Source organism: Thalassobacterium sedimentorum (assembly GCF_031127905.1).
GTDB lineage: Bacteria > Verrucomicrobiota > Verrucomicrobiia > Opitutales > Coraliomargaritaceae > Thalassobacterium > Thalassobacterium sedimentorum.
Window position 1 is genome coordinate 1 of the sequence record NZ_JARXIC010000008.1, and the last position, 57671, is coordinate 57671.

The 57671-nt window shown below is 48.3% G+C and carries 37 protein-coding genes (1 of these 37 running past the window's edge); 16 read left to right on the forward strand and 21 right to left on the reverse strand.

What is annotated here, in order from left to right:
- Nucleotides 1-129: 129 nt before the first annotated feature.
- The gene (locus QEH59_RS06315) at nucleotides 130-2130 is read left to right on the forward strand and encodes an ankyrin repeat domain-containing protein (protein ID WP_308984515.1); all 2001 of its coding nucleotides are present in this window, start codon (nucleotides 130-132) and stop codon (nucleotides 2128-2130) included.
- Between the two features lie 27 nt (nucleotides 2131-2157).
- Here the strand turns inward: QEH59_RS06315 and QEH59_RS06320 are convergent, their stop codons facing one another.
- The 13 genes from QEH59_RS06320 to QEH59_RS06380 all read right to left on the reverse strand — a co-directional run bounded on the left by QEH59_RS06320 (nucleotide 2158) and on the right by QEH59_RS06380 (nucleotide 23256).
- Nucleotides 2158-3783 (reverse strand): DEAD/DEAH box helicase, encoded by a 1626-nt coding sequence (locus QEH59_RS06320; RefSeq protein ID WP_308984516.1) that lies wholly within the window; start codon nucleotides 3781-3783, stop codon nucleotides 2158-2160.
- Between the two features lie 17 nt (nucleotides 3784-3800).
- Nucleotides 3801-4982 carry a hypothetical protein gene (locus QEH59_RS06325; RefSeq protein ID WP_308984517.1) on the reverse strand — a complete coding sequence of 394 codons (1182 nt, stop codon included), beginning with the start codon at nucleotides 4980-4982 and terminating at the stop codon, nucleotides 3801-3803.
- Between the two features lie 24 nt (nucleotides 4983-5006).
- A complete protein-coding gene (locus QEH59_RS06330; protein WP_308984518.1) occupies nucleotides 5007-6863 on the reverse strand; it encodes a UvrD-helicase domain-containing protein in 1857 nt (618 codons plus the stop codon).
- A gap of 5 nt (nucleotides 6864-6868) precedes the next feature.
- Nucleotides 6869-8911, reverse strand: coding sequence for an ATP-dependent nuclease (locus QEH59_RS06335; RefSeq protein WP_308984519.1), 2043 nt, complete (start codon nucleotides 8909-8911; stop codon nucleotides 6869-6871).
- Entirely contained in the window at nucleotides 8908-9675 is a 768-nt protein-coding gene (locus QEH59_RS06340) for a DUF4145 domain-containing protein (protein WP_308984520.1), read from the reverse strand. Before QEH59_RS06340 ends, QEH59_RS06335 begins: the two co-directional genes overlap by 4 nt.
- Nucleotides 9676-9793: 118 nt before the next feature.
- Complete coding sequence (locus QEH59_RS06345; RefSeq protein ID WP_308984521.1) at nucleotides 9794-13042, reverse strand: type I restriction endonuclease subunit R; 3249 nt, start codon at nucleotides 13040-13042, stop codon at nucleotides 9794-9796.
- 5 nt (nucleotides 13043-13047) lie between these two features.
- On the reverse strand, nucleotides 13048-13695 hold the full coding sequence (locus QEH59_RS06350; protein ID WP_308984522.1) for a hypothetical protein: 648 nt from the start codon (nucleotides 13693-13695) through the stop codon (nucleotides 13048-13050).
- 134 nt (nucleotides 13696-13829) lie between these two features.
- Nucleotides 13830-14753 carry a DUF5655 domain-containing protein gene (locus QEH59_RS06355; RefSeq protein ID WP_308984523.1) on the reverse strand — a complete coding sequence of 308 codons (924 nt, stop codon included), beginning with the start codon at nucleotides 14751-14753 and terminating at the stop codon, nucleotides 13830-13832.
- Nucleotides 14754-14756: 3 nt separating this feature from the next.
- Nucleotides 14757-16898, reverse strand: coding sequence for a DUF262 domain-containing protein (locus tag QEH59_RS06360; protein WP_308984524.1), 2142 nt, complete (start codon nucleotides 16896-16898; stop codon nucleotides 14757-14759).
- Nucleotides 16899-16926: 28 nt separating this feature from the next.
- On the reverse strand, nucleotides 16927-18306 hold the full coding sequence (locus tag QEH59_RS06365; RefSeq protein WP_308984525.1) for a restriction endonuclease subunit S: 1380 nt from the start codon (nucleotides 18304-18306) through the stop codon (nucleotides 16927-16929).
- Between the two features lie 121 nt (nucleotides 18307-18427).
- Entirely contained in the window at nucleotides 18428-20749 is a 2322-nt protein-coding gene (locus QEH59_RS06370) for a type I restriction-modification system subunit M (RefSeq protein WP_308984526.1), read from the reverse strand.
- A gap of 313 nt (nucleotides 20750-21062) precedes the next feature.
- The gene (locus tag QEH59_RS06375) at nucleotides 21063-22091 is read right to left on the reverse strand and encodes a hypothetical protein (RefSeq protein WP_308984527.1); all 1029 of its coding nucleotides are present in this window, start codon (nucleotides 22089-22091) and stop codon (nucleotides 21063-21065) included.
- 244 nt (nucleotides 22092-22335) lie between these two features.
- Complete coding sequence (locus tag QEH59_RS06380) at nucleotides 22336-23256, reverse strand: DUF3987 domain-containing protein (RefSeq protein WP_308984528.1); 921 nt, start codon at nucleotides 23254-23256, stop codon at nucleotides 22336-22338.
- A gap of 328 nt (nucleotides 23257-23584) precedes the next feature.
- Here QEH59_RS06380 and QEH59_RS06385 point away from each other — a divergent pair, with 328 nt between their 5' ends.
- The 7 genes from QEH59_RS06385 to QEH59_RS06415 all read left to right on the forward strand — a co-directional run bounded on the left by QEH59_RS06385 (nucleotide 23585) and on the right by QEH59_RS06415 (nucleotide 36479).
- Nucleotides 23585-25864, forward strand: a complete 2280-nt coding sequence (locus QEH59_RS06385; RefSeq protein ID WP_308984529.1) for a WD40/YVTN/BNR-like repeat-containing protein — start codon at nucleotides 23585-23587, stop codon at nucleotides 25862-25864.
- Between the two features lie 14 nt (nucleotides 25865-25878).
- The gene (locus QEH59_RS06390; RefSeq protein ID WP_308984530.1) at nucleotides 25879-26592 is read left to right on the forward strand and encodes a carbohydrate-binding family 9-like protein; all 714 of its coding nucleotides are present in this window, start codon (nucleotides 25879-25881) and stop codon (nucleotides 26590-26592) included.
- Nucleotides 26593-26636: 44 nt separating this feature from the next.
- Nucleotides 26637-28631 carry a sodium:solute symporter family protein gene (locus tag QEH59_RS06395; RefSeq protein ID WP_308984531.1) on the forward strand — a complete coding sequence of 665 codons (1995 nt, stop codon included), beginning with the start codon at nucleotides 26637-26639 and terminating at the stop codon, nucleotides 28629-28631.
- A 115-nt stretch (nucleotides 28632-28746) separates the two neighbouring features.
- On the forward strand, nucleotides 28747-29382 hold the full coding sequence (locus QEH59_RS06400; RefSeq protein WP_308984532.1) for a PEP-CTERM sorting domain-containing protein: 636 nt from the start codon (nucleotides 28747-28749) through the stop codon (nucleotides 29380-29382).
- A gap of 616 nt (nucleotides 29383-29998) precedes the next feature.
- Nucleotides 29999-33319 (forward strand): hypothetical protein, encoded by a 3321-nt coding sequence (locus tag QEH59_RS06405; protein WP_308984533.1) that lies wholly within the window; start codon nucleotides 29999-30001, stop codon nucleotides 33317-33319.
- A 48-nt stretch (nucleotides 33320-33367) separates the two neighbouring features.
- A complete protein-coding gene (locus tag QEH59_RS06410) occupies nucleotides 33368-34177 on the forward strand; it encodes a hypothetical protein (protein ID WP_308984534.1) in 810 nt (269 codons plus the stop codon).
- Nucleotides 34178-34343: 166 nt separating this feature from the next.
- Nucleotides 34344-36479 (forward strand): beta-galactosidase, encoded by a 2136-nt coding sequence (locus tag QEH59_RS06415; protein ID WP_308984535.1) that lies wholly within the window; start codon nucleotides 34344-34346, stop codon nucleotides 36477-36479.
- 79 nt (nucleotides 36480-36558) lie between these two features.
- On the opposite strand, the gene QEH59_RS06420 is transcribed toward QEH59_RS06415, so the two are convergent.
- Nucleotides 36559-38157 carry a sialate O-acetylesterase gene (locus QEH59_RS06420; RefSeq protein WP_308984536.1) on the reverse strand — a complete coding sequence of 533 codons (1599 nt, stop codon included), beginning with the start codon at nucleotides 38155-38157 and terminating at the stop codon, nucleotides 36559-36561.
- A 109-nt stretch (nucleotides 38158-38266) separates the two neighbouring features.
- A complete protein-coding gene (locus QEH59_RS06425) occupies nucleotides 38267-38812 on the reverse strand; it encodes a type II secretion system protein (RefSeq protein WP_308984537.1) in 546 nt (181 codons plus the stop codon).
- A gap of 587 nt (nucleotides 38813-39399) precedes the next feature.
- Between QEH59_RS06425 and QEH59_RS06430 the strand changes: the two genes are divergently transcribed.
- On the forward strand, nucleotides 39400-40395 hold the full coding sequence (locus QEH59_RS06430; RefSeq protein ID WP_308984538.1) for a LacI family DNA-binding transcriptional regulator: 996 nt from the start codon (nucleotides 39400-39402) through the stop codon (nucleotides 40393-40395).
- 61 nt (nucleotides 40396-40456) lie between these two features.
- On the opposite strand, the gene QEH59_RS06435 is transcribed toward QEH59_RS06430, so the two are convergent.
- The gene (locus QEH59_RS06435) at nucleotides 40457-41989 is read right to left on the reverse strand and encodes a sialate O-acetylesterase (protein WP_308984539.1); all 1533 of its coding nucleotides are present in this window, start codon (nucleotides 41987-41989) and stop codon (nucleotides 40457-40459) included.
- Nucleotides 41990-42259: 270 nt separating this feature from the next.
- Here QEH59_RS06435 and QEH59_RS06440 point away from each other — a divergent pair, with 270 nt between their 5' ends.
- Entirely contained in the window at nucleotides 42260-45505 is a 3246-nt protein-coding gene (locus tag QEH59_RS06440; RefSeq protein ID WP_308984540.1) for a WD40/YVTN/BNR-like repeat-containing protein, read from the forward strand.
- Between the two features lie 86 nt (nucleotides 45506-45591).
- Here the strand turns inward: QEH59_RS06440 and QEH59_RS06445 are convergent, their stop codons facing one another.
- Both QEH59_RS06445 and QEH59_RS06450 read right to left on the reverse strand, forming a co-directional pair.
- A complete protein-coding gene (locus QEH59_RS06445) occupies nucleotides 45592-47031 on the reverse strand; it encodes a sulfatase family protein (protein ID WP_308984541.1) in 1440 nt (479 codons plus the stop codon).
- 128 nt (nucleotides 47032-47159) lie between these two features.
- Nucleotides 47160-48101 (reverse strand): helix-turn-helix domain-containing protein, encoded by a 942-nt coding sequence (locus tag QEH59_RS06450; protein WP_308984542.1) that lies wholly within the window; start codon nucleotides 48099-48101, stop codon nucleotides 47160-47162.
- An 84-nt stretch (nucleotides 48102-48185) separates the two neighbouring features.
- Here QEH59_RS06450 and QEH59_RS06455 point away from each other — a divergent pair, with 84 nt between their 5' ends.
- The 4 genes from QEH59_RS06455 (at nucleotide 48186) to QEH59_RS06470 (ending at nucleotide 52883) form a co-directional block, all read left to right on the forward strand.
- Nucleotides 48186-49349: a sialidase family protein gene (locus QEH59_RS06455; RefSeq protein ID WP_308984543.1), complete on the forward strand. Its 1164-nt coding sequence runs from the start codon at nucleotides 48186-48188 to the stop codon at nucleotides 49347-49349.
- Between the two features lie 40 nt (nucleotides 49350-49389).
- Nucleotides 49390-50832: a sulfatase family protein gene (locus QEH59_RS06460; protein ID WP_486679434.1), complete on the forward strand. Its 1443-nt coding sequence runs from the start codon at nucleotides 49390-49392 to the stop codon at nucleotides 50830-50832.
- Nucleotides 50829-52208 (forward strand): sulfatase family protein, encoded by a 1380-nt coding sequence (locus QEH59_RS06465; RefSeq protein WP_308984545.1) that lies wholly within the window; start codon nucleotides 50829-50831, stop codon nucleotides 52206-52208. Before QEH59_RS06460 ends, QEH59_RS06465 begins: the two co-directional genes overlap by 4 nt.
- Before the next feature lie 342 nt (nucleotides 52209-52550).
- Entirely contained in the window at nucleotides 52551-52883 is a 333-nt protein-coding gene (locus QEH59_RS06470; RefSeq protein WP_308984546.1) for a hypothetical protein, read from the forward strand.
- A gap of 403 nt (nucleotides 52884-53286) precedes the next feature.
- Here the strand turns inward: QEH59_RS06470 and QEH59_RS06475 are convergent, their stop codons facing one another.
- Entirely contained in the window at nucleotides 53287-54480 is a 1194-nt protein-coding gene (locus QEH59_RS06475) for a hypothetical protein (RefSeq protein WP_308984547.1), read from the reverse strand.
- Between the two features lie 135 nt (nucleotides 54481-54615).
- Between QEH59_RS06475 and QEH59_RS06480 the strand changes: the two genes are divergently transcribed.
- On the forward strand, nucleotides 54616-55689 hold the full coding sequence (locus tag QEH59_RS06480; protein WP_308984548.1) for an Mrp/NBP35 family ATP-binding protein: 1074 nt from the start codon (nucleotides 54616-54618) through the stop codon (nucleotides 55687-55689).
- Nucleotides 55690-55791: 102 nt separating this feature from the next.
- Nucleotides 55792-56013, forward strand: a complete 222-nt coding sequence (locus tag QEH59_RS06485) for a DUF4032 domain-containing protein (protein ID WP_308984549.1) — start codon at nucleotides 55792-55794, stop codon at nucleotides 56011-56013.
- A 10-nt stretch (nucleotides 56014-56023) separates the two neighbouring features.
- On the opposite strand, the gene QEH59_RS06490 is transcribed toward QEH59_RS06485, so the two are convergent.
- Nucleotides 56024-56389: a nucleotide pyrophosphohydrolase gene (locus tag QEH59_RS06490; protein WP_308984550.1), complete on the reverse strand. Its 366-nt coding sequence runs from the start codon at nucleotides 56387-56389 to the stop codon at nucleotides 56024-56026.
- Between the two features lie 18 nt (nucleotides 56390-56407).
- Nucleotides 56408-57671: the 3' portion of a methionine--tRNA ligase gene (gene metG, locus QEH59_RS06495; RefSeq protein WP_308984551.1), read on the reverse strand. Its footprint extends 275 nt past the window's final position; the window shows 1264 of its 1539 coding nt (coding positions 276-1539); the start codon falls outside the window, past its right edge; it ends in the stop codon at nucleotides 56408-56410.

Sequence of the window (57671 nt, forward strand, 5' to 3'; positions counted from 1 at the left end):
ATACAAAAACGCTACTTACCAACGGCCTTTACGTCAGCTTTTTATTTGAGCTTTTATACTCAATTATGCCGCTTAAGTCCGTGCCATTCGGATCTGACCCTTCAGTGTCTCTCATTCTATCGAGACAAAATGAAAACAACTGCAGTGGATGAGAAGACACTTCGCGACTGGTATCCCAAGAATGCTACAAAAACTCAAACCCGCCCGTCCTTCGAAGCGCTCGGGCTCGTATTTAAAGACGATAAAGAGCTTACCACGATCATCCTAAATTTTGCATTCGCTCGTCTCTTAGAGCAGTTAACCGCGACACTGGCCCAGTCAGCACCCAAAAAAGAAGCGAACGCATTCTATTTGAACCTCAAGGCTCAGGCAAAATCACTCGATCCGATCTATGCCCTATCGCGTGACAACTTAGATTGGGAGGAATACATTGAGTTGGCACTGTCCAAACAGAAAGAGCACGAAGCACTCATTGACCAATTCGCAGAATTTGATGAAATAGGCATCTCCCATCCAGCAGTCGATCATCTGAAATGCTACAAAGAATATGCGATGAATTATCTTCAAACGAAGCCAATGAGTGGCTGGGAAAGTTTCAGCGCGGAAGATCGTTTCCTCCTACAGCTAAGCACGCTAGCGGATCCGAATCTAGTGACTCACCACAACCAAATTACTCAAAGGCTTAAGAGGTTGAAGCAAGATCAGCCGAAATGGTCAAAGGCTCTAGCAGGTCCATTGCACCGTATCGATGCACGTCTGAAACTTGTCGATACAAAACTCAAGCCAGCTAAGCGTATTGAGGCAGCAATGAGGAGCTACCGTAAATCGGTGGAAACCAGTATTTACGCGGCAGGCGATGAAACTTCCACTATCATATCCGAAGCAATGGGATTCGCAGCGTTTGTTTATCGTCGTGAATTAAAGTGTGGCACGCAGAAAACTGGCTATTTGTTACCATTCCTAAGGAAGTGCTTTAATTACCGCATGTTACTGGGAGAGAACCTCTGCGCATTTGATAATGACCAAGAAGAACAGCAATACTACGAACGCATGGAGCAATGGTTCATCGAATACCTGTCTCCACAATTGAGAAAACAACTCGAAGGTGACATTCGCAACCTAGAGTTCACGCGCACGGACTTTAGCAGTGCCGTCCACTTCAGTGATTTCGAAACAATCGATAAACTTCGTAGCGAACCACTCAGTAAGCGCCAGAAAAAGCCATTCAGCAAAACTATCACCAGTAGCGAACAGACTCCCTTAATGGAAGCGATTGACCGCGAACAATTAGAATACGCGCACGAACTCGTAGAAACCGAACTGAACCTGAATTTCATCAATAGCACAGGCGACACCGCGGTGACTAAAGCTTTCGCTCAAAAAGACTACCCTCTCGTGCACAAAATCCTACAACGCGAGGATGATCCTATATCCGTCGAGACACTACTTCACCTCACCGAGAAGCTACAGAACAGCTCGCTACGACTCACTCTGTCCGAAGGTCGTGTTGAAATCTTGCGTGAACTCTACCAACCATCCCACTCAGGACGACAACCGATGAACATGGATCAGTTAATCGCGGGCTCACAAACACCACTCTACTACGCGGTCCAGTGCCTAGGTGCCATGAGCTTAGACACCGAGGCACCAGATTTCCTTGAGAAGATGGTGACTGGCCTCCCTCAAACGCATGCAATGCAAAAACTTCTCCCGAACCTGCAAAGCATGACTCCAGGGGAATTGGAAATTATGAAGGAAGTTTCTAAATACTATCAATCAGAAGCCAACATCACTGGTATCCATGAGTGCATCGACTACCTAATCAACGAATGCCAGGTAAAACTCGATACGCCTAACAGATACGACCATTCCGCACTGACCGTTGCAGCAGAATTTGGAATGCAAGATATTGTCGCCAAGCTCCTCGCAGCTGGCGCGAACGCGAACCACCGATTTCAAGGTGGCGGCACCGCAATCTGTTGGGCGATCAAAAACAACGATTTGGAAATGGTGAATCTACTCCTCGAATACGAAGCCGACACTAGCTTCTTTGTCGAAGGTTTAGGGCATCATATCCATCAACTGCCCATGTCTGATAAAATTCGCCGTCTAATCCCCAGTAAACACTAAGCCAGAATGAATACTTAATATAACCACCTAGCGTTTTCCGTGCATCCAATCTCTCTCGAAGCGGGTAAAGCTTTGAGGGCTTCCGTAAAGCTCGAAGGAATCAACAATGTCCACGATCGTGCATTTCTTTGTACCTCCGAACTTTGGGCCTCGGAGACCACGCCCAATCATTTGCTCGAATAGAATCGGGCTGGTGGTTGGGCGTGCCATGATAACGCGCCGCACAATCGGGGCATCAAAACCGGTGGTGAGCGTGCCGACATTCACCAAGACTCGCAACTTTCCAATTGAAAACTCGTGTATCCAGCGGCGACGCAACGCCTGGTGTGTGGTTGCAGTAATGGCTCGGGCAGAAACATTACGCGCTCTCCACTGATAAGCCAAGGCCTCGGCTTGGCGAACATCGCAGGCAAACACCAAAGCTTGTTGCTCAGTCGGATCACGAGTGATTTGCTCAATGATGATCTTGTTGCGTTCGGGGACTTTCCCCACTCGATCCAACAAGCGCGGGGAAAAGCTGCCGAACTGTTCGATGTAGTCTTGCTCTGCCTTCGATAAAGAAAAATGAATACCCTGCTTACGCTTCTTTTCGATTCGGCTGAGTATCCCCTCATCCTGCAATACCTTAACCGGGTTCTTATTCTTGAATCGCTCGGGCGTGAGCAGTCGCCGATCAAATGCTCGGACGAGTTCTTTGGTCGAAGCACCCACCGACGTCACTCCACGCCCTGGAGTGGCGGTTAACCCAACAAGTGGTCGTGTCGGCGCTTTAATGGTGCCGACCAATCCTTTCACCAATTTCTTATAGGTCGGTGCCACCGCATGATGTGCTTCATCGAAAATCACAGCGCTAACCGATGCAAAAAGCTCTTTGACGGCTGCATCCTTAGGATTGAGGCGGGCAAGCTTTTGAACGCCGGCCACCATAAAGCCCGCATCAAACTCTTTTTGTAAAGTGTAACTGCCCCAGAAGCGATGAATCTTCCCCTCGAACTCAGGCTTCATGCTTTGATACACTGCTTTATAGGTCGAAGCTGCCTGCTCACAAATTTCATTCGTTGTCGCGATCCACAGCACAATGCCCCCCGTAGCTGCTTGAAACCGCAGAACCGCCTCGATTGCAGTTCTCGTCTTGCCTGCGCCCGTAGGCAAGCTCGCCATGCCGCGCATGGGTGGCTTCTGTTGTAATAGACTCAGAATCTGACGACTCAAGTCCTGTTGAAAATCCAAGAGCTTGCTCAGCTTTCGTGGTGGCTCCAGGTGCTCCAATACAGGAGGTTTCGCCAAGGGCGCCGACCCCGCATAAATCGGATCAATCTCGAAAGCTTTGCAAAAACGATGCGCCCACAAACTGCCACGTCGCCAAACCGGATAAAGCTTATCGGGCCAATCTTTCATTCTCCGACTGACTCGATCGTGCTGCTGACACAATTTCACCGCAGGCTTCTCGAATGCATAGAGTAAGGCAGAACGCACACAGCTGTGTGAGAGCGTCTCCGTATCGTAGAAACCGACAATATCACGTGCCAGCGATGCACATGGACGGCCCTTCGCAGGGCCAATGGACTCATCCAGTTTCAACTGCTTCCAAATCGCGCGTAATTCTTCATGCTCTAATTCAGCGAGCCAACTTTCGAGTGTGTAGTAGGACATTGGGTTTAATGATTAAGCTACATCGAAAGGCGAAATTCCTGAATAACCTCACCAATAACATCCTCAGGATTACGATCTGATTCTGAAGCTAATAACATTGCTTTCAGATCATCATCAGTTAGCAAAATTATCAGCTTTCGATAAGCAGTCCACTGCTCTCGGATCGTCGCCAAGCATCCAGCATCACCACCGTTTCGGCTCACGATGATTGCAAACATACCAGCTCCATGAGGCTTTAAGTAATTAGCAATCTGAAGGGCGTGATTCTTTTTGATTTTATTTTTATAATTCTTCGGATCGATGATTATGAAATCTGCATTATAACTGTCCCTGAGGAACTTCCAAAATCCCTCCGAAGCATAATTAGGGAAGATAATGTCTCGTCTATTCTTCTTCTCCAAATCGGCAGACTCCCAAATGTGTTGGCTTAATGGCGGTGTAAATAGAAATTCAAATACATCTCGAACCAGCCTTTGATACTCAATCCACCCACCATGCCCCACCGGACACGATGAAAGCTTCTGGAGCAGCAAATCGGACTTAGAACTCTCAGAACTGCGAAATCGGGAAAATAGCTGTTGGAACCCTGAAACGGGTAATTGCTTAATTTCGTCAGAGAACTGAGTGGCTATATAATCAATGTCCCAAATCTCAATTTCAGCTGATTCGAGTAACTCGCGACTAGAAGGCAAAATACGCCCCGGAAAGGCCAGTGCTGCAGCATCAAATTTTTCCAGACTTCTGTATTTATTGATTTGCTCAATTGCATCTTCAATTTGATGGAGCCTGAAAAAGGATCGATTTTTCGATTCAATTAACACTCGTTCCTCACGCCCACTAACTTTACGAAAACTAATCAGGTCACTTCTATAAGACCTGCCATCTCCTAGTGGTTGTTCAATTGATGTATGATCGTAGTGAGGTGAACGCTCTAAGAGGTCTCGAAAAAACACATTCAACTCCATCTCTCTAGGTTGAAATGAATCTAACTTCCGGTGACAATTTGGACATAGGATAGTGTAATCATCACCTTCATCTGTCGCATCATCACCTACGCATGTAATCCGCGCAAGCTCCAACGGAACATCCTTTAAGCCGCATGATTGGCAAGTATGGTCATATTTTTCAAGAAGTGCTCTTCTTAGCGTTGCAGAACGCGTTCCCTTAAAAACCCCCGGTTCAGATCTGTCAAAGTCCATATCAATTATAGTTAAAAATTACGTTTATCTCAAATCACGCTTAGCCACGCCAGCCCGATCAAGCACGGTATATAAATCACCGATCTGAGATTGCCTCTGTCTCCTACGCCCCCAACGAGTATCACGCACATCTGAGAACGTAAAATAGACCCGTTCGATTGCCCGAGAAAATGCAACAAAGAAGCTCTTCTTCTCCTCTTCAGGTTGATCGCTAAAACTCCACCAACTGGAGTCCTCCAACCCTAAGAAAATCACGGTATCAAATTCGAGCCCTTTACTCCGATGAACAGTCATGGCTGGAATGATGTCCTCTCCACAAAGCTCATTGACTTGATCGCGTGGTGACTTACCGGGCGTTGCTGCCCCTTCTAGAGCATTGGCAAGACCTGTAATCGTAAAATCCAAAAAATCTCCACTGAAATACTGACTATACGTATTTATGAAAGGTGCCTTTCCGACGACATCCACAATTCCTTCTAGGAGGTGCCACAATGACTGCCCCTTCTCGACCTCATTTAGCACATACTGCTTTAACTGCTGCGCGACTTTCTCAATTTCACGTTCAGCGGCACTACCCATCAACAACTCAAGTTGATCGACTAAATCGGCCCATGCTGCTACATCCCGGTTACGAGTCCCTAATCGAAGCACTAATACTATAAACGCAGCGACTGGTTCGACCAATAGGTCTTGGAGCAAAGTCTCATCACGCAGACGAATCCCTTTTACATCTAGTGCTGCTTGAAGTAATACAATCATCTCATTGGCTTTTTGACGCACAATAATAACGAAATCCCTAGGAGATTTACCTTCGCTGACGATTTGAAATCCAATGTAATCAGCCAAGTAGGCAGCTTCAGTCTCAGGGGTTCTGAACTCTAGAACTTCACACGTTCCACCCGATAAGTCATCTCGTCCAGAAGTGACTTGAACAGCCCCAGCCTCCAGTGATTCCGCAATGATATTTTGCATCTCAATCAATGCCGGTGCAGATCGGTAATTACGAACAAGATCGTAGCGTGTGGCTTCAAAATCAGTCGAGTAGATCTCAAAAACATCACGACGCGCACCTGCCCATAGCATTATTCGCTGTTTTCCATCTCCTACCGCAGTTAAAACAGAATCAGCCCCCTCGAAGCACTCTTGAATGAGAGCGTATTGAGCTGCTGTTGTATCTTGAAATTCATCTAGAAACACAAATGCGTATGTCTCCTGCAGCGCTTTCTTAATTTTTGGATTTGTCCTTAGTAAGTAAGCAGCAAGACGGTTAATCATTGGAAAAGTCAATGAAGGTGTCCCAGCGGGCTTCTCCAGCTGTTCTTTCCACCAACGCAATCCGAGCCTCCGCTGGCCTGCTTTTACCTCCGCACCATCATAAGGCAGCTCAATCCCATGACTGATATGATCAAACTTAAGCTCTAAATCCTGATCATTTAGAGATTGAAGCCGTCGTGCAGTCACCCCTGCGTTTAATAACCATGGACGGAGATCCTTCGCTCTGGGATTATGAAGCATAACCTCGTAACCACTCGACGGCTTCCAATCATCAACTAACCCAGCAGAGAATCGATCCACAGTTCCTTTAGCAAACGCATCTAGTGTGAAAGAATCGAAATCGTGCGCAGAATCAGGGCATCGGAAAGCGACACGTTGTCCGAGATTCTTTGCGGCATCGCGCTTGAATGAAATCGACAATATTCTCTTAGGGGACGGACATTTTCCTGTTTGGAACAAATAACATGCCCGCTGTGCAAGTAGTTCAGTTTTACCAGCTCCTGGTCCTGCAACCACTAAAGTGCTGCAAGTGGACCGAACCACGTCATCCGCAGCTGGTTCCAATGATTCAACTCCAACTGGCTGCCAATCTACTGAATTAATCAAGCGCATTAGGCTATGGAAGTCAGCTCTTTAGCCTTCTCGATCAATTGCTTGAGTATCTCTGGTGCATCATCCTTAAGCTCTTGGTCAGTCAATTTAATCATCGCCCTCATATGCGACACTGGCTTCGAGCCATCCACGAATAGATACTTATACCATGTAAATAGAGCTTTCTGCTCTTCCGAATATGTCTCACCACAAGTATCAGCAGCCTTCTCTGCGTCAGCAGTTAAAACCTGCTTCATGCGCCGAATAATGGCCGCGTTGTATTCAGCAGGCTCTACTATTTTATCCGGCAGCCTTGGACCACCTCCAGATGGAGCCTGTTCCTGATAATTCAAGGTGAAGTTTTCTAGCAGCGAAAAATCAAGATCTAATGGCTGTGAAAAGAATACGCCATGCTGCTTAAGGTAAAATTCAAGCCATGGTCCCATATCCATTTTCGGATCATTACGATCTAATACATCATATGATGAATTAGATAAGCTTTCTACTGCTCCACCATCTGCGTGAAACTGAAGCTTCTCTGGAGAAGCCTCATACAAAGCCACTAATTGATCTCGGACATACTGAATCCGGCCCCATCCTGCGCCTTCTTTTTCACGATCTAAATCTAGAAGTGTAATATACGGAATCTTTAGTCCATTCAACAGCCGCCAGAAATGGTTCACATGTCTACCACCAAGCGGAGCAACCGTAGTAAAGGAACCATCGAGCGACATCCCGTTGGCTTCAAAAAGCCGCTTCAATACGATTTCCTCTGACGGACCTTCTCCTAGGATCACCAATTTAGCAAAATACAATTCAGGATGTCCTCGGACCGCTTCTCTGACATACTTATAAGACTCGTCGCTCTTATCCTCAGGAAGGCTGAGCTCTAAAACCTCAGATTCTGACCGTCCTTCGTGCCCGAGGAAATAACGAATATTCTCAGGTTCAACACGAGCGAGAATACACGGTGAATGACTAGACACCAACATCTGAACACCAGCTTCACCAGACAATGCCCTCATTTCAGAAATTACTGCCCCAAGATATTGAGGAGACAGATGATTCTCAGGCTCTTCCACTGCAAATACAGACAAATGAGGTAATCCTTCGGTTACACTAGACTTGAAGCCGCATCCTTCTGCGTCACTGCGTAACAAACTTTCCAACCTAAAGAAGCCAAGTGTGAGCGATATCGAAAACAGCGAACGAAGACCATCACTCAAGTCATGCGTTGTCATAGCGCGACCATCCTCTCCCGGCATGAAATATGGAGCCAGCAATTGTATAACTGCATTCGCTTCCGTATCAACTGCACGAAAACCAACATCCTTCGCGACATGGCCTGAATATAAACTCTTCCATGCCTTTTGTATTTGCTGGTTGATCGACTTCACTCCGGCCAACTCACCAATGCCAGCACGAAGTGCACTTAGATGCCCTTCTAACTCAGCCTTCTGACCACTCAGCTCAATGTTCTGAATCAATCGTCCAAAGCGACCAACAGAGGCATTTCTAATCTGATCATTTGGATTACGATTAGCGGGAATATAAACCAAATGAATCAGACTGCGGTCTCTACTTTTGAAAGGCCGCTTACTCTGATCGACCGTATCGAAATCATCTGAACTAGTCAAAATCCAGCTAGTCGATTGTTCCGCATCTCCCGTCGTAGTGCCAGAATCATGCCACGTTGCCTCTAGACGAACTCGACAATAAGGAACCCCTTCAGGCTCTTCGACGATCATCTGATTAAACACTTCAGGAATCGCAGATGTCGCACCTCCGCCATCAACTAATTCAGCAAAAACAATTTTAGCCTCAATGAATAATGAACGCTCAGGCTTGTCCGTCAGGTTCTCATCATGAGCTAGGTGAAAGTCTGAAGGTTGTATTTGACGCAAACTACCCGACTCTCCGAATAAGCGTGCCAATGCCAGCATACAGCTCGTCTTCCCCGATGCATTAGGACCAATGAAACAAGTGAAGTCACTGAGTTTAACAGTCTGCGGAGCATGACCAAAACAGCGAAACCCGCTGAGGGTTATTGCTTCAATATTCATTTAGTAGGCCCTTTCTTCTGATTCACACGTGTTGCCAGTTTCTTGAGTAAGTCCGTTTTTTTATCGAACACCTCGGAGAAAACATGCTCTGTCAGTTGATAAGCCTTGATGACGTCCTCTCTAGTCAAAGTCGCCTTATGGCTACCTGCGTTACCGATCCACTTGATCGCAAGCAAAAGTTTCGACAGCTCTTTGTTTTTTAAATCGTTGCGCCCCCACTCTTCAATACGAGCATGCAAAGTGAATTTCTGCACTTTGTTGAATCTGTTTATTACCTGCTTACGAACCTTCAAGTGATCCATTAGTGATTCGATTGCACAGCGTAAAGAGTTGCCGGCAGCCGAAGGAGCGCTCCAGAAAAGCGAAAACGAACGCAGCAGGTGTTCCCTGACCAACCCCTCACAGCTTTCAGAAATAGGAAAAATATGAACAGTAGGTTGGACATATTTAATGGAATACAAAGTCTCAAAATCAGGCGTGCCATCGTAGCGCTCTATTTCCTGAAGGTGATCCTCACCAGAAACTACCACTACTTCATAACACTCATGGGCATCACACTTCAGACATGCGGAGAAAAAGCCAAAACGATCAGGCTGATCGATGGCACCCACGTCGAAGGATCGATACGACTCTCCAGCTTCTGCTGTAAGCATACCTTTCTTTTCTAGCCTCATGACGTTCCCACATGTAGGACAAGGGAATGGAGGGAAACTATCCACTGTAAAATCGTTTAGCAGGTAATGCGATTTCAATAATAGGCTCATAATAAATAATACTCCTTAATATACGCGTAGGCTTGCTCAACGAGGGTCTGATCCTTGTGGAGTATGTGTTTCATCGTGATTGTTGGCATTTATAAAAAAAGGATCTAAAGGAGTGAGATCACCCAGCAGCCTGGAGCATTTCAAAGATTATATGCTCGAAGGCTTTGCCCTTCTTGGGGTCACTTAGTAGTTGGAACATCTGGTTTTGATGAGCGTCGCTGCTATCCATTATGGCGTCATAGACGGCTTTCGAGAAGTCCCCCAGCATCGCTTGCTCCTTGGTATTGTTGGCCATCTGCTGCGTCACACTTTCGTTTTCTCGTAATTTATCGCAAACCGTTTCGGCATAATTGATAAGGTCGGCCTCGGTCAAATTATCAGTGATAAAGAGTTCGTTGAGGCGCTGGATGATCAGTGACAGGCGCTCTTCTTTCTTGTCTTTGGCTTTGGCACTACCTGCGGCTTCGCCGCCTTTGAGGCCGTAGTCGCCCTGCTCTCCTTCCATGACGAGATCCTGCTGGCGCTGCTTGGAGAGTCGGTAGTGGCTCATCTCGACGTTGCTGAGGTCGATGGGGTCGTCGTCTTCAAAGCTCTCGCGTAGCATGGGCCGCAAGTTGCGGGCGTAGAGGCTGAGCTTTTCGAGATCCTTGTCGTCGTAGTCCACGATTTGCGACATGAACTCGTAGAAGCGCACGAAGGTGCCGAGATCCTTCTTAAAGATGTCGAGCCCGTCCTTGACCTGTTTGGCCTCCTTGAAGCTTTTCTCGGCATTGGCAATGAGCACGGCATCGCCTGTCTTCTTGGTGCGCTCGAAGACATCGCGATTGTGCTTGTAGGCCTTCAGCGCATCCGAGTAACGCACCTGCCAACGCTCGACGGCGGGCTTGCAAATATTGGCGAGGGCTGCGGCGCTCTTGCTCTTCTGGAAAAAGGCATCGGCAAATTGCTCGACTTCCTTCCAGGTAAAAATGCCCACTGCCCGTAATTTTTCAAAGAGGTCGAATACCAGATCGGGATCGGACACGTCTTCCAGCGAAGCGGTTTTGTAATACGGCAGAAAGGCGTCGAGAATGTCCTCGGGGTCGTTGAAGAAGTCCAAGACGAAGGTGCCGGTTTCGGCTTTGCCGGGGAAGGTGCGATTGAGCCGTGAGAGTGTTTGCACGCACTCTACGCCACCGAGCTTCTTATCCACATACATCGCGCAGAGCTTGGGCTGGTCGAAGCCTGTCTGAAACTTGTTAGCCACGATCATCACCTGATAGTCTTCCGAATCAAAAGCCTTGCGCATGTCGCGCTTCTTCAAGTTTGGGTTCATGTTGTGCTCGGTAAATTTCTCGCCGATCAAGCCTTCGGACTGCGGGTCTTTGGCGTTGAAGGTCACTTCCCCCGAAAAGGCCACCATGCCGTAGAGCTTATGGTAGCCCTGCTCCTTGATGTATTTATCAAAGCTCAGCTTGTAGCGCACCGCTTCTTTGCGAGAACTGGTCACAACCATTGCTTTAGCGTGTCCACCGAGCAGCCCCATGACGTTGTCGCGGAAGTGCTCGACGATGACCTGCACCTTTTGCGCGATGTTGTAGTCATGCAGGCGCACCCATTGATTGAGCTTCACCTTGGCCTTCTTGCTCTCCACCTCGGAGTCGGCTGCCGCAACCTTGAGTGCGAGATTATAGGCCACCTTGTAGTTGGTGTAGTTCTTGAGCACATCGAGAATAAAGCCCTCTTCAATCGCCTGACGCATGCTGTAAACGTGAAAGGCTTCGGGCAGGTTCTGCTTCGACGGTGCTTCATCGGGCTTCGGCAAGCGGCCAAACAGTTCCAAGGTCTTGGGCTTGGGCGTAGCGGTAAAGGCGAAGTAACTCAGATTGTTGGATACGCGGCGCGACGAAACCATGGCGTCGAGTATTTCGTCGGCAGTCAGTTCTTCGTCTTCATCGCGCTCTTCTACCATCAGCACCTCTTTAAGCTGGCGAGCGGTGGCTCCAGTTTGCGAGGAGTGCGCCTCATCGGCAATGATCGCATAGTTGCGCTCTTTCAGGCTGACACTGTTTTCAATCGCTTTCAGCACGAAGGGAAAGGTCTGGATGGTGACGATGATGATCGGTGTGGATTCTTCCAGCGCCTTGGCCAGCTTCTCCGACTTCGAGCCCTCGCCCTCGTCACGGTTGATCTTCCCCACGATGCCGTCCACATGTTCAAACTGGTAAATCGTATCCTGCAACTGGCTGTCCAGCACCGTGCGATCGGTCACCACGATGACGGAGTGAAACTGTTTTTCACCCGCGTCATCATAGAGCGATGAGAGCTGGTGCGCCGTCCATGCAATCGAGTTCGACTTACCTGAGCCTGCGCTGTGCTGTACCAGATACTTAGAGCCTGGCCCTTCACTGCGTGCGGCGTCGATCAATTGATTCACCACGTCCCACTGATGATAGCGCGGGAAGATCATGGTCTCTTTCTTATATTTGCGCCCCTCCCAGTCTTCCTTCTCCTCGATCTGCAAGTGCACATAGCGAGCGAGAATTTTGAGCAGGTTCTCAGGCAACAAGACCTCATTCCACAAATACTCGGTGGCGTAGCGATTTTGTTCCTTGGGCACATCATTGCCCGCGCCACCCTCTTTCGTGCCTCGATTAAAGGGTAAGAAAAACGTATTCTGCCCTTCGAGCTTGGTGGTCATGTAGACCTCATATTGACTCACCGCAAAGTGCACCAAGGCACCACGCTTGAATGTGAGCAGTGGTTCGGGCTTCTTCGCGACGGGGTCCACAGGCGGACGCGTCAGTTTATACTGTTTGACCGCATTCTGCACCGCCTGCTTGAACTCCGACTTTAATTCTAGCGTCGCCACAGGCAGGCCATTAACGAAGAGCACGAGGTCGATGCGCCACTTTTTAGACTTCGCAGACTCCCCCGCCAGATCGGCTTCTTTCGTCCATGGGCTATACACTAGCTCAGGCACCACCCGCAGGCGGTTCTTTTGATACATGCGCAGTGTGTCTGGATTCAAATCATGCTCCGGCTCAAACTGACAAAGCTTAAAGCGTGCGCCACGGTCTTTGATGGTATGCCGCAACACACCCAAGGTGCCGAAGGTGCGTAAGGTTCCATCTGCCGCATTCGGATCGGCCTTGTTAAGTTGCGTCGCCACCCGCTCCAGGAATTTCGCTTCGGTATTGCTCGGGTAGAGCTTAGTATACTTCTCCCACTCCTTCGGCTGCGTCTCTTGCACGAAGCCCAACACATCTTCCTCATAGAGCGCCAACTCGCGGTTGTAGCCCGACGGCGTGCCCAGCGACCAACCGTTGGCGAGCATTTGCTCGATGACATCGTTTTGAAAAGTAAGTTCGTTGGCTTTGTCGGTCATGGTCATTAGATCTCGGAGCGATTTTCCTCAAGGTGCTTCTGCCAGTTAGGCTGTGATATTTCCCCAGACTGCACTAATTGATCATATTCCTCAGCTTTGGCCAGTTTGGACATTAAAGTATTAATAAAGTGCACCGGAGTGACCTCCCAAGAGAGGCTACCTTCAACAAATAATGCACGAACGGCGTCCAAAAAAAGCTCAATCGCATCTAGAGCGCAACGAAAGTCTCCAAGGCTTAGTGGTGGCCCATTGCCATTTTCAATGTCGTTCGCGAAGTTCAAACTGAAATGACCTGTTCGCTTCATCCGATGGATCGACAATGGTCGTAATGCCACATTCACATCCAATATCATCGCACTTAGTTCAGAAATATCTTTGCTCGTCTCATCTTGAATCGCCCGAATAAGACCCTTTAGCGTCATGTTGTAATCCTCGCCATCTTTTGCCTTATCAACCAACTTGAAGAGATTCGTGGGGAAGAGGTCTCGATAGGCATTTTTAATATCTCTGAAAGCATTACGTCCAGACTTGGCTAGCAGCTTTTGCCTCGTTTCCGACGGTGTCATAAGTTCCCTAAGGATTAGATAACCCCGCTCCATACGTATAACTTCACCTGCGATCAGACTATAAATTCGCGCAGTCTTTTCCGGCATCTCTTTGTAAGGCTGTAATTGGGTATACATAGTTTAACTGGGATTACGTCACAAACCTTAGATTCGAGCTACGCGGTGTTCTTGCATCAATACGATCATGCTATTTCGGAAGTTAAGTTTGTGGGATCATTTCCTCATGAAGCCTCATAAGCACGTTCCAACAGTGGTAAAGCTCGTTTCAGGTCTTCTTGAGTGCGTAGCACGACTTCCAAGTCACCTGTGCCCCAGTGCCCGATATTGCGCACGTCCCGAGTGAAGCCTTCTTCCAGGAGCACTGTGTCAGGGTTGACCTTGATATACAAAAACAGCTTTCCAGCGCTTGCGCGCACTTCGACTGTCACGAAATTCTTCAAACGCTTAAAAGCGGCATAGAGCTTCAATTTCTTGAATTGCACGTCGTCGCCAAAACCGAGACAGGTGGCCTTCACGGCCTCGAAGAGATCCAGCAAAGACTCATCTGCGAGTGCGAGTTGCTCCTCGACAGTCTTATCCACCGACTTTGCTTTACCTTTCGATCCAGTTGTGGACGGTAGTTCCTCCCAGTGAGTATTGGCTTGGACGGCATTAACCAGCTCCAGCAATAGAAACTCCTCATCGAAGCGTAAGTAGCGAATCAGCTCAATGTTGCGGTTGATCTGCTTCACCGCATGTCCGTCGTATTTGGTAAAGTCTCCAGCAAGACAGAGCAGACGCGGACTCGACCATTCAATGGCATCCGCTGCGGCTTGTCCCAAGGTTTTCAACACCAACAGCTCAAACTCTCCGCGATGATCGAGCAACCAATCCAAGTAAAACAATCCTTGGTTGATCACGTTTTCATTACTCGCCCGCTTATACTCGATAATACAGGGGCAGCCGTTCTCATCTATCCCCAGCGTGTCGATTCGGCCACCATGCGTCTTACCGGTAGAATACTCACTCGCGAGGAAACGGATACCTAGAAAGGTGTCCAAGTTCTGCTCAATCAGCGATTGCAGCGACTTCTCCAATGCCACCGACTTGCCCTCTAGTAAACTCACATCGTTCCCGTTGGTGCGAAATAGTTTAATGTCACTCATGCTTCACCCTCTATAGCTCGTTTCTAAGATAACGCCAATCTGCGCGGTTTGATACCACTCAGTGTAAATATTGATCATACGGCTTCGAGCGGAGTTACAAAAGTCACGAGCAAAATCCTCGTGATCTTTGCGCGTAGTGTCGTGCCCACGGCTAAAGCCTGCCAGATCCGCCTTTTCCATAAAGCTGTTCGTCAGAAAATCCTCCGTCACCTTCTCGGACACATCACCATCGCCATATGCACGGTTATCTTCAAACGGGCAGGCCCAGAAATTGCCAATCGTGTTAATCCATTGACCGCAAACATCTTTAAATGGTGCACCACCTCGGTGCTTACCGACAACGCAGTTCCTCGCTAGAATATGATCATAATCCCAAGGGCGATTATGGTCCTCCCAAAGCGCGGCATTACTTTGGTCATAATGCTTAAAACGCTTCCAGAGATAGTCGCGCTGGCAATATAGCAGCAGTTCTTTCTGACCTTTAATACGTTCTAGGAAGTGATGCCACTGGGATTCTCGATCCACATAGGCGGCAGGTTCTTCCCCCTTGGTAATCAAGCTATGCCACCACCCCCATGATTTAAATGCCTCACCTTCGATGGCACCCGAATCAAATGGAGCTATAAATTCAGTCGTGTCACCCGGACAGCGTAGTAGAATCAAGTGCTTCTCATTAATCGCCTCCTGCACTCCCTGCTGGATACGCTCAATTGTGACGCCGTGTCGAGTGTGCTTGTGGAGGATGTTACAACAGTGATCTAACTTTATACTGAACCAGCGCAGTAAAGTCACTAAACCGGGAATGACCATTTCGACTTCCGATGACATCGATTGGCCATCGAGTTGCTCTGCCCAACAAAGCAGTAGCAAGTAGATGTCCCGAGAGCCGCCGGCGATGTTAGAAACGATGTAATTCGGCAGTTTATTCGAGCCCTGCTCGTCGTAACACAACCAAGAGTCGATCATCTGACAATAAGCGGGAAGCCGAGTTAGGTCGGTGCAATACTCATGAATGACCTTGTATTCGGAGTTGCTGCCATCCGTTTCCTTCATCAATGCCCGCAAACGAACAATGCTGATGTCCCCATGGAGTCGCTCCGATTCCGATGTCGTTAATGCAGCACGCACACCTAAGTTGACGATGCGTGAAGGCTGCATACGCAACGGCTTAATTTCATCCACAGTATCTACCACCTCAGGGAAGTAGGCCTTGATCATCGAATAACTCAGTTCTTCACCACTCAGCACTGTGCCTTGCGTATTGAGCCTCTGAAAAAGCAACTCAAGGTTCAGTATGTCGTCCTCATCTTGCTCCCCCGACTTACCGATGAGTTCGTCCGGTGCCTTCAACAACACAACTTTGGCTCTACGCACACGCTGAAAGACCTTAAAGATCTCAGGGAATTGAACATCCGCAAACTCGCCTCTCAGCAACTCAGCGACGGCTCCAGCCCAATGCGTATGCGAAAGCGCCGACAACTGCCCCGTTAAATAAGCAAGCCCCTCAGAGAGCGTTTCATGTTTGGCCGCCTCCATGAGTAGTCCCATCGGAATCGGACAATTCGCCTTATAAGGACTCAATTGGCTAGGTGTTGGCCGACAGGCTTCAGTCGTGTCTGCTGCAATTTTTGCCTCATATGGAATTAATGCATCCCGAATCTCACCTGCACTCAAAATCGAACAAGCATCGTTATCTCGGTAGCCCCACGGATGGGCGATCTTAGTCAGCCTGGTCCAAAAATGCCGCGTGCTATGACTGCCGCGTTCTTTTGGAGCTAAATCCATCCAGAGAATGCTAGCGTCTTGCTTGTCGTATGTATGGAAATTGGGGATACGAAATCCCAGAGCAATTGCGTTACTCCGCTGCTGTCCATCCAGCAGCTGATACCGCGCTCGCTCGTTCGCATCTTTATTTTGATCCTCGATCGCATTACTGATGACCAAGCTACCAATGGGAAAGCCTCGTAAGATCGAATCCCACAGCAACTCAACTTGTGCAGGCTTCCAGACCAGGCCTCGTTGGAGGCGAGGAATGCTCACACGAATCTCACTTTCAAGCTCCGAGATTTCGGGTAGATACCAAGAAGCCAAGGTCGGTAAAGCTACCACGTGCGCGTCCTCTTTGACCTCTTGTTGATGACACATAAGCATTTCTTTTTTCAAACTTCCACCTTCACTCTTCACCCTTCTCAAGCGCCTCCGGCGCAAAGTCTCGCACGTCGATATTGCCCGTCACGGCGGCGGAGATCAGGGCGGTGCGGCGTTCTTGGAGGAGGTCTGACGCTTGTAGTGCGTTATCAATCAAGCTATCATACCTAACAGTGATTTCGTTTAACTCCGCCACTAAATCTCGTTGTTCATCGAGTGGAGGTAATGTGAACGTAAAGCAGCGAATGTCATCCACATTAATTCTCTTAAATGTGGAACCAATCATCGAGACATCCAGTTGCTGAGAGATCAGCCCTGACTTTAAAACATGAAGAGCAAATTCAGGATACAATGCATCGCCAAGTCGAATCAGACAAACATCCTGTCCCATAGCAAACTCAGGATGTTCATCGGGCACTAAGGCGGCTTCGCCAACAGTAGCATTTCTACTATAAATTATATCCCCGCTGCGCGGTTCTCGATCCCCTTCAATCAAGGCTGAGTAGAATTTTTGACTCGTTAATTTCGCACCCTCTAAATTGATGTGCCAGCCTTTCACTTCACCAATGCTTGCGAGTGGATAACCAGCATCAATAAACTCGGCTGTTATATGCTTACAGTCGATCACCTGTGCATAAAACTTTAGCGATGCAACCTCCCAATGTTCCGGCACGTCACCGAGCCACTCGACGCCGGAGTCCTTCATCGGGGCTTCTGGGTTTAAGCCCTTGGTAACGGCATGGCTAATCACGGCCTGCCGTTTTTCTTGCAGCAGCGCAATCAAGGCCTGCTGCTTTTCGATCAAGGCATCGATCTTCCCCGTCTCATCGTCGAGGAAGCGCGCGATCTGCTTTTGTTCGGGGAGCGGTGCTAACCAAAGATCGGTATTCTTTAATATTTCCTGAGTGATACTAAAGACTTTGACACCCTTCACCGCTAATCGGATTTGTGTGCGATAAGCTGGCGAATCAAAAACGTAGGCTAAAAAACGCGCATCATTTTCACCTTTCGGCCTAGCAATGACTGTGTGATAACCAGCAAACAAAGCTTGGTCGCTAGTGAGTTGAGTGAAGTTTCCTGCACCTTCGATGTCTTCCGAAGTATCCGCGAAAACACAATCCCCGTTCGAGAGTAATGAATTTGGAGATGACTCTAAATACAACTCACTGACACATCTAAGAGGATGCGTATCTGGCGAAACCTCAAACCCGTATTTCGAGTGAATTTCGCCATAATTTACACATGGAATGCCTGAGTCTTGAAGATTCGCTTTGGTGATACCTAAGCCTCGGCCTAGGGAAAAAAGGTATCGAAACTTATCAACTGTCCAATGACTGGGAATATCTCCAAGTAATTCCACTCCCGAGTCCTTATACTCCGGATACGCTTTATATCGACCGCTCATGATAGAAATTCGGAGGGTGAAACCGTAGCGTGCAGCTTTAGCAAACGTGCGTCGTGCTGGCTGCGGTGCGTAGGTTCTGAACGTTTGCTAAAGCTGCACGCTACGGCATGAGTTTGACCGCTCATGAGTGCACCTCCTGTAAGAGTTTCATGATCTCAGAACTCACCGCATCCAAATCCTTATCGATCTCTTCCAAATCCCTCGGCGGTTGGTATTGATAGAAGTGGCGGTTGAAGGGGATCTCATAGCCGACGATGCCGATCTCGCCATCGAGGGCGTCGGTCTTGCTGGCGTCGATCCAGGCATCGGGGACATGCGGTAAAACTTCCTTTTTAAAGTAGGCTTCCGCCTGCGCCGAGGCTACGGCGGACAGGTCGTTTTCGCGATAGTTCAACGGAACGTTTTCGTTGTCGCGCAGGTCGCCGTCGGGCTTGTATTCGATGATTCTTCCGTCCACGGCGAAGCGTCCGTAGAACGGGTCGGCTTTGCCTTTGTGAATCTTCTTGATGACCTTCTCGGCTTCAGGATTTTTCCATGAGACGGCGGCGGTGATCTGCTTCTTTTCTTTTGCTTCGAGTTTGATACCCGTTGCTTTGAGCGCGGCTTCGTAGCCGTTCATGTCGTCGTGCTGCTCGCTGCCGAGTTTGGCTTGCAGCTTGCGGGCGGTGAGCAGGATCTGCTTTTGTGCCTGCCAGGTCTTCGGGTCGAGCAAGTCTTTGATCTGCTTTTCCTTGAGTTCGGCGAAATCGGCTTTGAGCGCGGCGCGGATCTCGGCCTCGTGTTCTGCCAGCACGCCGTAGCGTTCGCAGTCTGCGGCGTCGGTCCATTCGCTACCGTAGGTCTCATAGATCCATTGCATGGCGGCGTTGAGCGGCTTGGGCGCAAAGCGCAACGTGTTGATGCGGTCGTCGCTGAATTGATAGGACTCACGCAAGGGGCGCTCGATGGTGATGCGGCGGTAGCCGAACTCATGCGTCTTGAAAATCTTGGCCGCAAAGGTCTTGGGCGGCTCGTTCTTCTTGCTCGCGGACTGGCGTCCACGGTTGCTCTTGGCCTCTTCGGGCTTGTCGAGCGGGCGGGCGTCGATCACCTCGAACTCGCCAAAGGCTTTGGTGATGGTTTTGATGTCCTCGGCGCTCATTTCGTTGCGCTTCGAGCCGAGGGATTTGCGCATCTTGCCGCAGAGGTGCACAGCATTGATCAGTTGCACCTTCCCCTTGCGCTCGCTGACCTTTTTGTTGGACAGCACCCAGACGTAGGTGGCGATGCCGGTGTTGTAAAACATATCGGTGGGCAGCGCGACGATGGCTTCGAGCAAGTCGGCCTCCAAGATGTAGCGGCGGATCTCGGACTCGCCCGAACCTGCGCCGCCGGTGAAGAGCGGCGAGCCATTGAGAATGATGCCGATCCTCGCCCCACCCTCGGCTGTATCGCGGAGTTTGCTGATTAGGTGAAGGAGGAAGAGCAGCGAGCCGTCGGAGACACGGGGTAAGCCAGGGCCGAAGCGGCCTTCGAAGCCTTTTTCTCGTTTCTCTGTCTTAATGTCATCTTCGATCCTTCTCCAGTCCACGCCGAAGGGCGGATTGCTCAGCATGTAGTCGAACTTATCGGCGTAGAGTTGATCGTTGGAGAGTGTGTTGCCCAGCTTGATGTTGGAGACCTCTTGGCCCTTGACCAACATGTCGGCCTTACAGATCGCGTAGCTCTCGGGATTGAGCTCTTGACCGAAGGCACGCATGACGGCCTGCGGGTTGAGCTCATGCAAGTATTCCATGCCCGAAGAGAGGAATCCGCCCGTGCCTGCGGTGGGATCATAGATGGTGCGGATAATGCCCGGCTTGGTCAGGGCGTCGTCGTCCTCCATAAAGACGAGGGAGGTGGTCAGGCGCACGATGTCACGCGGGGTGAAGTGCTCCCCTGCGGTTTCGTTGGAGCTTTCCGCGAACTTGCGAATCAGCTCCTCAAAGACGAGGCCCATATCGTGATTCGAGACCGCAGCCGGACTCAGGTCAGCCGTGCGCACCTTCTGCACGATTTTGTAGAGCAGGTTGGCATCCGCCAGTTGACCAATGAACTCGGAAAACTTGAAATGCTCGAAGATTTCGCGAGCGTCCTTGGAGAAAGCTTGCACATAGGATTCAAGATTGGCCGCGATGCCCGACTCGCCCAGCTTACTCAGATCCATTTTCGAGGTGTTGAAGAAAGAGAGCCCCGCCGCGCGCAGCAGCAATTTCTCTTCCGCCTCTTCGGGCAGGCCCATGGTTGCAACCTTGTCCGCCTCTGCCAAAACATCCGCCTTAGTCGCTTCCAGCACGCATTCCAGCCGGCGCAGTAGCGTAAAGGGCAGGATGACGCGCCCGTATTGGCTTTGTTTAAAGTCACCCCGCAGCAGATCCGCGAGCGACCAGATGTAGGTGGCGAGGTTATTAGGAGTTTCTGACATAATGCTGCAAATTGTGAGCCACAGCAGAATGCAAAACTAACAAAAACAGAAGCAACTAAATAGACTGCAAAAATCTAAATTTAATGTAAACTCACAGTCTTAATGCGCGAAGTAATGAGCCCTCCCCTTGAGCACCCGACAGCATAGTGCAGGACAGCAAAAGGCACTGTCCGTGGAGGAACAAGGCTTTACGCGTCTAGACGGTAATTGTGCCCATGATAGCGGAATTTCCTTTAACAGTGATAACACATGCAACAAGTGAGACAGAGTCGCAATTAGTTTGACATTATACTGTTTTCAGGTTTTCGTCCTTTTACTCTATCATTTCTCTGGATGGGGTAAGGGGAGATTTTGTAACAGAATCCCCTACTGGCGGATTGAAATACAACATCACCTGCCTCCGTCCCGTTTCCCTACGGATTTGACCGGGCATTCGCGATCCATGGAGCGGACAACGCGGGGATTCATCAACTCCGAGCGCCGAAAGCTTCCCACTTCGATTGGCTCCAAACAACGGCGAAATTGACCTCTCGTAATCGAATATTGTCGGGCAGTTTGCTGGAAGCCACGCATGGATGCTTCTGCCTCCGCTATGAATCAATGCAACCACTGGCATGATCTCCTTAACGATCCAGCCGAACCAAAATGCTAATTGCCACTCAATCGGCTTGTCATCGAACTCAGCGACGAAGTATGGAATCCTAGAGATAAATTCCTTACGCCGATACGACTTGAAAGTGGAGCCATTACACCGCGTGACGAGCGTGTGCTCACCAGTAAAGGTTTGAGGAAACAGAATCTGAAACCCTTGATCATTGCCCTGCAGGCGCTGCTGTAGTTCAACACGAGAATATACATTCGTCGGCGCATGATCTCCAGCGGAGAGTAAGTCTTTGACCCCGTATAGCGCTCCAATGAAATCCGAAGAGGTGACCGCCTCTGGCTTAATAGGTGAAATGCGCGACAAATCCTCAATGGATGCCTCAGGATTCACTGATAGCACTAGTTTAAAGACATCGTCCTTATATTTACGAGGTAATGGCCTCGGTCTTGACGGCCTGCGTATAGCGATGTGATCCGGTTTTCGTGAGCCTATGGGAGTCACCTGCGAGATTTGCTTTCGCAACGCAGACTCAACCTCAGAACGTGCACCATAGCGATCAGAGACTCGTGCATGAATCAATTCAAAGGCTTCAGATAAGCTCAGTCCCAGCTTCGCGGCATGGTAGGCACAAACGAAGATATTATGATGGGTGCAGCCCTGCCCGCGTTGCGCCTGCAGTATTGCCAACGAGTAATAGAGCTTACTCTCTTGTAGTGAGATATATTCGGATCTATTCAATGAGGAAATAGTGATGTAAGTTCTTGTCGGTAATTTGGGACGTTCTGGGACGCGCTTGTCCCAGTATCAGCCCAGTAAACATCGGTGATGTGGCAGATTGAGACATTGGGACATAATTGTTGTTTTTATCACCACTTCATTATTGAGAAAGAATGGAGGCATGGGCATGGATGAGTCCCAAAAATAGGAATACCATAGACACAGAGCGGGATAGCGCTGGGACAACTGAATGGAACAATTGAGGTCATGCAGATTTCGAATGCACCATTTGCGTCGCATAAAAGGTTCGTCTAATCCCCTGTCCTTCGACTCGAATACGGCCCTCCTGTTCGAGTTCAGCTATTAGTTGATCTCGGCAAGCGGCCTCCGAAAAGCTCGACCGCTTTACGATGTTACGCAGTTGATCGAATGTAATAAAACCGGCTGGTGATGATCGAACTTTATCGATAATCTTAGCTTCAATACGTACCCGCTCGGAAGTTCCCACATTTCGTTCGAGTATAGCATATTTCCGACGGACATTGTGAAGCGCCATACGAAAGGCACGTTGCGCATTATCCAGCGTAACCCGTGCTTGCCTCAAATCGCCGCGTCTACCGAGCGTATCACTGACTGCATCAATCAGAGCGAGACGTGTACAAATCTCTCGTAGTCGTCCGACCATAGAGGCCATATCGTCATTGCTCGCTGCAACTGCCTCCATACGTAGAGACTCACAACGATCATGTAACCATTCATCCGCATCCGCATCGATCGTTATGGGAAAGGGCTTCGGCTCTGTATACACTGCCTCGCGTCGGGATTCATCCGTCGGCTCATATTTAGAAAAATCGAGGGTCTCACTTCGATCTGGGTCAGCGTCCCGAAAGAACTGCAACACTTCATTGACGTGCTTAGGCATCATAGCACCTCCTGAATATTTCATCTCCCGTGGTCCTTTCGCACGCTTCTGATCCAACTCGATAAAGAACAGAACTCGACACAACCACCCTCCTTCAATCGAAGAGTGGCTAATCGAATCAAAAAACTGCGCTGGAGTTGTGACGCCGTAATAGGTCAGATAAGGTTGATCACACGATAACTCGCGCTGTTTCCCCATCGGATCAGGAGCAAAGGTAGTACCTTGATAATACCGATTCGCCCCAGTGGCTGTCTTCTTAAGCATAGCCTCAATCATACTAAGCTGCTTGCTGGTTCTTGCTCCGGCTCCAATCGCTTTTAACATATCACCACACTCGTCCACGCGGATTAATGCATAGCCATACCGCCAAAAGGCGTCACAGGCTTGTCACTATACTCAATCGGTTAAGGATGATACTTCTGTTTCATCCCTCAGATGAAGCTTAAGGTATGCAGATAGGGAATCCTATGAGAAATTCAATGCCGCAAGGAGACTCAATCGCGATTGGTCCAACATGGAGAGTTGCACCAAATTTCTCTTTACGCCTAATGTTAAACTGTTTTACATAAAATCATACTCTAATACTCCAATTATGAAATTAGCTTCCATCTTAGCCATCGCATTAATGATTACCTCCGTCGGGATCACCGACGCAGCCCCCGTAGAACCCGTATGGTTCCCAGCAGCGCCAGGCGGCGGTGGGTGCTTTAGAGGGCCAGAAATTTCACCGCACGACTCCAACGTAATTTTGTGTGGAAACGACATGGGAGGTGCTTTCAGAACAGGCAATGACGGGGAAAACTGGGAGCTCCTACCGTTTGATCAAATACGCAGCGTCTTCACGTCTGGCCGTTATCCACATAACTCATGGTGCTTTCATCCGAGCATTGCCGGTCGTGTTTTTGTCGGCACAAACAATGGGTTTCGTCGATCAGATGATTCAGGAAAAACCTGGAGCAAAATCCCGCCAATCCTCCCCGATAGTGATCAGGCGCCACGTGTGATCCAATTTGATACAAAGACACCGGAGATCGGCTATTTGGTTTTCCGCGGCGAACGCCCCATTAACCGAGTCGCCATTTACAAAACAACTGACAGCGGTAACAGTTGGAACCCACTATCAAGCTATCAACTAGATAATTGGGAAGACATTGTTAACCTCGGCATTACTTACGACGGTCGACAAAGAATCTTAACCCTAGCAACCGAAACAAATTTAATCCATAGTCACGACGAAGGTCAAACTTGGCAACCAGCCATCAACGGGCTGAATCTACCTCAAAAAGGACTTAAAATCTACGATTTGGCTCCAGCGGGGCAGCGCCTCTACCTCACAATCCACTCGGACACAGATGCAACAGGGATTTACCGCTCTGACGATCATGCAGCGAATTGGAGTCCGATCAGCGGCAACGGCTTATATACAAAACCAGAAGAGACATATCAATATCAGCGCTTAGCAACCAGCGACCGATTCCCAGATCATATCTACGTCACGTTCAATGGCCCACGATCACCTGAACCGATCGAAGGCGCGCCGCACTCCAATGTATTCTACAGCACGGATGGTGGTGAGAACTGGCAACCAATACTCTTTCAACATCCAAATATGGATGGTTATAATATTACAAACCGGACATGGGGCACCGGAGAATGGGGATGGGCGGTTGCACCTTTCGGCATTGATATGGATCCAAATGATCCTGAGCACGTAATCGTCACGACCATCACCAGCGTCTTCTTGAGTAATGATGCGGGCCGCACTTGGGCACAAGTGCAGGCAGAAGAAGGCAGTGTTGAATCACAACCTACCGGAGGCATGATGATGTTCAGTGTGTGGAACTACTATTTTAATCCACATAATCACAATAATCATGTTTTAGCCTCAACTGATTTTGCCGGATGGCAAAGTCGCGACTCAGGTCAGACTTGGAGCTATGAGTATAAAGGCAACCCATGGCATCATAATATTTATGCCATGGCATTCTCGCTAAATGATCCTCAGAAACGCTGGGCAGCATCCTCCAAAACGCATGACATACCGACATGGAGATATCAGGAGGGGATGGGCACTTATAACGGTGGCATCGCATTTTCTGAAGACAATGGAAAAACGTGGTCCGGAATTCCGTCATCAGCAGGACTCCCCCATTTTTCGGTCACCGACATATGGCTCGATCCAATCCACTCAAATGCAGAAAATGAAGTCCTATGGGCGGCCGTTCCTGGCCACGGGGCTTATCGCTCCGGTGACAGTGGACAGACCTGGGAAAAACGCATCAATGGTATCGACGAAGCAAACCTTCAGGTCCTGCGGATTTCAGGTGGACCAGAGGGCACGATATACGCAATGACTACAATCAACGCAACCGGTGAGCAACGCATCGGAGGCAAACTTTATAGTAGTGATAATGAGGGCCAAAGCTGGCACGAATTGCTCAGCATCCCCTATGTTCCGTTTTTAACTAATTTCACCATAGATCCAAGCGACTCCAACACTCTGTATGTCTGTGCTGCTCAAAAAACACAGAGCCCGCACTCAAAGAATGGTGGCATATGGAAAAGCACAGACAAGGGGCAGACATGGACCAAGATCCATGACAAACCGACTTTCATGCTGGCGGTCCATCCGGAAAAGCCAAACGAGTTACTCATGGTGTCCTGGGAATTTATGGGCGATGGTATCCATCATAGTAGCGACGGAGGTCATACCTGGGAAAAGATCCGCAACTATCCCTTCTGGCGAGCACTTCAAATCATTTTTGATCCAATGAATGCAGACATCGTCTACGTCACAAACTTTGGCGGGGGCGTCTATAAAGCCAATTGCTCCGAACTATGGTCCACTTCTGACAAGCTACAACAGCCCTAATTCAGACAAATCTAATGACACGACAAAATACACCGACACTCGTATCAGCCCTACTGATCGTAACCTGTAGCATCTGGGGCACAGGTTGCCAATCGACGGATATGTCAATCCGGTCTCAAAGTAAGACACCGGTTCTCGACTTGAGACAGGATCCCCCTGCCCTCGTGGAACTTTTCGACCACTGGAATCAATCATCTGATTTTTTAGAGCCAACAATCATCAAAGTTCGAGCGAACTCAGAATACCTATGGATTGACTACTACGCCAGCGACCGGTCCATCGAATCCACTCACACGGATCGAGACTCCGAAACTTTTCGCGACGATTGCGTCGAAATCTTCATCGCAGCCCCCGAAGCCCACCCATCGACCGCTATCGGAATTGAAATGAACACGAATGGTGCAATCAGCGACTATCGTTACACCGAGCGAAATCGATTCGACCATAGTCTAGACCTTAAAGGCGTGCAAAACACTTGCAGCCCAATCGAAGCTTTCCCTGAAAATATTTCACTGAAGGGCCCCGGCTACAATCACTCCATACGCCTACAGCTTTCGGAAATTTACGAAACTCTCCAGGTTTCAAAAAATGAGAAGTGGCTGCGAATCAATTTTGCACGTTGGAATACTACAGGGAAAAAGCGCACCTTCACCATTTGGTCAGACTCAGATCAATACCGTCCACACCCGCATAATACAAAGCGCTACGGCTGGATCAGGCTCCCATAATCCGGCCTCCCAAAAGCCCGAAGACATCTCCTCTTCAACAAAGTATGCACCTCATCGATTGGATCCTAGTCGCTGCAGTCCTAATACTCGTCTTTAGTATCGGAGCACTCACTCAACGTTATATGCGAAGCGTCGCTGACTTCATGTCCGGTGGACGCGTCGCTGGCCGCTACCTACTCGCGGTATCCAAAGGTGAGATGATGGCTGGCGCAGTCGTCTTTGCCGCACTATTTGAAATCGTAGCCAGAGCGGGTTTCACTTGGACATGGTGGAGCTGGATCAACATTCCCGTCTCTTTGTTTGTCGCTGTGACAGGATTTGTCATCTATCGCTACCGCGAAACACGTGCGATGACGCTGGCTCAGTTTTTCGAGATCCGCTACAGTAAAAAATTCCGCGTCTTTACCGGCATCCTTGGGTTCTGCGCAGGCATCGTAAATTTTGGGATCATCCCGGTTATTGGCGCTCGTTTCATCACTTCTTTCGTGGGCCTGCCTCCGGTCGTTGAGCTCTTTGGCTTGGAAATCGGCACTCATTTATTAGTCATGGCCGTGCTTCTTTCGACCACCCTATTCCTAACTTTGGTCGGAGGACAAATTACTGTGATGGTGACCGATTGCATCGAAGGCATACTATCGCAAATGCTCTACCTCATCATCATCTTTGCTCTGCTTTGGATGTTTGACTGGTCACAAATTATGGAAGCGATCGGCGACCGACCTCCAGGCGAATCCATGATCAACCCATTTGATTCCCTTAAAGTGCAGGACTTCAACCTGTGGTATGTTCTGATGGCCGCCTTTGTCAGCGTCTACGGCACGATGGCGTGGCAAAACCAAAGTGCTTACAACTCATCCGGCCTAACTCCTCACGAAAACAGAATGGGTAACATCCTCGGACGCTGGCGTGAATTTGGCAAGCAGGCCCTAGTATTCCTGCTTACGATGTGCGCGCTAACCTTCCTCATGCACCCAGATTTTGCGAGCGAGGCCCTCCAAGTTCAGAATGAATTGTCAATGATTCCCGGTGAAAAAGCACAGGATCAGATGCGTATTCCTATGGCAGTTTCACATATGCTACCAATTGGCATTAAAGGGGCATTCTGCGCGGTGCTGATCATGGGCATATTCGGGGGCGATTCGACTCACTTACACTCGTGGGGCAGCTTATTTGTGCAGGATGTGCTGGTGCCTCTACGCAAGAAGCCATTTAGCCCCAAAGATCACATCAAAACCCTGCGCCGTTCGATTTTGGGCGTTGCTGTATTCGTCTTCATTTTCGGCGCATGCTTCCCTCAGACAGAGTTCATCGCGATGTGGTGGGCAATCACAATGGCCATCTACGTCGGAGGTGCCGGCGCGGTCATCATCGGAGGCCTATACTGGAAGAAAGGAACTACCGAGGGTGCGTGGGCCGCACTCTTAACAGGATCCGGTCTGGCTGTTGGCGGTATCATCGCGCGCCTGTTCTTAAAGGATGCTTTCCCTCTGAATGGGATGCAAGTCTCATTCTTTTCAAGCCTGATCGCTGTTGCGCTCTACATCATTGTCTCGCTACTGACTTGCAAAGAAGACTTCAACATGGAGCGCATGTTGCATCGCGGTAAATACGAAAAGATTTTGGAAGCCACTGGCGACACAACCCTACAACATCAGGAATTTGCTAAGAAAGGGATCCTCGCACGCATCCTGAACTTCAATGAGCACTTCACCAAAGGGGATAAGTGGATTACTACCGGCTTATTCGCCTGGAGTATGATGTGGTTCACGATTTTCATTATCGGGTCGCTCTGGAACTTGATCGCGCCATGGCCCAATGAAGTATGGAAAACATTCTGGCACATTACCGGCATCGGCATCCCGGTCTTCATGTCATTCGTCACAGCCATCTGGTTTACATGGGGAGGGACACGCGACATCATTGCCCTTTTCCGTAGGCTCAAAGTTGAGAATGTAAATGATTTGGATAACGGCACGGTTGTCGGACACCAAAACCTGGACGAAGCCATATCCCAAACCGACATCAGCCCAAAGAGTTAATTCTAAGATAAATTAGTATAATAGATTTTAAAATAGCCTTGCTCTAAATTAAATTGTTTTACATTTTTGCGGAAAATTTATTAACTGCAACTATAACCCAAAATAAATATATCCCATGAAAAAATTACTCCTATTGTCCCTTGGCAGCATTTGCGCCGCCTCAATGCTTCAAGCTCAGTTTACCATTACCGACAGCGTCGAAAACAATGATGGCTGGGAAATATTAACCGGTGGTGGATTCTCGACTGGAGTTAGCGGCCTAGCACCCACTGATGGAAGCACCTTCTTTTACGCGCGGACAGGCGGAAGTGGGAATCGTGGTGCAGCTAAATACTTCAGCGAAACTTTTATTGAAGGCGAATATACAATCAGTGCAGACATCGGCCACCAAGAGGCATGGACTTTCTCCGAACCAGGCTTGTTATTAATGGCGGACACCAACAATGATGGTCTGTACCAATACAGCGAACGAATCTTAGACGGTAGAACTGCCATATCGAATCCAACTCCCGTCGAAGGATCGTGGGAAACATGGACCATCTCCTACACCATTAATTCGTCCACTCAGACAGCAAATGGCGATTTGGTCTTAGGGCATGAAATTGGCTTTTACGTATTGGACTTGCTGGATAGTGATGGATATGCTTTCGACAATTTGAACATTTCTGTCATCCCAGAGCCATCCACCACAGCGGCACTTTTAGGTGTCACAGCATTGATCGGAGCATGTGGCATGCGCCGTCGACGTTAACAGCGTAGCGATCCATTCATCGCCTGTTTTAAACTCAGCCTTTTGCCAAGGCTGAGTTTTTTTTTTGCGCACTAAGCATAGCCGTTAAGATGAGCGTATCGAGCCCTAAGAACTTTTTAGATTCACTATTATTAAATGTTCAAATGCTAAAAATTAAACAGTTTAATCATTAGTTAATATATTTTCTTGATCTATGTTGATGATAAAATATACACTAAAGCTACAGTTTAGTTGATAACCAAAACACAACCATTGCGACATGAGCGCCCGCCCCATCACACCGCACAGACCATCACACACCAAAGGATTTGCCTTAGTGATTTCCCTTTCCCTGATGGCATTTATTCTATTACTTCTGATTAGCTTATCCACATTCATACATGTAGAGACAAGCGTTAGTAGAACGAATCGGCTGATCTTATCTGCCCGCCAGAATGCACTTCTGGCATTAAACATTGCAACCGGAGAGCTACAAAGAAATTTGGGGCCCGACCAAAGAATCTCGGCAACAGCAGATATATTACAAGGACCCGAAAATGACTTAAGCTTAGGCAACAATATACCCCATCCTCATCTGGTAGGCGTTTGGAGCACCGACACCTGGGAACATGGCTCTGTGATTAATTACGTTGGACAAAAGCAAAACAACTTCCTGCGCTGGCTGATCTCATACCCCCAAAGCTCCTCTTCTGATTTAGAACAACTCGACTTACCATCCAGTGATTTCTCAGAGGACCAAGTTACGCTCGTAAACTCCGGCACACTAGGAACATCATCGGCAAACAATCCGCAAAACATCATTCGTGCGCCTCTCGTCGAGATAGATACATCCGCCGCAGAACGCTATGCATGGGTGGTGATGGACGAAGGTGTGAAAGCGAACATCAGTTTACCAGCCCTGGTCGATACATCCGGTTGGGGATCGGAACCTATACAATCCATCTCTAAATACGGTTCTCCTTCATCGAGTGGCATCTCAAATATCTCGGCATTAAGCGCATTCGGCCCCAGCGAGGAGAACAATTCCCTGACACGCATCACAAGTCATGCCAGTGGCTCCCTCGCTTTCAACGAAGCTGGTGGCGACCTCGATGTCTATAAGGGATTGTTTCATGAATTGACCACTCATTCCCAATCGGTACTGAGCGATGTGGTGAACGGCGGATTAAAAAAAGATCTCTCTCTTCTTTCCGAGTATACGAACCTTTCAGCCTCCAGCTTCACTCCTCGTTTTTTGTATAGCCAAGGTAACAGTCAGAGCTACGCCTCCGAGCCGAGCTGGTCATATTTATTAGATTACATGTCCAGCTATCGTAGTCCAATTCTCTCTCTGAATGGAGACGATGTCCCAAGAATTAACAGCGCCGTCAGCGATTGGACTTTGGACACAAACCAGATGCTTTCGCCTCGCCAATCCTATGCCCCGACACCCGCCATTACACGCATACAGATGGTCTTTTCCCTCATAGCGATGCGAACAGGGAATAACAACAGAGAGAGTGCGATACAAAATCTATCAGGCGATACTTATGAGAAAGGAAAGTTCCGAGTGCTGTTCCTGATTGCATCGCCTGTCGTTACTTTATACAATCCATACAATGTGCCTCTAGATACAAAAAACCTATATCTTTCGATGAGCGGCATCCCGATCGGCTTCACATTTAAACGTGCCGACCACAGCAACTATGCAAATGTTGTTCCACTATCAAATCGACCGGTTCCTTTTGATGCATTTACTCTCAATCCAAATAATTCCCCACGTATACAATCCGAAGGAGTTGAATTCGTATTTTCCATTTCAGCCTCGGATGATTCGGACGACGATTTCACCCTAGCACCCGGCGAAACCATAGTTATTTCCCCCTTTGCCGACGACAGTAATACGAGTGCAGGCAATCTCTCCAATTGGAAATCAGATAAGCAATCAGATTATAATTTAATGCGAGGTCAGCCCGGATACATCGAGGGCGCAGGCCTGATCTACGACTATCTGGTCCCCTCAAACAACAATCCACATGCAAATTATGACTATGAAAATCAAACTGATACGATCACTCTAACAACTGAAGATGGCACCCTGTCTCTAAGTAATGCACAGCCCAACATTGGAAATGGTGGCACCGACCTCATTGCCATACTTCCGCACGATGAAATGCAGGTTGATGTGGATTTCGCACAGCCTCACTTTCCGGAAAGCGCAGACAATATACCATTCAAAATTGAGCTATATGATGCACATCCATTTGCCGATAGTGTCACAGTAAATCGACTAGGCAGTTACACATTCGATTACGGAGACGACATCAACATTCTTCGTACTGCCGCAGAAAAATTCACAACAGATACCTTTCCCATCAACCAAAACCTAGTCTGGGGAAGTGATATTTTCCCAAGAAGCGGCAATCTAGGCAACTACACCGTAAGCCAATTAGTCACCACGCCGATCGCGGTGCTTGATATTTTCGCACAGACTACATTGTCCAACAATACCCCAGCACTACCGTGGGCGTTTAGCAATCCTACGACTTTAGCAGGTATCAATAAATTCGATAACCTTTCGACATTCAATCAGTCCTACCAGATCACCCTCAGAGCCCCAACCATCCCTTCAGTGGAAATTGATTCAGAGAACCATGGATTCTCCTTCACCGGAATCTCTAGTCTCGAAGGGACTAAATTTGGAACGCATTTTGAGCAGCCCCTGCAACCGTTACAGTCATTAGCATCACTGCAACATGCCAACCTCGCTTCCAGCGGCTACTTACCCAAAGTCGATTATGTCGTAGGGAACTCACGAACAAATCCTCTGATCTCGACAGAAAGTACCGTCACATTCAATACTGATTTAAACTACGACTTAGTCGATCACAGTTATTTGTCCAACTACACCCTCTGGGATTCCTACTACCTTTCGACCCTTGCAACTTATCGCAGTGTGATCGCCCCCTCCGGACCAACACTAGCCTCCAATCTCGACAACTTTCTAAGCGGATCCCCCCTGATAAATCCAAACATTCGCTTAAACACACAAACGTATGATAACTCGACGATTCGAAGCGAGCTAATGGACGAGAGCGATTCGTTAAGACCAGACGCCTACCAGAAGCTATCGACCTATCAATATGTGGATGGAGGATTTAATGTTAACTCCACTTCGGTCAGCGCGTGGAAGGCTTTACTGACATCAGTCAGCTCACAAAGCATCGACTCCCCGCCTCTGGTTCAGGAAATCAACGACGCAGATTATGATATTTCATATACCACCGCGAATCGCTACACTTACTCAAGATACAGAGTCACCAATCATAATAACTCTTTCGACGCTGATGCCACAAATACAGCACCGTCAACTACTCGCTCTTCCCCAGCAGCTCATGCCGCTTGGCAAGGCTACCGAGATCTGACTGAAGCTCAAGTCGATGCATTGGCACAGAATATTGTCAATGAAGTCAAAGCACGAGGTCCGTTCCTTTCTCTTTCGGAATTCATAAACCGCAAACTCGGATCGGATGCCTCCGATATGCGAAATAAAATGGGCGCGATCGAGAGTGCGATTACACAAACAGATATAAATGATACCTTGAAAGCAGATATGGGTGTCGATATTGATATCAGTTCACTTAGCCTCCCAAACCTGTCCTACACGACTGAAAATACTGCAACAGGGATTCCAGGCTTTCTGTCACAAGCGGATATACTTCAACAGATTGGCCAAAAAATATCTGCTCGCTCTGACACATTTCGCATCCGCGTTTACGGTGATACAGTTAATCCTCTCACCGGAGAGACCTATCGAGCTTATTGCGAGGCCATCGTTCAACGCACTCCTGATTACGTGGATCCGAACCTGGAACCTTGGGATCCTCCAAGCCCAAACGACCTCGGCCGGCGTTTTACGATTCAGAGTCTTCGTTGGCTAAATGAAGATGACATTTGATTCTATCCTACATCAATTACCCTCCCAAATTGAGCCTCTCATAAGCGAATGAAATCCATTTACCAATTACCCCGACATCTCATACATCTGATGCTCACACTAGGCTTCAGTGCCCTATTGGGCACTTCCCTGGAAGCACAGACACCGATACAGCCATCAACAAAAGAAATCCCATGGGTAGAAAGAGAGATTGCGGTCAGCCTGATCGCAGTAGACTTGATACAAGGATATCCGGAACTCTTCCTTCTGGATCCATTAGAACAACCCATCAACAACATCAAAGTCAAAAAACTGGCTTATGGCCGTCCCTTTGCTTGCAATGTATACGACGGAGTCACTCGATTCGGAATTGAAGACGGAGTCGACGAGAAGGGGCAAAAAAAGTTTAAAACTGTGGCCACCATTAGCGTCCCCGAAAACATTACGCAGGCGGCTATATTCCTCATACCTGGAAGCACTTTAACAGGTGGCTCAGATCATGATGATCACTATAAATTCCGTATACTTGATGCCAGCAGACAAGTATTTCCGCTAGCTCAAACAATGGTCCTCAATCTACTTCCAACTCAAATCATACTCAAAATCGGAGAAGAGAAACGAGCAGTACCGAATGGGGAAATCGTCATGATTGAAGAAATAAGCCAACTCGATTCATATAATATGGCGGACATCAGCTTCTTTTACCAAGCTAAGGACCAATGGAACATTCTCAAACAATCCAAAATCCGTTATTTGCCGAGCATCCGCTACACCGCGATTGCCTACTTCAACACACAGATGCGAAAGCCAACCATTGTGTTTGTTAGAGATGGCGGACGTGTCGAGTTAAGAAGAACAGAGAGCCCACCAAGCAACTAACTAAGCTCAGACAAAGTCAGCAGTCGAACAGATCTTAACCGATGATCTAAATGCTGATGACATCAATTACTCGACTGCCTAAGACGCTAAACCGAGCCGTGAAACTATCACTACCAAACGGTAAAAAAGTTTTACATATATTAAATGTATTTTAATCAGAAATAAAATGATCGACAGAGAGATTAATCATTCTACCAAGCAAAGCCTTTGGAAAACTCCAGACTATCTACTGCATGGCGCAGACTATTGCCCGGAACAGTGGCCAAGTAAAACTTGGCGTGAGGACATCCAGTTGATGCAAATAGCTGGGGTGAATGTAGTCTCGATCGGAATGTTTGCATGGTCCAGGTTGGAGACTGCTGAAGGTGTCTATGACTTCCACTGGCTCGATGAAGTCCTTGATTTACTCGAAGAGGCCCAGATCAACGTGTTCCTAGCGACTCCAAGTGGCACTCGACCACCTTGGCTCGCGCAGAAATATCCCGAAGTGCTTCGCGTCGCGAATAATGGTCAACGCAACCGATTCGGCTTTCGACATAACCACTGCCTGAGCTCTCCTGTTTATCGAAAGAAGGTGGCTGCAATCAACAGACAATTAGCCCAACGTTACGGCCACCGATCGCATGTAATGCTTTGGCACATCTCAAATGAGTATTCAGGTGCCTGCTACTGCGAACTCTGCCAGGATGCATTTAGAAGCTGGCTACAAAAACGCTACCTGACTCTCGACACACTAAATGACGCTTGGTGGACAACTTTCTGGAGTCATCGTTATACAGATTGGTCACAAATCGAAGCGCCCTGCCCTCACGGGGAATTTCAGCTTCACGGCCTGAATCTGGACTGGAAGCGTTTCACCACAACGCAAACAGTTGACTTCATGGAGGCGGAAATTGCAGCGATACGACAGTATGACCAAACGACTCCTGCCACAACAAACACGATGGGAATCTTTGAGGGTATTGACTGCCACAAACTCTGCTCCCCCCTAGACATTGTATCCTGGGATGCCTACCCGAATTGGCACAATGATCCTAAGGACGAGATCACAGAAGGTAGCCGCGCCAGCCTCTGGCATGATTTGAACCGATCGCTGGGAGGAGGCCGTCCTTTTCTTCTGATGGAATCGACCCCAAGCTTCGTCAATTGGCAGACGGTTAACTATGCGAAACAGCCGGGCATGCATAAGCTAGCCTCCCTGCAAGCAGTCGCGCATGGAGCCGATTCTGTGCAGTATTTTCAATGGCGAGCCAGTCGAGGTGGACCGGAGAAGTTTCATGGTGCCGTCATCGGTCATGGTCATAACGAACATGACAGAGTCTACCGAGAAGTCTGCGAACTTGGCGATTGCCTTGCAAAGCTGAAGGGTATCACCGGCACAACCACCCCCACAGAAGTCGCCATAGTGTATGACTGGGAAAACCGCTGGGCCTATGAAGACAATCAAAGCCTGCGTAATGATCATAAAGGATATCTGGAAGAAATCGAAAAATGGCACCGTGCCTTTTGGCTAAAATCCATCCCGACCGATATCATCAGTGAAGAGCATCCGTTGGATGCATACAAATTAGTCGTCGCACCGCTCATTTATCTTCTCAAGGACGGATTCCCGGAGAGGCTCGAAAACTTCGTCAAAAACGGCGGCCAACTCGTTATCACCTATGGCTCTGCGTGGGTCAATCATACCGATCTAATCTTCGAAGGAGGCCAACTGGCCCCACTCCATAAATTGCTGGGGATCCGTGCATTGGAAACCTTTGTCCATCGAGAGCGCGAAGTCATAGAAGTGACACTCAACACGAGCGCCACAAACTCCTCGCAACCTGCACAGACTTACTCCTCAATTGAACTGAGCGAACTCATCGAATGCCATGAAGCGGAGGCACTAGGACATTATACGAGCGGCCCGATCTCAGGGACACCATGCCTCTCTCGAAATAAGTTCGGCGATGGGTATGCCATGTATCTGGCATGCCGCGGAGAAGAACAGCTTATCAATGATTTAGTGGGCAACTGGATGACTCAATTCAACTTGAGCGCGTCCTGGCCCACCCCACTTCCATACGGTGTGCATACACGCCATCGACAAAATAAAAATTTCAGCATTACCTTCCTCATGAATTTCACACATGATGAGCAATGCGTGGAGACGGTCCCCGCAGACACCCTCTCGATGGAAGATGACAAAGCGGTTGATGGCCCCATAATTATTCCAGCCCTCGGGGTTGTCACAGTAAAAACATCCAGTCGTCCAGCATCCACGGAAAAGACTGAGCTACAATTCGAGACGGCTGTCGGTTAAATACCACGTTACAGCCCGAAAGTCTGTGCATACATCCGTGAGGACTGCGATGAAGCAGTCCTCACGATTCGATAATCTTCTATTTCTCGGTCGTGAAAATCGATGCGGGTAAGCCCTCTTTGCTATAGAGGTTTGCACCTTCAGGATTCGATGACCATGCATAACGAACAGCCACGGGCTCTTGGATGCTTTGGTTTGAAACAACCACACAATCAGAACCGGAGATGACTGCATCAGCCCATAGCCAACCGCCATCTTTCCCACGGATCTGAAATCTCTCAAGTGGGCCATCCACTGGCACCACTGGATCTAATACATACTTCTCTCCAGCCATCAGCCCGGACCCAACTTCATCAAAATAGATGTGAACACTGCTACCCACAATTTCATGATCACGGTAGAGCGGACCGCTGGAAGCAGACAGATCAAAACCGTAATCCTTCGACAAGGCGAGCAGCGACAAGCGCTTCCCCACATCCACCTTATTCCTCGGGTGAATATCATTCGCCTCACCGATATCGTTCGCCACAGCCATCCCGGTATTCTCGATTTCGAGACAGCGTCGCTGCTGATCACAGATACTGGCCCATACATCTTCTTCCAGGGGCAATTCGTTTGCATCCCGAAATGCTGCGAGCTGAACCCAATAAAACGGGAAATCACCCTGTCCCCACTCTTGACGCCAAGACTGAATCAACGCTCTGAAATAACTCTCGTAGGATTTATTCCTATAACCGGTGTTCGCCTCTCCCTGATACCAGATCACACCACGTATCGCATATGGGATTACTGCGGACAACATCCCTTTGTGCAAGGTTGCTGGAACGTGGCGATCGCGAACGGGTTCGATGGCCATGCGCGGCTGACGCCCTTGTCTACCACGATCCACCCAGTTCCGCATCGCCTGCCTAAAACGCTCTTTCTCCGCTTCCAGGTCCCATCGTTCCTGCTTCTGTTTCAAACTAATCAGATACCTCTCATAGTAAGAAGTAAAGTTAGGGTTCAATCGATAAGCTTCCTCGGATAACCATCCCTCAATCCTTGAACCACCCCAGGCGCATTCGACCAACCCAACCGGCACATTCAACTTTTCCCTTAATTCACGGGCAAAATAGTAGCCGGTTGCTGTCATCTTGGATGTATTCTCGGGCTGGACACTGAGCCATTGCCCCTCGAAATTATCCTGCTCCTCATATGGAGAGGCCATATGAGGCACCCCGATATGTCTCAAATAAGGATCATTTGCTGTATTAATTTCACGGCGAGCATAGGTTGCAGCGGGCTGATACTTCGGATCTTTTGCTTTTCTTGCAATTTGATCCATTGAGTAATCCATGTTGGATTGCCCACCGCAGAACCAAACTTCGCCCGACAGCACATCATCAATCAAAATTTGGTTCTTTCCCTCGATTACGATCGAATGCGGCCCACCAGCTTCAGGCGTTCTCAGTGTCGTCGACCATCGTCCATCTTCGGATGTAACCGTTTCTGCCGCTAGCCCCCAGCTGGAACGGATTTTGATCACCTCACCGGGATCAGCCTTACCCCACATCGGGGCCTTCATTTCACGCTGAAGAACCATCCCATTGCTAAAGAGCGGGTTCACGCTCACATCCGCCGATGCTACGGATGCGGCACATAACAATCCAATTATAATTCGATAACACATGTTTCTCATTCTAATTCACTTCTGTAGTTTAAATACAATTACAACTCATCCAACGTATTCCAGTCCCATCCACTCAGACCAATCGGTTGATCAATGTCAGTCCAAGTCAACGTCCCACTTAGCCGAAGGCGTAAAACCCCTCGCTGCGATTCGAATTCACCTCGATACTGGGACTCCACCATTTACAAACATCCATAATCGCAACACGGTCGATTGGTAAATCGGATACCAGTTTACCTGCTATGCTCGTCAGCTGCGGATTCATCCAGAAATTGGTTTCCTGAGATCTCCGAACGAGATCTAATGTATGATCAGACGCAACTGGGCTGATAAACACATCTGGCGTCTCATAACCAAAATGATCCATGTCTACATCAAGGTGAGGCAACAGCTCTCCGAACAGTATATACTTCCCACGCCGAGCCCATTCTGAAATCGATGAACTTGAGTTTCCATTCGCATCCTTACTTCGATAGTCGCTGGGACCTCGTCCATCAAGCAAAGAAGTATGCATGAGAAAAGCCGAACCGACCTGACGGATTTGACTGGCATTTGCGGTCCGACTTGCTTGCTCACGCACTCGCCCAACCACGGGCATTAGAATAGCGGCAAGGATGGCGACAATTCCGATAACGGACAAGAGCTCAATCAGAGAGAATGCCATTCTTCGAGTTGAGCCACATGTCAAAAGGCTCGAACCATTTACATTCTTAGTAGTTAAGGGGGTATACATTTTGTTTAAACTACGAAATCACCCGGAGATTCAGCTTTAAGCCAGATGATATCAATGGATGGGGGGGGAAAGAAAGCTATTGTAGATAGATCTGTCGGCATTGATTCAAAGAAGAACACCCAATTTATATATTCCGATAAATTGTTAAACTGTTTTACTTTTTCAAGCTTATTTTAAACTTCAAATCTAAATGACAACTTCTATCTGAATTGAATTAAGATGTCAGCAAATACTCTGCGCAAATAAAAAGACACAGAACTATAGGTTCTAGCACACCTATATCAAAGTAAATATCACTGCTATATGAGTGGCTTGCCAAGAATCAAAGACAATACTAATGACTGCCTCTCAATTACAGCAATGCAGTCAAACAACATCAGGGATATTCATGTTGCACAAAAATATAAATTGTTCTTCTTATAGTAGACTGTTTAACCAATATTAATAAAAAGTTCAATTTCTAGATTTCCAGGATCTATCCGGTAAAAATCAATCAACGGTTAACCCAATTACCTTTCATGCCAAAAAATAGTTCCAGCTCGAAGCCCCCCAACAAGGAAACGAAACCCAGCGTCTATCGCGTAGCAGATCTTGCGGGTGTTTCCCCTGGAACAGTCAGCCGGGTGTTAAACAACCGCGGACGCGTCCATGAAAAAACCAGAGCCAGAGTGCTCGAGGTTGCACGAAGTATTGGTTTTAAGCCTCAGGCACAAATTCGCACACACCAAATCGCAGTCGTGGCCGACGAGCAATGGCACTCCCTGCACAACGGAACCTACAGCCAAGCTCTGGCCTTCCGCATTTCCTTGGCGCTGTCCCAACGTGGTATGGCGATGGTCACCCCTCAAAATCCATTGAAGGGCTTCGAAAACACATTTTTGGATGGTGTTATCGTATTGGGGGAATACCCCGCATTTGAGCCAATCGCAGATGGACTGAGCGCTCACACTCCTGTCGTTTACATTGACGATTTTTCAGACAAAGCCGGTCGCAACACGGTTCGATCAGACTGCGAAATGAGCGGTCGACTCAGTGCCGAATGCTTTCTTAAAAGCGGACGCAAAAGGATAGCTTTCGTTGGATCTGATTCCAAATCAACTCTGACTCGATTAAAAGGTTTCCGAGAAGCAATTGAAGCTGCAGGACATAAGATAGATCAGGACTTGGTGGTATTGGGCGTCCACCAGTTATCTTTTTATGCTGCGATTAATCGCGTCATACGCTTGGGGGCCGACAGTCTCTATGTTCCGGGGTCGAGTTACGAGGTGCTTGAAGCGCTCAGTGTGATCAATAACGTCCTGCAATTATCCGTCCCCAAAGACATCGCTATAATCGGTGGAGAAGTTCAAGGTGTCTCAGAGTTTTTAACCCCTCCGATGACTACAATTGAGGAACCACTACAACCACTCGCGGAAGAAGCCGTTTCACTACTCTCCGACCTCTTAGATAAGAAGCAGAAAAAATGTGATCAACGCACACTTCCAGTTCGCTTAGTCCGGCGGGAGTCAACGTAAAGCAGAGCGCGACTGGCGATGGACTGCTAACCTCAGCCCCCCTGCCATATGACGATTTACGTCATTGCTCAATCTTCACAAAGCCCTCCCACTCGCCGCTATCCCGATCAGAACGGAATGGCCGCAGTGGCAGTCCGGTCGAATTCTCAACAGACAGTATTGGATTGGTCGCCCAGCCATAACGCACGGCTACGGGCTCACCGATTGAATCATTGCGCAGTAGAATTTCGTCGCCAGAAATGCTTCCTTCCGCCCATGCCCAATCACCTTCAGCACCTTTGATCGCAAAACCATCAAGATTGTCTCCGCGCAGTCTCAAGCCATCCGCATGATCGATATGAAGGCGCAGGGTCGCCCCTTCGATATCGAAGTGACTAAAGCTGGGGCTATACGGGCTTGGTAAGTTCTTTTGATACACTTCAACCAAGGCCAGATTACCAAGCCTCACTCCCACAGATTTCTTATCAGCCGGATGTATATCACCCGCCTCTCCCACATCGACAGCAGTTGCAACTCCGGTATTAGGTAAGTCCAGAATCGCCGCTTGCGTTTCACGTATGTAAGCCCAGCTTGGAACTCCATCCCCTGGTTGTCGCTCAATTTCGACTGGCTCAACTTGCTTCGGATATAAATTTGCCAGTTCGACATAGTAGAACGGAAAGGTGTATCCCCAACGTTCTCTCCATCCATTGACCAGATGATGAATCAGCTCGTCATATTCACTGGGGCGATAGGCGTTATTTTCCCCTTGATACCAGATCGCCCCTTTGATCGCAAAAGGTGCAATTGGATGTATCATACCGTTATATAACCGGCAGGGAACATGAGAATCTGCCATCACATATGGCTTCTTCGGTTTTGAACGGCGATTTTCATGCTGTAAGGCGGGTGTAGGATTGGCAGACTCCCATTCAGCGAGTTCTTTTTCATACTTCGCAATTCGATCCGGATAACTCGCATCCAGTCGGCTTTGACGTGAAAGCACATTCAAACCAACAGGATCTGATTCTAATTTAGAGCGAGGCGCCCAGGCCTCAATCGGAGTGCCTCCCCAAGCAGCAACAATAACCCCAACCGGAGTTTTCAGATGCTCATTTAAAGTAGCTGCAAAATGCCAGCCGACGGCAGACATTGTCTGCACGATTTCTGCATCCATTACCTTCCATGAACCACGCACTTGCTTCAGCGGGGACGATGGTTTGCTAGAAGCGACTTTAAAGAAACGTATTTGAGGCTTGAGCTGCTCTGCCTGCTCTGCGGCGGCAGTTTTATTAATCTCCGGAGCTTCCTTACGGCCAATCGTATACAGCATATTCGACTGACCGGCAGCTAACCAAACCTCCCCCGTTACCACATCCAAGACCTCCAGTCTTTCATCCGATGAACCTTTAAATATGAGTTTCCCCGTCAAACCGGGCTCAACTTTCGGGAATCGGCAAAGCCACTCCCCACTCGCACTTACTGACGCCTCATCCGAGAGATAAACCTTCCCATCATCCGACATGAAGGCGACCTGCACCGTCTTTTCATCGATCGCATCTCCCCAAAGTGGAATGTCCGCCCCAGACGGCAAGACCATGTGGTCACTTATCATTGGAGGGAGTTTAATCTCCGCTAGCAGTACACAGGATATCGTCGTGTATAGGAATAGAATCTTTAATGTTTGAGGCACCATAGTAACCTTTGGGGTATTTTTATATTAAACTGTTTTACATATACTTAATTTCTTTTCTTTACACTCGTCAAGTTAATGATATAGAAATCCTCATCTACTTTTACAGGAGTTAGCCGACCCTCCGGCTTAAAGCAATCGATCTGCTATCGTCGCGTGATTTGTCTTTTAACCCCGAAATCAAAGATAAATATGAGATTAATACCCCCGACTCTAATCTGTTTACTGTTGGTGCTGAACAGCATCTACGGCGTGAACATAATTCAGGATGACGTTGATAACAGTGATGGCTGGCAAATCATTACAGGCGGAAGTTTCAGCAGCAACTACGGCCTCCTAAATCCTGAATGCGGCATCCATTTTTTCAGAGCTCAAACCTCTGGATCCGGCAATAGAGGTGCAGCCAAGTATTTCACAAATACTTTTGCAACTGGCCGATATCTTCTCGAATTCAAAATAGGCAATCAGGATGGTATCAGCTTCGATAATGATGTCGGTATAATGCTGATGGCAGATACAAACAATGATGGCTTATATAGTTACTCCGAGCGCATTATATCAGGAAGACTCATTCTCACCGAGGACACTCCCACAACCAACACATGGTCGACTTGGCAAATCAGATATATAATTGATGAGAATACCACAACTGCAAATGGGGACCCCGTGTTGGGTAAGCCGATTGGTTGCTATACGCTCGCCTACTTGAATAACTCTGGATATTGTTTTGATGACTTATCCGTTGATTTCGAGCCACTACTCTCGGGAATCAATGATCCTGTTGAAAGTAATGATGGTTGGACAGCCATCACTGGCGGAAGTTTTAGTTCCTCCACTTACGGACTATCTCCAACAGAAGGAAGTTCATTCTTCTATGCACTCACATCAGGGAGTGGGAATCGCGGCGTATGGAAATACTTCGATGCTGATCTGATCTATGCTCAGGGGAACTACTCGATACAATTCGATGTAGGTCGAATGAATGGTATCGAATTCATTAATAATACATCTTTTTTATTAATGGCGGATACAAACCGTGATGGCCTCTACCAATGGAATGAACGTATTATTAATGACCGAGTAGTTGTATCAGAACCGGAGCCTAACGAAGGAGAATGGGTGCAATGGAAATATGAATACAACATCACCGAAAATACGGTCAATGCGGATAACATCCCAGTCATCGGCTATCCTATCGGATTCATCTTTCTATCGAACCTAAATAACAATGGATACAGTATCGATCAATTCGAGCTATCCAAATCGAATTGGAACGTCGCGTCCCCCGGAGGAGGAGGCGCCTTTCGGAGTCCTTCTATTTCGCCTCACGATAGCAACTTGATGTTTTGCTCAAATGATATGGGCAGCGCTTTTCGTAGTCGGGATGGCGGAGTCAGTTGGACAATGATTCCTCATAAAATGCTCCATTCAACTTACTCAACAGGCAGCTATCCACAGCACGTCTGGGCCTTTCATCCAGATGATCCTAAGCTCATCCATGTCAGCACAAATACTGGTTTTTACTATTCAGAAGATGCTGGAGAAAGCTTTTCAAATGTAAATCTGGATGGCATTTCAGGCCAGACAAGAGGTCCGAGGGTCGTCGCATTCGATCCCAACGATTCGGATATCGGAGTCTCGGCATACAACGACGGAGAAGCGTTTACATATAACACACTAATCTTAACAAGTAATGGCAGTGACTGGGATGACCTCTACACTGTCACAGGATCAGACGAGGATATTGTGAATGTAGGATTTACTCAACCTGTAGGCAGTTCAACCGTCATACTGATGGCCACCTCAAGTAATATCTATAAGGGCACACAATCAGGAGGAATCTGGTCTTGGACAACCGCAGAGAATGGACTACCAAGCTCTGGTCTGAATATCTACGACATGGTATGCTCCGGTGACCGTGCCTATCTCACCTGCGAAGAGAGCACTGCCAATATTGGTATCTTCACAACTACGGATGGTGGAACATCATGGAGCCGAGTCACGGGAAATGGTCTCTACACAGCGGCAACGACCGATAACCAATATAAACGTCTAGCTGTTTGTGATGCCGATAATGATACAGTCATTGTTAGCTATTCGGGAACAAGCAACATTTCGCCAACTGAAGGCGGCGAATCGAACATCTTTCTGAGCACAGATGCTGGCACAAACTGGAGAACAATTCTTTTTCAACATTCGGAAATGGCTGACTATAATATCGAAAATACATCGTGGTTATCCGACGAGTGGGGTTGGAATAATCCATCCTTTTCCATCGATATTTCACCGGCAAATCCAAACGTCATGGCAGTCAGCACAATTACCAGCGTTTATACGACTTCAGATGGAGGGACAGAATGGCAACAAAGACATGCAGCAAATGGAACCGTAAGCGCTCAACCTGCTGGCGGCATGCCGATGCTCAGCGTCTGGAACTATTATTTTTCACCTGAAGATAGCCGTAAACGCTATCTGGCAACTACAGATTTTGGCGGCTGGTCCAGTATCGATGCCGGTGCCACATGGCGCTATAATTATGAAGGAAACACATGGTTTCATAACATCTATGCGATTGCCATGTCCCCCTCAACGCCAGATCGAATCTGGACCGCATGCTCGAATACACACGACATCCCGACCTGGAAATATCAGGACGGCATCGGCACTTACGTGGGTGGTATCGCGCTATCGGAAGATGGCGGAGAAACCTGGACGACAACAGGAGTCAACACAGGGCTACCAACCAGAGCAGTGACCGACATCTGGATTGACCCGGCCCACGTGAATTACGAAGAGGAACACTTGTGGGCTGCGATCCCAGGACATGGTATTTACTTCAGCAACAACGGCGGACAAAGCTGGAGCACACGCAATTCGGGTATCAATACGAACAACCTGAATGTGATTCGCATAAAAGGTGTGGGCAGCACACTCTATGCGATGACCACCGTTAAATACCCATCCGGCGGTGGACGCATTTCCGGCGCACTTTACAAAAGCACAGACAGCGGCAGCACTTGGACTGAGATATTCTATGAGCCGGGGGATCCATTCCTAACGGAATTCATCATCGATCCAAATAACAGCAGCGTTCTCTATGTTTGCGGAGTCCAAACTCAGGCAAGCACGACCTCTCCCGGCGGCGGCATATGGAGAAGCGACGATGGTGGCAGCACCTGGATCCAAATACATGATGAACCAACCTACAGCCTGACCGTTACCCCCAATAATTCCAGCAAACTAATTATCAGCTCTTGGGAAGACCTAGGCGATGGTCTCTACATGAGCACAGACACCGGAAACACTTGGGAATCCATCGATTCATATCCTCACTGGCGGCCATTGAAGATAGTTTTTCACCCGAATGATGACGATCTTATTTTCGTCACTAACTTCGGAGGTGGTGTCTTCCAAACACGACTCAGCAGTATCGAATAAAACATTCAAAGCCAACAAAGAAAGCCCGACTCAATACGAGTCGGGCTTTTTCATCTCAACTGCATTAACACACGATCAGAATTAAGCTACCTCGACTCCCATTGATTCCAATATTCCGCAAATGAATCCTGCTTCTCTGACATAATTTCAATCAGCTTTTCACTCATTTCGCGAATAGCAGCTTTAACCTCCAGCTGATACTCTAACGGTCCGGAATTGGCAGCGATCAAATTAACCGCTTCCGGATCATCCGTTTGCATGTCGTAAAAAGCGGACCTCCATGGATTATGAAAGTCCAAAACCAACTTCCAGCGCTCACTACGTAGCGCTCGAAGATGCGAATGCGCGTAAACACACATGTCATATTCAGAATACACCGCATCGCGCCAACCGTCTACGGAACCTCCAAGTAGCATGGGAGCCCAACTAGAACCACGAACCGTCACATCCTCCGGAAGCTCACATCCTGCCAATTCAAGCACTGTTGGAAACCAGTCCACATCTGATAGCATCGCATCATGACGCTGCCCTGCTTGAATGTGCGAGGGCCAACGCACCAGACATGGCACATTCAATGAACTTTCGCTCACATTCGGGACGTAGGGATTTTTATCCTTTGTCCGTGTCGCCTGTAATCCGTTGCCCTTGTGATGAAGCCCGTTGTGCCCCATCATAAAACCATGATCCGCACTAAAAATGAGTATCGTATTCTCAGATAAACCGTTTTGTTCCAAGGCATCCATGATTTGACCAACCATGCGATCGACGCCACTCACGCCTGCCATATAGCCACGCATACGTTCCTGCAAGTGCTCTATATCGAGATCCGGATAATCCGGATCAGGAAGCTTGAGTTCCTTATCTCTGTAGTGCGCCATATCACATTCAGGCACTGGATTCCAAGGGTGATGAGGCTGCCGCAAATTGAGTGAAAGCATAAAAGGTTTGGTATCTCCATCCTCCGCTTTGGTCTGCAAATACTGCACCGCCCGTTCGGTTAATATCTCGTCGCAATAGCCTTCAAAGGTTTTGAGCACACCATCTTCCTCAAATTCAGGATTCTCCGGGCTCACTCCACCCCCAGTCATTCCAAAGAAATAATTATACCCATTCTTAGTTGGATGAAAACGCTGATCCGGGTCCAAGGTCCAATCGCCAACATGCCATTTACCAAATAAGGCCGTTTCGTAGCCATTGTCTGCTAATACTGAAGGGAAGGTTTTCATATCGAGCCCTACTCCCACACCATGCCATGCTTCAGTATGCGCGATGTGATTCGGGTGCGGAATGAAGTCGGGAATTCCGGTTTCCGTGCTATATCGCCCAGTGAGCATCGCCGCCCGCGCTGGACTACAGACAGGCGTGGAGCAAAAAGCATTCTCCATCAGTGCTCCCTCGGCAGCTAGTTGATCTAAATTCGGAGTATGCGCCTCTTCGTTGCCATAAGCTCCGATGGTCCAGGCGGCCTGATCATCGACATAGATAAAACAAACATTAGGGCGTTTATAAGGGGATGACTGCTTCATTGAAATAGGATACTAACGAACACTTCGACACAACAAATAAGAACCACCAGACAAAAGACTAAACCACCTGTCGAATCTGGTATATCGAGATCATCGAACCATCTTTAAAACAACCACAAACCCCCGAATCAACTGTGTGCTTGCCTTCTGTATTCTCCAGGACTCACTCCGGTTACTTGCTTAAATCGCTTTGAAAAATAATAATCACTGCCGAAGCCCAAATCATAGCCAATCTCTTTAATTGGCTTGTGGGTCGAAATCAGCTCATAGCAGGCCATCTCGATTTGCTGCCGGGATCGAAACGCGGATGGACTGACCCCGCAAAGCCGCTTGAATTTTTTTCGGTATGCTTGCTCTCCCACCCCAAACTCACGCGCCAAGACAGCGAAATCTGCTTTCTTCCCTGCTGATAACTTCATCAGCTGCTGCTTCGCGGTGTTCGCCCATTCGACATCCGCATCACAATTTCCCGACTGCCACGTCTCACACAACTCCGAGATTAATGCGATTAAGCGTCCAGCATCAGCTAACGCGGGCTCGGCCATTTTACGATCAGCCAGAGTAAAAGCGACTGCGTGAAACTTCTTCAACCATTCAGCAATGAGTGCACGCTCGCCATCAGGAACTAATTTTCGAACAGGCTCTGATGGATCCAACAAACCGGCACCAACCCATGAATCAAACACTACTCCAGAGAATTCAAAATTAATTTCGTCCCAGCTTGTGCCCTTAACGGGCGCATACGCGTGCGGACGACCGGGGAATAGGCATAATAAATCGCCAGCCTGAACTGGAATCAGACGATCAAAAGAGCCATCATAAAACACACCTTCACCGTCAGTGATCAAAACCAGTGAATAGTAAGGCAGTTCACGCATCTGCTGACAATCGACATGACGATGCATTCCCCAACTTCGCCCAATCTGTGCACAACGGCTCACATAGCCTACAGGCAAGGGATGAAAGGTTTCAAAAATTAACCAATAATCACGAGTCCGCCCCAGGAGGATACCGGATTGTCTGGTGAATTTACCGCCATGTTCAAGACAGTGCGCTTTAAGAGAATTCATGTTTCAAAGAGAATACTAAGACAAATCGAAGAGAATCCACAGGTAGCCCCCTCCTTCGCATTAAAACTTATATTCGCCTATTCCATGAGCCAAAACTTAGAATTTCAACAAAAACCGACCACATTCATCACGCCTCCACCCGGAGTCGTGATCAACCATAAGTATGTCAAAGATGGCCACTATGTCGGATCCCCAAGTATCGCAAAACTGAAAGACGGTGTCTACGTCGCCAGTCATGATTTATTTGGCCCAAAAACAAAAGAACACGAGCATGCAACCACACTGGTTTTTCGGAGTGAAAATGCCGGCAAGACCTGGACACAAGTTGCCACAATTGATCCTGCCTTCTGGTCAGGCCTCTTCGTGCATAAAGGCGCCCTTTACTTAATGGGAACCACGCATCACCATGGATTAATCGCAATACGACGAAGCGATGACGGAGGTTATACCTGGACACAGCCCGAAAACGCGCACTCCGGCCTCATCACTCCATACGGACAGTATCACACTGCCCCAACTGCACTGACCATTCACAATGGTCGAATTTGGCGAGCGATGGAAGATGCAACCGCGAGCACGGTTTGGGGAGAGCGCTATAATCCGATCATGCTTTCCGCACCACTCGATGCAGATCTACTCAGACGTGACAGCTGGAGCCTAACCCCCGTGCTCCGTCATAGTAAAGAGTGGCTGGATGGTCATTTCAGCGCATGGCTGGAAGGCAATGCAGTCGTCCTCCCGGACGGGCGCTTAGGCAATATACTTCGCGTCGACCGTAAGATATCGAACACAGCAGCAATCGTCACGCTAAGCGAAGATGGAAAAGCACTCGAGTTTGATCCCAACAACGATTTCATTGATTTCGCCGGAGGAGCGACAAAGTTCAGCATCCGTAAAGATGACCAAAGCGGCCTTTACTGGACCCTAAGCAATGCCGTCCCAAGCATTCATGAAGTCTGCGATAAGCAGACCTTTCAGCGCAATGCACTCGCTTTGATGGTTTCAAAGGATGCGAGACATTGGGAAATACGCTATGTTGCACTCTACCATCCGGATCCTTCGTATCACGGATTCCAATATGTTGACTGGTTATTTGAAGAGGATGACATAATCGTCGCCAGTCGGACAGCCTGGGATGATGATCAAGGGGGCGCTGAAAATCAACACGACGCCAACTATCTAACTTTTCACCGCATTCAGAATTTCCGCGAATTAACCATCGACGATTCACCCAATAATCCATTCTAAACTTCCTGTTGTCCCAGTGAACTCCCCCAATATATTACTCTTGATTACAGACCAACAACGTTGGGATAGTCTGGGGGTATACGGTGCTCCTGAAGCGCAGACACCGAACCTCGATAAGCTAGCAAGTGAAGGCATACGCTTTGACCAGTGCTATTGCAATAATCCGATTTGCACTCCGTCGCGTGCAAGTCTGATGACTGGAGGCGAACTTCCAGATCATGGGGTCATGCAACTCGAGGATGTTCTAGATCAGCGCCAAATGATGTTTCCCGAGCTACTCAGACAGGCAGGTTACAAAACTGCCCTTTTCGGCAAACAGCATGTCAGCAGTCGCGTCATCGAACACAGAGAGCGGCACCCAAATGATGGCTTCGACACTTACCAGTGGTGCCATGAGCCGGCAATACATACTGGCAGCGCTTTCAACGGATATGCAAAATGGCTCAAAGAAAAGAACCCGAATTTCCTCCAAGAACTCGGAGAGAAAGGTCGAAGAATTGGTCATTTCCCAAATGAATTGCATGCAACTCGATGGACTGCCGACGCAACCATCGACTTTCTAAACGAGCAATCAGGTGGCGATACGCCATTCTTATGTATCGCCAGTGTATTCGACCCGCATGACCCTTACGACGATTACCCCAAAGAGGTCGCAGCCCGTATCGACCAGACAAAAATAAGAAAACCAATTCCTCGCTCAGATGACTCGACTCTGCCCAAAGGGATTTTGCTGGAGCGTCGAATGGGCTATATGGCGAGACATCCTCAAGATGAAGCTGACATTCATGACCTCCGCCTCGGATACCATGCGTCGATTTCGTTTATTGACGAACAATTTGGACGCATCCTTAAAACACTCGAAAACGCCGATCTGAAGGAAAATACGATTGTAATCTTCACCAGCGACCACGGCGACATGCTCGGCGACCATGGCTTGATGGCCAAAGGAGCCTTCTTTTACGATCCTTGCACGCGTATCCCTCTCCTCATCCGTTGGCCCAAACAGATCAAAGGAAATCAGCATACAAATGCATTCGTTCAATTAAATGATCTCGCAGGAACCATTGTCGAAGCGGCAGGCATTTCCACGCCCCTCAGGAAGCAATTCTTACCTCATTCCAAAAGCCTACTCCCTTACCTCACCGGCCAAAATATTTGCCCGCCTCGCAACACAGCGATCTGCGCATACCGCCACACAGGATACGGTAATTCATCGAAAGGAAGCCAATATATTCCCGTATCTGCGACGATGCTACGTGAGGGGGACTTTAAACTATGTCTCTACCACGATGAAGCCAATGACGACCTATCCGCGGAAGGTCAGCTGTTTAACATGACAGCCGATCCATACGAAACCAACAATCTATGGAACATACAGGAATACCAAGCAACCAAGCGAGTTATGATACAGACCATACTCGACTGGATAGATAAACGCGAAGGTGGATTGACCCGATTTCAATCAGACAGGATCCCCACATGATCGACCAATTAATGCAAAAGCCAGACATACTCCTTATCATCACAGACCAACAACGTTGGGACAGCATTACATGCGCTGACCATGGATGGGGACACACGCCGAACATAGACCGACTTGCCAATGAAGGAGTCTATTTCGAGCAGTGCTACTGCGCGGCACCCTCTTGCGTGCCCTCAAGGGCCAGTTTCTTCAACATGCAGTGGCCCTCCAAAATTGGCCCGATGAAAAACGGCGACCTCTGGAAGACCTCATGGGTGCAACTGTTCAAAGACACGGGATATCGAACACTCAATGTCGGCAAAATGCATACGCAGCCTTTCGATGCCAAATGCGGGTTTGATCAGCGATTCATCGTAGAAAACAAAGATCGTTTTAATGAGCCACGTTTCTATGACGACTACGATAAGCATCTCAAGCAACTTGGCAAAACACCACCCAATCGACTAACCACACCACGCGCGCCCGATTACACAACAAACCTTGGCGCCTTCGCTTGGCCTCTGGATAAAGAACTCCATTACGACTACTACGTCGCCAAAACAGCAAAATGGTTGCTCGATGGACTCGACGACAGTCCTTTATTCATGCAGATTGGCTTCCCCGGTCCACACACTCCGTATGATCCACCTGCAGAGTATTTAAACTTAATCGACGAGTCGAAGATTCCATTCCCCCCGGAATATGAGCCAGGAGATGAAATACTTCCGCTCAAACAGTATCGTCAGATTATGATCGAAGGTAATCACGACGGTATCATGTGGAACGAACGCCCTACCTCTGAACAATTAAGGCGCTTGCGTAAATACTACGCAGCGAATGTCGCGATGATTGACGAACAAATCGGCGAGATCATCGCCAAACAGGAGGCAAATGGACGCCTGGACAACACAATCATCATCTTCACATCCGATCACGGCGATTCACTGGGAGATCATCGCCAGATTGAAAAATGGACCATGTATGACGAAAACATCCGCGTTCCAGCAATCATATGGGCTCCCGGTCGACTCAAAGAAGGCCAACGCTCCAAGCAATTAATCGCTCAAATGGATTTAGTCCCGATGCTCTTTGAACTCGCCGGTGTTCAGCTCGAAGATAGCGGTGATGCCATCAACGCAAAATCTGTTCTCGAAAATAAAAGACCGGAACGCGAATATGTCTATGCCGAACATGGAGGATGCACACAACTTCCAGATATTGAATGCATGACGATGATAAGAAATAAAGAATATAAGCTAGTTCATTATCCAAATCGCGACTATGGAGAACTATACAATTTAATCGAAGATCCTTACGAATTATCGAATTTATGGAACTCGAAGTCACACGCCTCAATCAGAAGTAATCTTGAACGGCAGACCAACAGCACAACATGACAATGGGCTATAACAATCCCGTAATCCAGACCACCAAACCTAGATCGATTGGCGACGCGTGGCATGAAGCGGACTATCAGACAACACTGATTTAGAAAGCACATTTTCGACCGCTCAAATCTACCGAGGCCTCCCCATCGCTCACTGCTGATTTACGAGCCCCGACAAGTCGCCTTGCTCATTCGTGAAGGCGAGATCCCTAAAGGACTCACTCATCAAAATGACCCTAATATATGGCCATCGTGGGCAGTAAAATAATCCGCCGCGAGAAAAAAGAATTTCTATCACGTCAAACGCACAAGAAACCAAAATGAGGCCAAATTCACAGAATAAAAATTAACGATGAACGATACAGAATCGAAGCATCTGTCAAAGACCCACCAGTGCCCCAATTTCCCAGCGCAGGGCGTCAGCCTTTATTTGGACGACTGCTCTACCCTATTGCGAGAATTCCCCACCTGGCATTTGGAGATTCAGCGTGAAGCAACGCAGGCCGACTTGGAGGCGAATCACCATCTGGAAGAAGTCGGAGAAGCCCTTTGGACAACCATGCTGGAAGTCAGCCATTGTCCCTATTGCGGGCTTGAATTACCCCAGCATTGGGAACAGCGACCTGAAGATTTAGGTCGCTTGATGCACTTTGACCAATCCGGCTGGCACTCTCGAAAAATGTAAGCTATGAAAACTTCGCAATTGCGCGTGACACCTCATTGACTGTCTCAGCCCATAAATTCAGACGCATCCAGCACAAATAACTCTCAAGAAGGCGAAGCCACGAAGTAATGTCGAAGAGCTCTCAGCAATTGTGACCGATGCTGCACTTCATCTGCATAAGGATTTAGGTCCGAATTCATTGAACTCACATTATTCAAACGCGTTTTTGAAAACGAGTATTCAAAATGTATAAGTGATTGTAGTGTCATTAGACTTCTAATATAATACATCGCATTTGAAACCAATTCACCCAGACCGTGTTTCTTCAAAAACGCTTCGGCAACAATCGCACATCGTTGCCCTTGTTTCTTCGGCCGCCCTAAGAGCCGAGCGTAATTTATTAATGAATTATCCGGGGTAAATATTAATAAACGTAACTGGCAGAGGATGCGTCACCGAAGGCTGGCTTATGCAATGGACTGACCTTACCAGTCAATGTATCCAACAGCATTAAACGCGTACTGGCACTGTTGCGCTGAGTAAACACAAGATGACGGCCATCACGTAACCATGCAGGCTCAAGAGAAGATGGTCCTTTGGTCAGGATCTTGCTACTCCGCGCTTTTGCATCGTAAAGTGCGATTTGAAAACCACCACTAACGACCGCAGTGAAGGCGATTAAATTCTCGTCAACAGGGTTCCAAACTGGTTCGGAACAATAGTTACTGATATTGGTGGGCAGACGACGCGCCGGCCCACCGGTACTTGAAATCTCATAGAGTTGCGGCTTACCTGGAGCATCGGAGGTGTAAACCAAGCGGCGACCATCTGGCGACCAACTTGGGCTGGCTTCAAGACTCTTATTAGTAGTCAAACGACGCGCGTTTTTGCCGCGGCTGTCGGTAACATGAATCTCGGAATTACCAGTTCCCGAAAGTGCCATCGCAATCTGACGGCCATCAGGACTGAAGACTGCGCCTGTATTCAAGCCCTTAAAAGTCGCGATCGGGGTCTTACGTCCCGTATTGATATCCAACATGTAGATATCTGGAAAACCACTTTTGAAATAGGTGGTGTAGACTAGATGACGACCATCTGGGGCCCATTTGGGCCCGGTGACCAAGGAACGGTCCCGAGTCAGTGGACGAACTCGACTAAAAAGTAAATCACTGGTATAAATTTCAGAGATACCGCGCTGTTTACCAACAAAGGCGAGACGACCGGCAAAGAAGCCCTTCGTCTGTAAAGTTGCCTCAACCACTAGGTCACAACTGCGTAATACTGCATTTTGTAAATCCGTGCCAGAAACGGTGCGGCGCAATTGCTCAGTGTATGGCTGCCCCGACCCAACAGTTAACAAGACTGATGAGGCGCCTGCGGGCTCAATTTTAATGACAAAGGCTGCATTCTCGCCGGATGTCACGACATAGCCCCCATGCAAATTGAACGCACGGCGCGCCAGCGTGCTGATACTCGCATCGCTACTGTTGATCACCAGGGCCAATTGCCCCTCTCCATCTCGAACCAGATCCTGGAGTTGAATTGTTTCAGAAAAAGCCGCTTGAGGGGCAAGCGACAGGGAAAAGAATGTGAGAATAAAGAGAGCTATAAAACGCATAATCACGAAGTAGTCGAAAGGGCAGGTAAATCGCAAATGAAAATCAACTTTGTGAATAGATTTCTACAAAAGACAAATTTTATACGTTTCGAGTTGAATTGCCGCCAGAGAGTTTCACTTTGCTAGGGAAAAGCTATGGCAGATAAAGAACAAATCCAAACCGCCCTAAAAAGCATCAAATTCCCAGGTTTCAGCCGCGACATCGTTTCTTTCGGCCTTGTTCGCGAGGTAGAAATAGAGGATGGCAAGGTGCTGATTGGTGTCGAGATCACAACGGCAGATTCAACGATTCCAGAACGAATCGCAGCAGATATCAAAAGTGCGGTCGGCGCTCTAGATGGCATTCAAGATGTCAAAGTGCGCATGGAAATTTCACAGCCGCAGCAGCAACCTTCTTCAGCGGGCGCAGCTGGGAGTCAGCCAAGCAACAGCCAAGCGATGCAGAAGGTAAAATATGCGATTGCAGTAGCCAGTGGCAAGGGCGGTGTCGGCAAGTCAACGGTCACGGTTAATTTGGCCTGTGCGCTACAACGCCTACTAGAGGAAGCAGGTAAATCGGGAGTGGGCATCATGGACTGCGACATTTACGGCCCCTCGATTCCGCTCATGCTTGGCGCGGCAGGTCGCCCCGAGCTTGAGAATGACATGATCGTACCGATCGAGAATTTCGGCGTGCGAACGATGTCGATGGGATTCTTGGTGGACGAAGACACCCCCGTAGTTTGGCGTGGTCCCATGATCATGAAAACAATCCAACAATTTGCTCAGAACGTGAATTGGGGTGAATTGGAGATTTTGGTCGTCGACCTTCCCCCCGGCACTGGCGACGCCCAGCTTTCATTGGTACAAACGCTACCACTAGAGGGAGCGGTAATCGTCACGACTCCTCAGCCCGCCGCAGCCAATGTTGCACGGCGCGGCGCACGCATGTTTGATAAAGTGAGCGTGCCACTGCTAGGAGTGATTGAAAATATGAGCTACCTAGAAGCACCCGATGGATCACGTCAGATGCTATTCGGTGAAGGTGGAGGTAGCGAGACAGCCCAAAGCCTTGAAACACCCCTACTGGGACAGCTACCGATCGACCAGAATATTCGCATCGGCTGTGACAAGGGCATCCCCATAGTCATCAGCGATCCTGATTCCAAGGCCGCAAAAGTATTTATGGAGATTGCAAGACAAGTACTTAACAGTCTTGTTAAAAAATAATCCCTCTCTGTTTTAGGCTAGCCAGAAAACAGATTCTATGTAGTTTTCCAAGTTTGTGTTACGAGATACGCGATCAGTAGTATGAGCAAGGAGAATAAAGATATGCCCAATTCAACTTCCGATGTCTGTCCTAATCAAGGGTTTGCGCAGCGATCGACTCTATATCAAGAGTTCCTAGCAGAGCGCGAAGAAATCTTGCGTCATAAATGGCTGGAATCTGAAAAGCAAGGTGAAGATATCGGCTTCGAGCGGGCTCTACTCGATTGGATTCGCAAGCACCGCGCGAGCTGGCGCGGTGCCCGAAACAAAAAATTAGGTAAATAAACCAATACGATTACAGTTCAGTGTATTTTACACTGCGCCCCTTAGCCTTAGCTACGGGATATTTTTCAGCATTCCGCTGCATTTTTTTATCGATAATCTCACTGATATCGAGGCCTGCAACATTGGCAAACTCGATGGCATAAATCAGCACATCGGCTAATTCTTCCTCCACCTTCGCACGTATCTGATCAGTCTGAACGTCAGAGCGCGAAGCCTCAAGTCCCTGCCAAAGGAAGTGCTCCATGAGTTCGGCCGCCTCTGCAGCAATCGCCATTGACAGGTTTTTAGGCGAATGAAATTGCTCCCAATCACGCTCTCGCGCAAAGGCCAAAACCCGGTCTTTGACAGCTTGCAACGGTGTGTCGGCGTCGCTCATACAAATCAGGCAAGCAGCCTAGACCTTTCGCTCTGGACGTGGGAAAAGAATGGTCTTCTCGCCGATTGCCTTGCCAGCCAAGGTATCGCCCCACACCAACTGCCCCTCAAGTCGCTCGAAGTTCTCGGCGCCAATGAGCCCGCGAATTTTGTCTGAAATCTCTGGCATAACTGGGGTTAACATCACTACCGCAAGTCGTAATGCCTCAGCCATAGTCGCCAATGAAGTCCGAAGTGCCGCCTGATCTGCAGCCTGCTCAGACTTGGCCAGTTTCCAGGGAGCACGTGTTTCTGCGTAGCGATTGATACCGGAAACAAAAGTAAAGATACGGTCCAGCGCCTTGTGGAACTGAAAATCTTCAAAGAGCGAAACCAGCTCAGCAGCCGTTGTCGTCCACAAAGTCTTCAATTCTTTTTCTGGAGCTTCTTCAATCTCAGCGGCAGGCACCACACCCTCCGCGTAACGTCCCGCCATATTAAGCAAGCGACTCACTAAATTCCCCAAGTCGTTAGCAAGATCACTATTGTAGCGACTCATAAAGAGCTCGATCGAGAATTCAGAATCTTGCCCAACATTCATCTCACGGGTAACAAAATAGCGGAAAGCGTCGGCACCGAACTGATCGATGAGATCCAGTGGGTTCACCACTTCGCCCGTACTCTTCGACATTTTAGAGCCAGAACTCAGCCACCAACCGTGCACCAGAAAGTGTTTTGGTAACTCAATATCAAGCGCCTTGAGCATAATGGGCCAGTAAACCGCATGAGGTGGCACCAATATATCTTTACCGATGACATGATAGTCCGCCGGCCAATGCTGATCAAATTCCTCGCTCCCATAACCCGCCGCAGTAATATAGTTGGTCAACGCATCAAACCACACATAAGTCACGAAATCCGGATCGAAAGGCAGCTCGACCCCCCACTCCAAGCGTTCCTTAGGCCGGGAAATACACAGATCATTGAGTGGCTCCTTAAGAAATTGCAGCACATCCGCACTGCGGAAGCGCGGATAAATCATTTGCTCATTAGTCTTAATGGTATCAACCAACCAATCTTGATACTGTGCGAGCTTAAAAAAGTAGTTACTCTCTGTGACCTCAACCACATCGCCGTATATTTCAGGCCATTTCCCATCGACCTTCTCTTTCTCTGTCACAAACTGCTCTTGGCGCACACTGTAAAAGCCGTTATAATCTGCCTTATAGATTTCTCCTTTATCATAGAGCTTCTGCAGAATCTCTTGTACCACAGTCTTATGCCGCTCCTGAGTCGTACGTATG

Coding starts and splice junctions, on each gene's coding strand:
- QEH59_RS06345 (WP_308984521.1), bottom strand. CDS start 13,042: ATGACCGACAAAGCCAACGAACTTACTTTTCAAAACGATGTCATCGAG.
- QEH59_RS06325 (WP_308984517.1), bottom strand. CDS start 4,982: ATGGACTTTGACAGATCTGAACCGGGGGTTTTTAAGGGAACGCGTTCT.
- QEH59_RS06410 (WP_308984534.1), top strand. CDS start 33,368: ATGAAATCCATTTACCAATTACCCCGACATCTCATACATCTGATGCTC.
- QEH59_RS06400 (WP_308984532.1), top strand. CDS start 28,747: ATGAAAAAATTACTCCTATTGTCCCTTGGCAGCATTTGCGCCGCCTCA.
- QEH59_RS06450 (WP_308984542.1), bottom strand. CDS start 48,101: ATGAATTCTCTTAAAGCGCACTGTCTTGAACATGGCGGTAAATTCACC.
- QEH59_RS06365 (WP_308984525.1), bottom strand. CDS start 18,306: ATGAGCGGTCGATATAAAGCGTATCCGGAGTATAAGGACTCGGGAGTG.
- QEH59_RS06425 (WP_308984537.1), bottom strand. CDS start 38,812: ATGGCATTCTCTCTGATTGAGCTCTTGTCCGTTATCGGAATTGTCGCC.
- QEH59_RS06385 (WP_308984529.1), top strand. CDS start 23,585: ATGAAATTAGCTTCCATCTTAGCCATCGCATTAATGATTACCTCCGTC.
- QEH59_RS06370 (WP_308984526.1), bottom strand. CDS start 20,749: ATGTCAGAAACTCCTAATAACCTCGCCACCTACATCTGGTCGCTCGCG.
- QEH59_RS06320 (WP_308984516.1), bottom strand. CDS start 3,783: ATGTCCTACTACACACTCGAAAGTTGGCTCGCTGAATTAGAGCATGAA.
- QEH59_RS06490 (WP_308984550.1), bottom strand. CDS start 56,389: ATGAGCGACGCCGACACACCGTTGCAAGCTGTCAAAGACCGGGTTTTG.
- QEH59_RS06340 (WP_308984520.1), bottom strand. CDS start 9,675: ATGAGCCTATTATTGAAATCGCATTACCTGCTAAACGATTTTACAGTG.
- QEH59_RS06355 (WP_308984523.1), bottom strand. CDS start 14,753: ATGAGTGACATTAAACTATTTCGCACCAACGGGAACGATGTGAGTTTA.
- QEH59_RS06440 (WP_308984540.1), top strand. CDS start 42,260: ATGAGATTAATACCCCCGACTCTAATCTGTTTACTGTTGGTGCTGAAC.
- QEH59_RS06335 (WP_308984519.1), bottom strand. CDS start 8,911: ATGAATATTGAAGCAATAACCCTCAGCGGGTTTCGCTGTTTTGGTCAT.
- QEH59_RS06415 (WP_308984535.1), top strand. CDS start 34,344: ATGATCGACAGAGAGATTAATCATTCTACCAAGCAAAGCCTTTGGAAA.
- QEH59_RS06360 (WP_308984524.1), bottom strand. CDS start 16,898: ATGTGTCATCAACAAGAGGTCAAAGAGGACGCGCACGTGGTAGCTTTA.
- QEH59_RS06380 (WP_308984528.1), bottom strand. CDS start 23,256: ATGCTTAAGAAGACAGCCACTGGGGCGAATCGGTATTATCAAGGTACT.
- QEH59_RS06390 (WP_308984530.1), top strand. CDS start 25,879: ATGACACGACAAAATACACCGACACTCGTATCAGCCCTACTGATCGTA.
- QEH59_RS06430 (WP_308984538.1), top strand. CDS start 39,400: ATGCCAAAAAATAGTTCCAGCTCGAAGCCCCCCAACAAGGAAACGAAA.
- QEH59_RS06420 (WP_308984536.1), bottom strand. CDS start 38,157: ATGAGAAACATGTGTTATCGAATTATAATTGGATTGTTATGTGCCGCA.
- QEH59_RS06435 (WP_308984539.1), bottom strand. CDS start 41,989: ATGATAAGTGACCACATGGTCTTGCCGTCTGGGGCGGACATTCCACTT.
- QEH59_RS06485 (WP_308984549.1), top strand. CDS start 55,792: ATGCCCAATTCAACTTCCGATGTCTGTCCTAATCAAGGGTTTGCGCAG.
- QEH59_RS06445 (WP_308984541.1), bottom strand. CDS start 47,031: ATGAAGCAGTCATCCCCTTATAAACGCCCTAATGTTTGTTTTATCTAT.
- QEH59_RS06350 (WP_308984522.1), bottom strand. CDS start 13,695: ATGCCGGAAAAGACTGCGCGAATTTATAGTCTGATCGCAGGTGAAGTT.
- QEH59_RS06465 (WP_308984545.1), top strand. CDS start 50,829: ATGATCGACCAATTAATGCAAAAGCCAGACATACTCCTTATCATCACA.
- QEH59_RS06455 (WP_308984543.1), top strand. CDS start 48,186: ATGAGCCAAAACTTAGAATTTCAACAAAAACCGACCACATTCATCACG.
- QEH59_RS06395 (WP_308984531.1), top strand. CDS start 26,637: ATGCACCTCATCGATTGGATCCTAGTCGCTGCAGTCCTAATACTCGTC.
- QEH59_RS06470 (WP_308984546.1), top strand. CDS start 52,551: ATGAACGATACAGAATCGAAGCATCTGTCAAAGACCCACCAGTGCCCC.
- QEH59_RS06475 (WP_308984547.1), bottom strand. CDS start 54,480: ATGCGTTTTATAGCTCTCTTTATTCTCACATTCTTTTCCCTGTCGCTT.
- QEH59_RS06315 (WP_308984515.1), top strand. CDS start 130: ATGAAAACAACTGCAGTGGATGAGAAGACACTTCGCGACTGGTATCCC.
- QEH59_RS06480 (WP_308984548.1), top strand. CDS start 54,616: ATGGCAGATAAAGAACAAATCCAAACCGCCCTAAAAAGCATCAAATTC.